54 protein-coding genes are annotated in these 51,231 nt (G+C 58.6%); 17 read left to right on the forward strand and 37 right to left on the reverse strand.

Annotated elements, in window-relative coordinates:
* From WB650_RS20255 to WB650_RS20275, 5 genes are all read right to left on the reverse strand, one after another.
* On the reverse strand, nucleotides 1-326 hold a 326-nt coding region (locus tag WB650_RS20255; protein ID WP_423961809.1), incomplete at its 3' end, for an ATP-binding cassette domain-containing protein.
* Nucleotides 327-400: 74 nt separating this feature from the next.
* A complete protein-coding gene (locus tag WB650_RS20260; RefSeq protein WP_423961811.1) occupies nucleotides 401-1,531 on the reverse strand; it encodes an NAD(P)/FAD-dependent oxidoreductase in 1,131 nt (376 codons plus the stop codon).
* 29 nt (nucleotides 1,532-1,560) lie between these two features.
* Nucleotides 1,561-2,307: a DUF2306 domain-containing protein gene (locus WB650_RS20265; RefSeq protein ID WP_423961813.1), complete on the reverse strand. Its 747-nt coding sequence runs from the start codon at nucleotides 2,305-2,307 to the stop codon at nucleotides 1,561-1,563.
* Between the two features lie 31 nt (nucleotides 2,308-2,338).
* Nucleotides 2,339-3,061, reverse strand: coding sequence for a methyltransferase domain-containing protein (locus WB650_RS20270; protein ID WP_423961814.1), 723 nt, complete (start codon nucleotides 3,059-3,061; stop codon nucleotides 2,339-2,341).
* A 125-nt stretch (nucleotides 3,062-3,186) separates the two neighbouring features.
* Nucleotides 3,187-4,020, reverse strand: coding sequence for an acyl-ACP desaturase (locus tag WB650_RS20275; protein ID WP_422305989.1), 834 nt, complete (start codon nucleotides 4,018-4,020; stop codon nucleotides 3,187-3,189).
* A gap of 397 nt (nucleotides 4,021-4,417) precedes the next feature.
* Here WB650_RS20275 and WB650_RS20280 point away from each other — a divergent pair, with 397 nt between their 5' ends.
* Both WB650_RS20280 and WB650_RS20285 read left to right on the forward strand, forming a co-directional pair.
* Nucleotides 4,418-5,752 carry a sensor histidine kinase gene (locus WB650_RS20280; RefSeq protein ID WP_422305987.1) on the forward strand — a complete coding sequence of 445 codons (1,335 nt, stop codon included), beginning with the start codon at nucleotides 4,418-4,420 and terminating at the stop codon, nucleotides 5,750-5,752.
* Nucleotides 5,753-5,762: 10 nt separating this feature from the next.
* The gene (locus WB650_RS20285) at nucleotides 5,763-7,169 is read left to right on the forward strand and encodes a sigma-54-dependent transcriptional regulator (RefSeq protein WP_422305985.1); all 1,407 of its coding nucleotides are present in this window, start codon (nucleotides 5,763-5,765) and stop codon (nucleotides 7,167-7,169) included.
* A gap of 75 nt (nucleotides 7,170-7,244) precedes the next feature.
* Here the strand turns inward: WB650_RS20285 and WB650_RS20290 are convergent, their stop codons facing one another.
* Entirely contained in the window at nucleotides 7,245-8,072 is an 828-nt protein-coding gene (locus WB650_RS20290) for a CmcJ/NvfI family oxidoreductase (RefSeq protein ID WP_422305983.1), read from the reverse strand.
* A gap of 223 nt (nucleotides 8,073-8,295) precedes the next feature.
* On the opposite strand from WB650_RS20290, the gene WB650_RS20295 reads away from it, so the two are divergent.
* From WB650_RS20295 to WB650_RS20305, 3 genes are read left to right on the forward strand one after another with little or no spacing between them, the layout of a single operon-like run.
* A complete protein-coding gene (locus tag WB650_RS20295; RefSeq protein ID WP_422305981.1) occupies nucleotides 8,296-8,844 on the forward strand; it encodes a CreA family protein in 549 nt (182 codons plus the stop codon).
* 3 nt (nucleotides 8,845-8,847) lie between these two features.
* Nucleotides 8,848-10,095, forward strand: coding sequence for an FAD-binding oxidoreductase (locus tag WB650_RS20300; RefSeq protein ID WP_422305979.1), 1,248 nt, complete (start codon nucleotides 8,848-8,850; stop codon nucleotides 10,093-10,095).
* The gene (locus tag WB650_RS20305; RefSeq protein ID WP_422305977.1) at nucleotides 10,085-10,240 is read left to right on the forward strand and encodes a BBE domain-containing protein; all 156 of its coding nucleotides are present in this window, start codon (nucleotides 10,085-10,087) and stop codon (nucleotides 10,238-10,240) included. Before WB650_RS20300 ends, WB650_RS20305 begins: the two co-directional genes overlap by 11 nt.
* Before the next feature lie 52 nt (nucleotides 10,241-10,292).
* Here the strand turns inward: WB650_RS20305 and WB650_RS20310 are convergent, their stop codons facing one another.
* The 14 genes from WB650_RS20310 to WB650_RS20375 form a co-directional block, all read right to left on the reverse strand.
* The gene (locus WB650_RS20310; RefSeq protein WP_422305975.1) at nucleotides 10,293-11,276 is read right to left on the reverse strand and encodes an LLM class flavin-dependent oxidoreductase; all 984 of its coding nucleotides are present in this window, start codon (nucleotides 11,274-11,276) and stop codon (nucleotides 10,293-10,295) included.
* A 162-nt stretch (nucleotides 11,277-11,438) separates the two neighbouring features.
* A complete protein-coding gene (locus tag WB650_RS20315; protein WP_422305973.1) occupies nucleotides 11,439-11,618 on the reverse strand; it encodes an NAD-binding protein in 180 nt (59 codons plus the stop codon).
* A 162-nt stretch (nucleotides 11,619-11,780) separates the two neighbouring features.
* Nucleotides 11,781-12,680, reverse strand: a complete 900-nt coding sequence (cyoE, locus tag WB650_RS20320) for a heme o synthase (RefSeq protein WP_423961819.1) — start codon at nucleotides 12,678-12,680, stop codon at nucleotides 11,781-11,783.
* Nucleotides 12,681-12,777: 97 nt separating this feature from the next.
* On the reverse strand, nucleotides 12,778-13,077 hold the full coding sequence (locus tag WB650_RS20325; RefSeq protein WP_422305969.1) for a hypothetical protein: 300 nt from the start codon (nucleotides 13,075-13,077) through the stop codon (nucleotides 12,778-12,780).
* Between the two features lie 19 nt (nucleotides 13,078-13,096).
* Nucleotides 13,097-14,791: a hypothetical protein gene (locus WB650_RS20330; protein WP_423961821.1), complete on the reverse strand. Its 1,695-nt coding sequence runs from the start codon at nucleotides 14,789-14,791 to the stop codon at nucleotides 13,097-13,099.
* An 11-nt stretch (nucleotides 14,792-14,802) separates the two neighbouring features.
* The gene (locus WB650_RS20335) at nucleotides 14,803-15,192 is read right to left on the reverse strand and encodes a cupredoxin domain-containing protein (RefSeq protein ID WP_422302108.1); all 390 of its coding nucleotides are present in this window, start codon (nucleotides 15,190-15,192) and stop codon (nucleotides 14,803-14,805) included.
* A 321-nt stretch (nucleotides 15,193-15,513) separates the two neighbouring features.
* Complete coding sequence (locus tag WB650_RS20340; protein WP_422302109.1) at nucleotides 15,514-16,152, reverse strand: cytochrome c oxidase subunit 3; 639 nt, start codon at nucleotides 16,150-16,152, stop codon at nucleotides 15,514-15,516.
* 16 nt (nucleotides 16,153-16,168) lie between these two features.
* A complete protein-coding gene (locus tag WB650_RS20345; protein WP_422302111.1) occupies nucleotides 16,169-16,450 on the reverse strand; it encodes a cytochrome C oxidase subunit IV family protein in 282 nt (93 codons plus the stop codon).
* A 9-nt stretch (nucleotides 16,451-16,459) separates the two neighbouring features.
* Nucleotides 16,460-17,074 carry a cytochrome c oxidase subunit 3 gene (locus tag WB650_RS20350; protein ID WP_422302113.1) on the reverse strand — a complete coding sequence of 205 codons (615 nt, stop codon included), beginning with the start codon at nucleotides 17,072-17,074 and terminating at the stop codon, nucleotides 16,460-16,462.
* Nucleotides 17,075-17,083: 9 nt separating this feature from the next.
* A complete protein-coding gene (locus tag WB650_RS20355) occupies nucleotides 17,084-18,802 on the reverse strand; it encodes a cytochrome c oxidase subunit I (protein WP_422302115.1) in 1,719 nt (572 codons plus the stop codon).
* Between the two features lie 3 nt (nucleotides 18,803-18,805).
* Nucleotides 18,806-19,540, reverse strand: coding sequence for a cytochrome c oxidase subunit II (locus tag WB650_RS20360; RefSeq protein ID WP_422302116.1), 735 nt, complete (start codon nucleotides 19,538-19,540; stop codon nucleotides 18,806-18,808).
* A 588-nt stretch (nucleotides 19,541-20,128) separates the two neighbouring features.
* A complete protein-coding gene (locus WB650_RS20365) occupies nucleotides 20,129-20,977 on the reverse strand; it encodes an SCO family protein (protein WP_423961824.1) in 849 nt (282 codons plus the stop codon).
* An 898-nt stretch (nucleotides 20,978-21,875) separates the two neighbouring features.
* A complete protein-coding gene (locus tag WB650_RS20370) occupies nucleotides 21,876-23,090 on the reverse strand; it encodes a DUF1646 family protein (RefSeq protein WP_422302120.1) in 1,215 nt (404 codons plus the stop codon).
* Nucleotides 23,091-23,401: 311 nt separating this feature from the next.
* Nucleotides 23,402-24,301 carry an Fpg/Nei family DNA glycosylase gene (locus WB650_RS20375; RefSeq protein WP_422302122.1) on the reverse strand — a complete coding sequence of 300 codons (900 nt, stop codon included), beginning with the start codon at nucleotides 24,299-24,301 and terminating at the stop codon, nucleotides 23,402-23,404.
* An 83-nt stretch (nucleotides 24,302-24,384) separates the two neighbouring features.
* Between WB650_RS20375 and WB650_RS20380 the strand changes: the two genes are divergently transcribed.
* Nucleotides 24,385-24,795: an EVE domain-containing protein gene (locus WB650_RS20380; RefSeq protein ID WP_422302124.1), complete on the forward strand. Its 411-nt coding sequence runs from the start codon at nucleotides 24,385-24,387 to the stop codon at nucleotides 24,793-24,795.
* 87 nt (nucleotides 24,796-24,882) lie between these two features.
* Here WB650_RS20380 and WB650_RS20385 read toward each other — a convergent pair whose 3' ends face one another.
* The 3 genes from WB650_RS20385 to WB650_RS20395 all read right to left on the reverse strand — a co-directional run bounded on the left by WB650_RS20385 (nucleotide 24,883) and on the right by WB650_RS20395 (nucleotide 27,305).
* Nucleotides 24,883-25,236: a hypothetical protein gene (locus tag WB650_RS20385; RefSeq protein ID WP_422302126.1), complete on the reverse strand. Its 354-nt coding sequence runs from the start codon at nucleotides 25,234-25,236 to the stop codon at nucleotides 24,883-24,885.
* Between the two features lie 120 nt (nucleotides 25,237-25,356).
* The gene (locus tag WB650_RS20390) at nucleotides 25,357-26,577 is read right to left on the reverse strand and encodes a hypothetical protein (RefSeq protein WP_423961827.1); all 1,221 of its coding nucleotides are present in this window, start codon (nucleotides 26,575-26,577) and stop codon (nucleotides 25,357-25,359) included.
* Nucleotides 26,578-26,753: 176 nt separating this feature from the next.
* Entirely contained in the window at nucleotides 26,754-27,305 is a 552-nt protein-coding gene (locus WB650_RS20395) for a DUF992 domain-containing protein (RefSeq protein ID WP_422302130.1), read from the reverse strand.
* Nucleotides 27,306-27,531: 226 nt separating this feature from the next.
* Here WB650_RS20395 and WB650_RS20400 point away from each other — a divergent pair, with 226 nt between their 5' ends.
* Entirely contained in the window at nucleotides 27,532-28,035 is a 504-nt protein-coding gene (locus WB650_RS20400; protein ID WP_422302132.1) for a hypothetical protein, read from the forward strand.
* A 65-nt stretch (nucleotides 28,036-28,100) separates the two neighbouring features.
* A complete protein-coding gene (locus WB650_RS20405) occupies nucleotides 28,101-28,463 on the forward strand; it encodes a VOC family protein (protein ID WP_422302134.1) in 363 nt (120 codons plus the stop codon).
* An 11-nt stretch (nucleotides 28,464-28,474) separates the two neighbouring features.
* On the opposite strand, the gene ppa is transcribed toward WB650_RS20405, so the two are convergent.
* Nucleotides 28,475-29,002, reverse strand: a complete 528-nt coding sequence (gene ppa, locus WB650_RS20410) for an inorganic diphosphatase (protein WP_422302136.1) — start codon at nucleotides 29,000-29,002, stop codon at nucleotides 28,475-28,477.
* Nucleotides 29,003-30,420: 1,418 nt separating this feature from the next.
* Between ppa and WB650_RS20415 the strand changes: the two genes are divergently transcribed.
* Nucleotides 30,421-31,752 (forward strand): DUF1329 domain-containing protein, encoded by a 1,332-nt coding sequence (locus tag WB650_RS20415; protein ID WP_422302138.1) that lies wholly within the window; start codon nucleotides 30,421-30,423, stop codon nucleotides 31,750-31,752.
* A 53-nt stretch (nucleotides 31,753-31,805) separates the two neighbouring features.
* Here the strand turns inward: WB650_RS20415 and WB650_RS20420 are convergent, their stop codons facing one another.
* Nucleotides 31,806-32,279 (reverse strand): FecR domain-containing protein, encoded by a 474-nt coding sequence (locus WB650_RS20420; protein ID WP_423961830.1) that lies wholly within the window; start codon nucleotides 32,277-32,279, stop codon nucleotides 31,806-31,808.
* Nucleotides 32,280-32,444: 165 nt separating this feature from the next.
* On the opposite strand from WB650_RS20420, the gene WB650_RS20425 reads away from it, so the two are divergent.
* Genes WB650_RS20425 through WB650_RS20440 form a run of 4 tightly spaced genes read left to right on the forward strand, consistent with a single transcriptional unit; the run spans nucleotide 32,445 to nucleotide 34,658 of the window.
* Nucleotides 32,445-32,666, forward strand: coding sequence for a hypothetical protein (locus WB650_RS20425; protein ID WP_422306092.1), 222 nt, complete (start codon nucleotides 32,445-32,447; stop codon nucleotides 32,664-32,666).
* Nucleotides 32,667-32,718: 52 nt separating this feature from the next.
* On the forward strand, nucleotides 32,719-33,285 hold the full coding sequence (locus tag WB650_RS20430; protein WP_422306090.1) for a GNAT family N-acetyltransferase: 567 nt from the start codon (nucleotides 32,719-32,721) through the stop codon (nucleotides 33,283-33,285).
* A 57-nt stretch (nucleotides 33,286-33,342) separates the two neighbouring features.
* The gene (locus WB650_RS20435; protein WP_422306088.1) at nucleotides 33,343-34,458 is read left to right on the forward strand and encodes an amidohydrolase family protein; all 1,116 of its coding nucleotides are present in this window, start codon (nucleotides 33,343-33,345) and stop codon (nucleotides 34,456-34,458) included.
* A 59-nt stretch (nucleotides 34,459-34,517) separates the two neighbouring features.
* Nucleotides 34,518-34,658: a hypothetical protein gene (locus tag WB650_RS20440; protein ID WP_422306086.1), complete on the forward strand. Its 141-nt coding sequence runs from the start codon at nucleotides 34,518-34,520 to the stop codon at nucleotides 34,656-34,658.
* Nucleotides 34,659-35,160: 502 nt separating this feature from the next.
* Here WB650_RS20440 and WB650_RS20445 read toward each other — a convergent pair.
* Complete coding sequence (locus WB650_RS20445) at nucleotides 35,161-35,898, reverse strand: class I SAM-dependent methyltransferase (RefSeq protein ID WP_423961833.1); 738 nt, start codon at nucleotides 35,896-35,898, stop codon at nucleotides 35,161-35,163.
* A gap of 153 nt (nucleotides 35,899-36,051) precedes the next feature.
* Between WB650_RS20445 and WB650_RS20450 the strand changes: the two genes are divergently transcribed.
* Entirely contained in the window at nucleotides 36,052-36,642 is a 591-nt protein-coding gene (locus tag WB650_RS20450) for a DUF6764 family protein (RefSeq protein ID WP_423961835.1), read from the forward strand.
* Between the two features lie 49 nt (nucleotides 36,643-36,691).
* Here the strand turns inward: WB650_RS20450 and WB650_RS20455 are convergent, their stop codons facing one another.
* The 8 genes from WB650_RS20455 to WB650_RS20490 form a co-directional block, all read right to left on the reverse strand.
* Nucleotides 36,692-39,856: an efflux RND transporter permease subunit gene (locus WB650_RS20455; protein ID WP_423961837.1), complete on the reverse strand. Its 3,165-nt coding sequence runs from the start codon at nucleotides 39,854-39,856 to the stop codon at nucleotides 36,692-36,694.
* On the reverse strand, nucleotides 39,853-40,998 hold the full coding sequence (locus tag WB650_RS20460; RefSeq protein ID WP_423961838.1) for an efflux RND transporter periplasmic adaptor subunit: 1,146 nt from the start codon (nucleotides 40,996-40,998) through the stop codon (nucleotides 39,853-39,855). The genes WB650_RS20455 and WB650_RS20460 overlap by 4 nt, the downstream gene beginning before the upstream one ends.
* A gap of 134 nt (nucleotides 40,999-41,132) precedes the next feature.
* On the reverse strand, nucleotides 41,133-41,330 hold the full coding sequence (locus WB650_RS20465) for a hypothetical protein (RefSeq protein WP_423961840.1): 198 nt from the start codon (nucleotides 41,328-41,330) through the stop codon (nucleotides 41,133-41,135).
* A 144-nt stretch (nucleotides 41,331-41,474) separates the two neighbouring features.
* Nucleotides 41,475-41,714, reverse strand: coding sequence for a hypothetical protein (locus WB650_RS20470; protein ID WP_422305098.1), 240 nt, complete (start codon nucleotides 41,712-41,714; stop codon nucleotides 41,475-41,477).
* A 15-nt stretch (nucleotides 41,715-41,729) separates the two neighbouring features.
* On the reverse strand, nucleotides 41,730-42,167 hold the full coding sequence (locus tag WB650_RS20475; protein ID WP_422305096.1) for a hypothetical protein: 438 nt from the start codon (nucleotides 42,165-42,167) through the stop codon (nucleotides 41,730-41,732).
* Between the two features lie 74 nt (nucleotides 42,168-42,241).
* A complete protein-coding gene (locus tag WB650_RS20480) occupies nucleotides 42,242-42,874 on the reverse strand; it encodes a hypothetical protein (protein WP_422305094.1) in 633 nt (210 codons plus the stop codon).
* Between the two features lie 463 nt (nucleotides 42,875-43,337).
* Nucleotides 43,338-43,595 carry an amidohydrolase family protein gene (locus WB650_RS20485; protein ID WP_422305092.1) on the reverse strand — a complete coding sequence of 86 codons (258 nt, stop codon included), beginning with the start codon at nucleotides 43,593-43,595 and terminating at the stop codon, nucleotides 43,338-43,340.
* Between the two features lie 577 nt (nucleotides 43,596-44,172).
* The gene (locus WB650_RS20490; RefSeq protein ID WP_423961842.1) at nucleotides 44,173-45,270 is read right to left on the reverse strand and encodes an amidohydrolase family protein; all 1,098 of its coding nucleotides are present in this window, start codon (nucleotides 45,268-45,270) and stop codon (nucleotides 44,173-44,175) included.
* A gap of 542 nt (nucleotides 45,271-45,812) precedes the next feature.
* Here WB650_RS20490 and WB650_RS20495 point away from each other — a divergent pair.
* Together WB650_RS20495 and WB650_RS20500 are read left to right on the forward strand one after the other, a co-directional pair.
* Entirely contained in the window at nucleotides 45,813-46,067 is a 255-nt protein-coding gene (locus tag WB650_RS20495; RefSeq protein WP_422307339.1) for a hypothetical protein, read from the forward strand.
* A 72-nt stretch (nucleotides 46,068-46,139) separates the two neighbouring features.
* Nucleotides 46,140-46,820: a class I SAM-dependent methyltransferase gene (locus tag WB650_RS20500; protein WP_423961845.1), complete on the forward strand. Its 681-nt coding sequence runs from the start codon at nucleotides 46,140-46,142 to the stop codon at nucleotides 46,818-46,820.
* On the opposite strand, the gene WB650_RS20505 is transcribed toward WB650_RS20500, so the two are convergent.
* Both WB650_RS20505 and WB650_RS20510 read right to left on the reverse strand, forming a co-directional pair.
* Nucleotides 46,813-47,871, reverse strand: coding sequence for a questin oxidase family protein (locus WB650_RS20505; protein WP_422305664.1), 1,059 nt, complete (start codon nucleotides 47,869-47,871; stop codon nucleotides 46,813-46,815). The two genes, WB650_RS20500 and WB650_RS20505, sit on opposite strands and share 8 nt — an antisense overlap.
* A gap of 12 nt (nucleotides 47,872-47,883) precedes the next feature.
* The gene (locus WB650_RS20510) at nucleotides 47,884-49,644 is read right to left on the reverse strand and encodes a Rieske (2Fe-2S) protein (protein ID WP_422305663.1); all 1,761 of its coding nucleotides are present in this window, start codon (nucleotides 49,642-49,644) and stop codon (nucleotides 47,884-47,886) included.
* Nucleotides 49,645-49,749: 105 nt separating this feature from the next.
* Here WB650_RS20510 and WB650_RS20515 point away from each other — a divergent pair, with 105 nt between their 5' ends.
* Nucleotides 49,750-50,391 carry a helix-turn-helix transcriptional regulator gene (locus tag WB650_RS20515; protein ID WP_422305662.1) on the forward strand — a complete coding sequence of 214 codons (642 nt, stop codon included), beginning with the start codon at nucleotides 49,750-49,752 and terminating at the stop codon, nucleotides 50,389-50,391.
* Between the two features lie 12 nt (nucleotides 50,392-50,403).
* Here WB650_RS20515 and WB650_RS20520 read toward each other — a convergent pair.
* A partial coding sequence (locus WB650_RS20520; RefSeq protein ID WP_423961848.1) for a hypothetical protein occupies nucleotides 50,404-51,231 on the reverse strand: 828 nt, incomplete at its 5' end.

The raw sequence follows: 51,231 nt of genomic DNA on the forward strand, positions 1-51,231 counted from the left end.
TGCATGCGTGCGAAATGCCATACGTTCTGCGCCGCGCTAAGCGTGGGATACAGCGCGAGCGATTGCGGCACCAGCCCAAGCATCCGCCCCAGTCCAGTCGGGTCGCTCTTTCGCGGCTTACCATTGATAAGAACATGACCGCTATCGGGTTTAAGTAGAGTAGCCAAAATCGACAGCGTCGTGGTCTTGCCCGCGCCATTGGGTCCGAGCAAGGCGGCAATTTCACCTGGCCTTACTGCGAGGCTGACATTGTCAAGCGCAAGCCGCGCGCCGTAACTCTTCGAAATCTCGATCGCCTCGAGAAGTGGTGCCTGTGCCGGACTCATTGAAACATTACACCGCCGATACCATCATCCGCTCGGGGTTGACGACTACGAGAGTGTTTTGTCGTCGCTCGATTTCAGTTGGCGAACGCCTGTGGAGCAACCGCAACTGGCTGGCTGACCCGCGTGAGCATAGCCGTTACCCGCATCGCGCCGGGCCAGACCCTGAGGCAGAACGGCAGCACAGCGCGCGCGAGTGCGTTGTTCAAGCCGTGGTCGGCGGCCTCGGCAAAACGCATCTGGAGCAGCATTGCGGAGCGCAGTTTTGGCTGAAAGACCTGCGCCGGCTCCGCTGCAAGATACGCAGCGGCGGCACGGCGGGCAGTATGCAGCGCGATGGATATGCCGTCACCGGTGAACGAGGGGATGACGGCTGCCTGATCGCCAATGCAGTAGAGCCCATCCTCCGTTGTGCGACGGATGAAACCGTAAGGGATATGAGTGACGACGATCGGTTTGTCGAGCAGCGGCTCCGCACCGTCAAGCCGCATTGCGAGGTGGGGACAATCCTGCTGCATCTTCGCAAGGAGGCCCTCCCAGCGAAGACCCGCACGTGCAAAATACCACCGTTTCACCACCAAGCAGAAATTCGCAATGCCGTCTTCCACCGGTTGGATACCACCGTAGCCTCCGGAATAGAGCATCAACTCGGAGGCGTCCCCCAGGTCAGCGGTCTGGGCGGCAGACAACCGATAATACATCTTAAAGGCGACCCATTGGTGAGGGTCCTTCGGGCGACCGTGGCCGCGCAGATCGTGCTTGCCCGTGGCGAGAAAGACGCTTGGAGCTTGGTATGTGGTGCCGTCGTCGAGCGTAGCCTGCCAGAGGTTGGCGGTCGCGCGGCTGAGCGACTGCACACTGCGACCGCGCTCGACGCGGATTCCGGCGGTGACAGCCTCGGCAATGAGCGCTGTATCGAGCGCCTTGCGCGTGAGCGAGGCCGCGCGAAAAGGCAGCGGAGCCTCCGCGGCCCGTCTGGCTGCGGCAAGGCGAACGTAATCGATCGGCACCGCGCCAAGAGAGGTCACGTCGATGCCAAGAGCATGCAGGTCTTCAAGGGCCTCACCGCTTAGGAATTCTCCGCAGACCTTATGGCGCGGCGTGGGCTCGCGTTCGATCAACGTTACGCTTCGTCCCTTTCGGGCGAGCGCGATGGATGCGGCACAGCCTGCCACTCCACCACCGAGGACGAGAACTTCATCTTGCAAGGCTTTGCTCCTGATTCACGGATGTTTCATCAACGTGTCGCTGAATTCCGTATTTCTATCTGTGGTGGATCGATGGACAGCTGGGTGGTTACGGGCCTGTAGTCAGCTCGGCTCTGGAGGGAGCCAGCTTCGGGAGATGAACAATGCTCTGCCGCCAGTCTGCGGCGCGTGGTGAGTTCCTTCCAGTTGAGCCCGAGGTCGACCAGAACGATGGAGGCCAGGGTGAAGGCAATGACGCCAACCGCCGATAGTACGTCGCCAAGATGGCTCCAGTAGGCGGGCACGAGGTTGAGTACCCGGGTCGAGACAAAGGTGAACGTGACCGCGTAGGAGCGGGCCATCCACTGGCGGTGCACGGCGATCTGTCTGTTACGCGCGGCGATCACGGCAGCGCTAGTGCATACGATCCACGCAGCGCCTTGCATGGCGGTCCCAGGCAGCCCGGGACGTCCGGTGGCAAGGGCGATCCCGGTAAAGGCGCCGAAGATGACGGCGATGAAGTACATGCGGCCTAGGACGCGATGGAGCTTCAGGTGACGCTGCCGAAAGCGCGACGAGAACTGCAGAGGGCCGGCCAGCAGAGCGAAGGTTCCGCAGAGCGTGTGCGGGATGAGGAGTCCGCGGTCGGCTATGACCTGCAGGCGGTAGGCATGGTACATGGGGTAATCGGTGATGAGAAGGACCTCTGACGTGATGAAGACAAAGAGCGTCGTGACGCTAAGAAAGATCCAGAGAACGGCTTTGGCACTGGGTGTAGGCAGGGTGAAAGATGCCATTATTCGCCTCTCAGCTTCAGAATCACCGACCTCACTTCCACCGCCCCACGCACAACCGTCCCGGCTGCCAACGTTCTACCGTCACCACCTCCCCCGGAACATCAGCCGCAGCCAACAGGCGTACCCAATCCTCCTTCCGGAAGGCCCGCCGGAACGACACCGGCCCATCATGCCTCACTATCGGGTGCCACCGCACCAACCCAAACATCCGATAACTCCACTGCGCCCGTTCCAAATCGTTGATAAACCAACCAAGCTGCACGGTTGCTTCCATCCGCCGCAGCAGCGCGACGATCTCTTCGTCCTCCAGATGATGTGCCAGCAGCGAACTAACGACGATATCCATCGGCTTCTCCGGCCGATACGCCCTGGCATCGCCGGTTACCCATGTAATTCCGAGCTCCTTCGGCGTGGACTCCGCTGCCGCGCGCGCCGCATACGGATTCAAGTCGATTCCCGTTAACTGCACAGCGATGCCCCGTCTCCGTGCCCAGCCTGCAATCTGCCGCAGTAGATCTCCACCGCCACAGCCCACGTCGACGATGTGCATCGGCTCGCGCAAGCCGCGCGGTAGCTGCTCCAGCCACGTCAGCGTCGGCCGATAGCCGAGCAGCCAGCGATTCACTTTTTCCAGACTGCGCAGGCAGTCACGGAAATCCTCATAACTACAGTCGCCATCCATAAGCTCCGGGAACTCACGCGGAGAAACCCGCCGACTGAGATCGCCCAATCCCTGCGCCACAAAGCTAACCATGTTGTTCGATTTCCATCTAATTCTCGGACCGATTCTCCTTGGTGCCCGAGCGACTATTTCGTTGGACCCGCTCCCCGATAGAGGTTGGCTTTACGAAGATTGATCGAACCGCGTTTCCGAGCGACTCACACGCTAATTTCAGCGCGCGCGTTCGAGACCGTCACAGGAGCGTGTTTTTTCATTGCGCCCTTCATTTCTTCACGACTGATTTCCAGCGTGCTCAACAAGGGCCAGACCACGCGCGCGAGAAAAACCCGGGGACTTATCCCGGCCCCCGAACTCGCCAACCGTCGCCGATAATCAGGAATCAGACCGTCGCCAGGCATCTTGAAGTTCGAAAGCACGTAGGCCAGGTCGGCCAGCGTTTCCTCGCGATTGTGAATCAGTTCCAACTGGAGCATGTCGCGATAGAACCCGGCGTGCGCCGCCTCGTCGCGGCCAACGAAAAGAAAAATCGCTTCCAACACCTGATCCCCAGCATCGCGAGCCTTGTTTCTCTGCTGGTTATACGCAGTAAAGGTAGCACTCTCTTGAAGCGCGCCGTAGCAAGTCATTTGGCGAATCGTTTGAAAGGGCAGTTTCCATTCTTTTGAAAAGGTCCCCGTCTCCAACGCCTCGAATTGCGCTGGCGAGCGAAGACCTGAGCGGGTCAGGTATTCGCGAAAGACCAACCCATGCCTTGATTCTTCAAAAGCCCAACAAGTCTGAAACCAGGCCATCCCAAACACGGAGCGCGTCAAATCGAGTGCCTTGGAACTGTAGTCAGGCACGTAGAGCTCTTCTGTGCAGAAGATCTCCACGCGGTCGCCGACTTGATCAGTCGCCTTACCAGAGTCGAGTCTCTCCCACGGCACGTCGTTGAAAATATTCCAGCGCCGCTTGTTCTCAGCCGTTTCGAGAAAATCGAGATAGATCTGATAAGCCCGATCACGCATTGTCGAGGGCATTGTCTCGCTCATCTTTCGGTCGATCGCGGTCGGCTCAATGAGCTCGCCGCATTCCGAACCGGAGTCTCCGACGGACCTTCAAGGCACGATTCATGTCGTTCGCGCGTGGAGGCGATGTTATCTGTATGAAGCAAGGCGACAGCGACAGGGTGCTCGTAGTTAGCAAACCGCCTGCCATTGCTTTACGTGAGTACGTTTGGGCAATCGCGCGGCTTCTCATCTCCGCCCCTCGACAACGACCTCGATTAGTTCAAAAATTTGAACATAGGATAGATCGACGTACAAACTTTTGAACGAAGAAACTTTCGGGAGCTCTCGGAATTAAGCGGGTTGTTAACGAATTTTAATCTTGAATAGCGGCATCGCGTTTGCTCACAGGCCATGCGGCGATTCGCGACCCCTGAACAGAATGACGGACCATAAACCTAGCGGGAATCTGTGGGCGCTTAGCTCGCTGGCGAGTACGATCGGCGCCGGCGACTTCGCAGTCGAAGATCACGATTCCTTTCGACGGCAGGAACTTGTCTTTGCCGCGCTCAATCTCCTGCTGATTGGCGCGCTGTTTGCCCTGCAGGCGATCTCGCGGTTCGTCCGCGGCCGTCCATCGGAATCCGTCATCATCGTTCTGACCGCGGGTTTTGTAATCCAGGCGGCTTATTTCATCTGGCTTCGCGCGAGGAACGCAGCAATTTCCGAAGGCGCACGCCGGTTCCTCACTTACTGGTCTCTCGGCTTCAACTCGATACTGGCGTTGCTGCTTACCACGCTGACCCTCAGGGGAGACACCGCGTATTACGCGCTGATGCTTCTCCCCATACTCGAAGCGTCTTTCAGGCTCGGCCTTGGCGTGACGATCGGCGTCATCGCGCTGGCGGACTTCATTTGCTTCGTGGGTGCGTACGGCCTGAAATTTGGCGAGTACATCGAAGCGGGCGCGATGACGGTGATTTACAGCGTGATGGGGTTGCTGGTGTGGCTGCTCGTCAACAATCTGCGCAAGCGCGAGGCAAAGTTTGCCTACAATCTCGAGGAACTCGAACGCACCCGTCAGCAATTGCTCTCTGAAGAGAAGCTCGCCGCTGTTGGCAGGCTGTCGCGGGCGATCGCGCACGAGATCCGAAATCCTGTTGCGATGATTTCCAGTTCGTTGGCGACCGCCAACCGGCCCGGTCAGGGCGAAGCCGAGCGCGAAGAAATGTTCTCGATCGCGGCGAAGGAAGCCGAACGTCTCGAGCGACTGACTACCGATTTCCTGGTCTATGCGCGCCCGCGTCCTGTACAGATCGCGCGGGTGAACCTTGCCGATACGCTGAACTACGTCGCAACGGTCGCCCGCGCGCACGCTGCGAATGAGGGGGTGGCCATCGATATCGCCGTCGATAGCAATCTGGAGGGCGAGTTCGACGCCAACCAGATGCATCAGGCGCTCCTGAACCTGGTGCTGAACGCGATCGACGCCTGTCATCGGGGCGACCTGGTGAAGCTCAACGCTCAGAAGAACGGCAATGGCACGATCCGAATCGACGTGATCGATCCAGCCGGACCGATTCCCGCTGAAACCGTCGAGCGGATTTTTGAACCCCTGTTTACCACCAAGCAGGGTGGCAACGGACTTGGATTGGCGATCGCGCGCAACATCGCACGCGCTCACGGCAGCGATATCACATTGAGAATCAACGAGCCGCAGCGGGTGTGCTTTTCCGTTGAGATACCTGCCCGCTCCGGGAGCCAATCTCTCAGTTAGGGGACCGACTATGGGGAAAATACTGATTGCGGATGACGAACCGCACTTGCGACGGATCCTGATCTCCAATCTGAAGCAGGAACATCACGAAGTAGTTGAGGCAGCCGGGGTCAACGACGCGCGGAGCGCCCTTGCCGAGCATACATTCGACGCTGTCATAACCGATCAGAAAATGGGCGACGGTGAAGGATTGGACGTCCTCGCCGCAGCGCGCGAGGCCGATCCGACGCTGTCCGTTCTTTTTCTTACCGCGTTTGCGACCATCGAACTTGCGGTGGAAAGCATGCGCCGAGGCGCATTCGATTTCATTACCAAGCCCTTCGTTCCTGAAGTTCTGCTCGCATCCACGACGCGCGCGATGGAGCACACGCGGCTGGTACGTGAGAACAGCAGGCTTCGTGACACGCTGGTGCGCCTTGAAGGTTCATCAGAGATCACAGGGCGCAGTGGGGCGATTCGCCAGCTCCGCGAAAAAATTGCGCGGGTCGCACCGACCAACGCTACCGTCCTCATTACTGGAGAAACCGGGACTGGCAAAGAGTTGGTAGCGCGCGCAATTCATCGCAGCAGCCTGCGGGCCGAAAAGCCGTTGGTCGCCGTCAATTGTGCGGCGTTCACCGAAACGCTTCTGGAAAGCGAGCTGTTTGGGCACGAGCGCGGAGCGTTCACCGGCGCGGATCGCGCGCGCGAGGGAGTTTTTGAAGCGGCACACGAAGGCACTCTCTTTCTAGACGAGGCGGCTGAAATGTCGCTGCCGGCACAGGCCAAACTACTGCGGGTGCTAACCGACGGCCTGGTCACGCGAGTCGGATCGACCAAGCCCCGGCACACCGATGTGCGGCTGCTGGTCGCAACCAACCGGGATTTGAAGCGTCGCGTGCAGGAAGGCCGTTTTCGCGAGGATCTGTATTATCGCCTCGCCGTGGTTCCGCTCACGGTGCCTCCTCTGCGCGAACATCGCGAAGACATCCCACAGCTCTGCGCGCTCTTCCTCGAACAAGCTGCGCGCGATCTGAAGACACCGCCGCGTCGAATCACCGTAGAGGCGATTCATACGCTGCTCAGCTACGACTTTCCTGGAAATATCCGCGAACTTCGCAACCTCATCGAGCGCGCGTGCATTCTCTCCGCCGGCGAGGAAATCACTCCGGAAAATTTCCCCGTGTCAGCGCCGCGCAGCGCAAACGGCGTCGCCCCCCGGATTTCCGCCGAGCTCACTCCCGCGCAGCTCGCCGAGATGATCCCCGAGACCCACAACCTTCGCGACTTCCTGGCCGCGCTCGAGAAAGCAGTGATTCAGCGCGCGCTGAAAATAACCGAGGGCGCGCAGGCGGAGGTCGCGCGTCGTCTTGGAATGTCGCGGAGCGATCTTTCCTACAAGCTCGGCAAGCATCGCATTAAAGATGCTGCCGATTGAAGGTTGGGCTCGACGGCATCCACCAGGATCTCACCGCATGAGGCAGTGACGGTGCGGTCTAAGTGTCCACAGAGTCTAGCCATAAAAGACAAGCGCTCGGGCCTCGATGCTTTCCCGACCTGGGGCAGAGGAGGACGCCGCCGGGTCCTCGAACGCGGCATGGGCGGTGAACCGCGCCCGACCGTCCTTCATCGAATCGAAACCTTTGATGAGTAGCACCTCGTTGGTTTCCATTCCCGGAAAGTAAAACCAGCGGTGCCTGGGGTTGAACGCAACCATGTAGACCTCATGCTTGAGGTCGGTCGGAACGAGGTCTTTTGGTGCGATGCTTCGCGAGTCGCATACCGCCAGCGGCGTCCCTTGAACTGGACCCCGGATAGGCCGCCAGACATTGATTTCTGCAAACCGATTCTTGAGACGCTCCTCGGCCTCACCAGGTTCAAGTAGTTCCCTCACATGCTGGGGCCCGGACTTGATTGTGTAGTCGTTGTGCACCGCTGCTACGGGCTCGCGCACTCCCTTCTCCCTCGCCTGCCGAGCGCTGCGAACGTCATGTGCGAATACCAGGATCTTCGTAGCGCCAGTGGCTTGCTTGAGCAACCGCTCGACCTCCGGGTAGTAGACCGCGCGAACCTCTGCTTCGTCGTAGAAATTCGATACAGCGGTCTGATGGCGAACAAGAACGAATCCTTGTTTATCCTGGGACAGCTCTGCGATTATCGGCCGTCCATCGCGAATCGAGATCGTGTATCGGCGGGATCGCCCTGGCCATTGAGACGGATCTGGCAGGGGCTCGTCTATTTCGGTCGTTCCCCGCGTCTCCGCCGGATCAACTAGATAAAGCAGGGAACCTTCGATGTGACTGAAATCCTCCAGCAGATCGTTTTCAATGGCGCTGCCCAAGTGTGTTCCGCCTCCTATTGGTCTCTTCCCTTACCGATCATGATGATAACATGCGCGTTTTTACGCACCGTATGAGCCTTGATGGCTCGTTGCGATGGTCTGGATGAAAGATAGATTGTAAAATTTTTCGTATAGAGGTCCAAGACTAACGCAGAGAACTTTTTACCTGTGCTGGAGTATGATCGCGTGGGTCTCGGGGCGTTTTTCCAAGCTGGGTAAAATCATGTCCCAAGGCTCGAAAGTGAAGTGGGTAGTCGGTGTTGCGGCGGCGATGGTAGTGTTGGGGCTGCTACTGCACTGGCACAACCTGAGCGAGAAGCGGAACATTCTTGGCTCCGTCAACACGGAGTTCAACCTGATCGGGCCGGACCACAAAATAATTATCGAATCTTACGACGATCCTGAAATTGACGGCATCACGGTTTTCATCAGCAAATCGCAGACGGGGGGAATCAAAGGCGCGCTTGGGCTTGCAGAGGATACGTCCGACGCCTCCGTCGCTGTGCGCCAAACCGGACCTATCAGGGTGAAGGAAAAATTCGACAACGGTGAGGACGCTTTTAGCGAAAGACGTTCGGTCTTGTTCAAGCGGCTGCATGTCAGCCGGTTCTGGGACGCACCGCACAAGAGTTTTGTATATGTGGTGTGGACCGACCGGATCATCCACGGCTCACCGCAGAATTCAATTTCGGCGGTAGTCGCGGAGCCGTGGGGAACTCAGGCGCCTGATCTGTCACTGATGCAAGCTGATCCTGCCGCTCTGCCACAATAGCCGTTGCTCGCATTCGACCAACCCAGTCAGTTTTCGATACACACGATGAATATTTCTGGCATCGCTGCCTTTGCCAAGTCTCTAACCGGCGACGTGGTGCTGCCGCACGATCGGCGTTACGGAAAATTGCGTCGCGTCAGTAATCGGGCAGTGAACATGCATCCCGCAATTATTGTGAGGTGCGCGAATGCGGAAGATGTCCGGCTGTCGGTTGAATTTGCCCGTGACAAAGGCCTGCTCACTGCAGTGCGATCGGGTGGTCACAGTTTCGCCGGTCATGGCGTCTGCGATGACGGACTGGTTACGGACCTATCGCTGATGAAGCGCGCCTGGATCGATCCAGTCCATGAGAAAATTCGCATCGAGCCGGGAATCATCGCCGGGGAGTTGGATTGCCTTACACAATCCTTTCGGATGGCGGTGCCGCTCGGATCATGCCCTACGGTTGGTGTAGCCGGATATTCACTCGGTGGAGGTGAGAGTTCACTGACGCCCAAGTTCGGCTATGGGTGCGATAGCATCACGGATCTGGAAGTTGTAACTGCGGATGACAAGGTCTTAAGAGCCAACGCCAGCGAGAATACCGATTTGTTCTGGGCGATGCGCGGCGCCGGAGCGAATTTCGGCGTCGCTACATCGATCGAGTTCCAGCTCCATCCCATCGAAACTGTCCTGTCGGGTAGTTTAAGGTATCCGATAAAGCAGGCTATAAGAGTTCTACATTTTCTTGACAGCTTCGCTCCTACGATTCCTGCCGAATTATTTCTAATCGCGGCCGTGTTGCCTCATCCGGGCGAAAGGATGCTGGATATCAAAGTCGTGTGGACGGGGGATAAGGAAAAAGGAGAACGATCGCTCCGCCCACTCCGCAAGTACCTCCGGCCGTTCGAAGATACGATACAACCGAAAGCCTATCTCGATGAGCAGCGAGGCGGCTTCGACGTACCTGAAGGAGAGTACTCAAGTCATCGGCGAGCGGGACATTTCAAACGCCTTACAGACGACGTGGTCGAGACTATCATCGAACACGCTTCGAATGCGCCGCATGAAGCGAGCGGCATTACAATGATGTATTGGCACGGACCGTGGTGCGCCAGGCCTCATGACAATGCTTTCGGTTTTCGACGCACGGGCTTTGAGTACTGGATACACTCCTATTGGCGCAAGACCGCTGAGCGTAAAGAATCATGGGACTGGGTCGAGGAGTTCTATCGCGCAATGGATCCTCTCGACCGGCGCAGTGTACGTTAACGATTTGGAAAACGAAGGCGAAGCTCGAGCCCGTGCGGCCTATGGAGACAAGTATGATCGGCTATCGCTGATCAAGGACAAATTCGATCCCGACAACTTTTTCCGCGTCAACCAGAACATACCTCCGCCAGCCCGACGGCACTAAACCGATTGCATTATGATCTGAATGAGCTGGAAGCCTCACTCCAAGAGACGCGTCACAATCTTGGTGGACCCATCCGAATTCTCTTCCGTACTTCTTCCACCGAGCTCTGCCATGGTACCCGACTCTCGAACCACCACGTCGCTCCTGCTTCCTCGTAAGAGGCAACGATTACGCGATCCTGTGCGGGGTTTTCGCCAGCGGTTTTGCCAGATTGAATTACATCGAACGGAGTATCGGAGGTGCGAACGCTTTTTATGAACGTGACAAGATCGCGAACCTGCGATGCTGTTAAAGGAGTTTCGATGTCGCCTGAAATCGGAAAGGTGCCGTCGAAACGGGCGGCGCGCCGAAACGGCGGCTTCCGCGGCCATCTACCGGCGACCCAGATCGGAATCCGCGGCTTCTGCACCGGCGCAGGCAGAAATTGCGCGTCGCGAATCGCATAGTGCTTTCCCTCGAATGAGAACTTCTCGGCGCTCCAGAGTCCGAGCAGGACCGCGAGCCCTTCATCCAGCATCTCCGCTCGCGTTCTGGGGTCCATAGGACCGTCGAAGGTTCGTATCTCGCCGAAGATATCATCGCCGAGACCGACGCCAAGCACGACTCGGCCACCGGATAGATGATCGAGGGTGACGGTTTCGCGCGCGAGCTTCCACGGATGACGCCGATAGAGCGGGGTAACGATCGGGCCCAGGAGGATTCGACTCGTCGCCATCGCCATCGCTGCCATCGCGATCCAGGGATCGGAGACCGCGTCCGGCCAGCTAACCTGAATATGGTCCCACAGGAAAAAGCCATCCCAGCCTGCGTCTTCTGCCTCGTGCGCGAGTTGAGCAAGCAGACGGGGTTGGGAATAGGCGCCGAACTGAGGAATGTCGAATGCGTACTTCATCGCCCTCGAATACTGAAACTGCTCAAATCCCACAAGCAACGTTTCAATATCTTTCTTACCAATGTCGCCGAGGCGCCCGAGCAGCCGCGCGGAGGGACCATAGGAGCTGGCGTGACGTGCGGGTTCGAGTTCCGCCTCCGGCACCAAAAAACGCCAATTGCTGGAAGGACTCTTCCTGAATTCAGGAAGTTTTGATAGCGACAACGGTCGCGATGCCGTCCCCGTTGCCTGGGACGATCAGGAACAGCGTTTCACAGACTAGTCTGCGAGCAGAAGCGTAGCTTCAAAGTGCGGGAACTGGAACTCTTAGTCGAGCTTTCTGAGAGCCGGGTAGTACTTTTCGATCATTCTCCCTACCATCAGGCCGCCTTCGTATTCCGGTATGATCACCTCATCAGCGCCAGAAGTCCGTATCGCTTGTGCATAGCGCTGCTGGCCGGCCCGGGTGACGATCTTTACGTTCGGATTGAGCGACCTTGCTGTCACAGCCATAGCTGCCGGAGAAAGACCATGCAGAGACGGGCGAATCGTCTTCGAATAGGGCCTCCCGCTCATCAAGAACGAGCGAACGAGTAAATAGCGCGCTCAGCGACGAACCAAAAATCAGCTTGTCTCCGGCGGTTCTCTGCAGTTACCAAGCGCGAAGGATCAGACCTTGTCCAAGACCATCACCAGCAGCACAACCGGCAGGTACACCAGCGAAACCTTCATGACGCGCAGCGCGGCGGTACTGGCGGAACCACCCAGCACGAAGCGCAGGCAGTGAAACAGCAGCACCGCTCCAAGCACAATGGCGACCGCCAGGTAAACGAGTCCGGCGAACTTCATCAGCGCCGGCAGCATGCCAACCAAGAGCAGCGCCGAGGCAGCCGCGATCGTCACTGAATTGGCGGGGTCGCCCCAGCGGCCCGGCTCCGGCAGCATGCGGATGCCGGCGCGCGCATAGTCGCGTTGATAAAGGCGCGCAATCGAGAGCGAATGCGGCAACTGCCACAGGAACATGATGGCGAAAAGTATCAGCGGCTCGCCGCCCAGGCCGTTGCGCGCAGCCGCCCAACCGATCACCGGTGGCAGGGCGCCGGGAACCGCACCGATGACGTGGCAGAGCCAGGTGAATCGTTTCATCGGGGTGTATGCACCCAGGTAAAGCGCGGCGATAGTGCCGGTAACTACTGCGCTCAGTGGATTGACTTTCGCCCAAAGAAATAAAAACCCGGTGACGGCGGTAACCACGCCGAAAATCAGCGCGTCGGTCGGTCGTAACCGGCCTGAAGGCAGCGGTCGATGGCGCGTGCGCTCCATTCGGGAGTCGGTGTCGCGCTCGACGTATTCATTCAACGCTAGTGTTCCGCCGGCCGCCAAAGCTGTGCCGATGGTGAGATTGAGCGCCAGCAGAAACACGAACTGCTCACCGCTTCCCATGTAGAAGCCAGCAAGCGTGGTGATCAGCACCATCGTGAGCACGCGCGGCTTTGCCAGTTCGAAATAGGCGATCGCGTATCCACTCACCGATGGCGCGGCATGCTGGGCTACGTCTTCTACCGTCATGGCTTTCGCGTTCAGCCGCTGAGAGGGCGTTCCAATTCCCGCCCCCTCGGTGAGCGATGCCAATCGTTCCGACGCTGGAAGGTTCTGGAACACGCCGTCACCGTGCCGTCTTCAGATACTCCAATATTGCAGCCTCATCGCTGGGTGGCATGTTCTCCATCGTGCGCATGTGCATGATGATTTGATCCCACTGGTAAGGAGCGAACTCGGCGGGATTTCGAGCGTTGTGGCAGTGGTTGCAATAAATTGGCCACAACGCTTGTCCCTCGCGGAACAGCTCAAGATGCCGCTTTTGCTGTTCTGGCGTCGGCCCCATCATCTCGGCTGCCCGAACAGTGGCGGTGCCAATCAACAACAGGGCTGAAATCATTCCGAATTTGGCAACAAGTGATTTCATTGTCGTCACCCCTTGTCGATCAGAACCCAATTGACAGTTGGGTCATCACCGCGACGTCGTTCGCCGTTGCGTCGATGCTGCTCGCGGTCGGGGTGGTGGCCGATCCTACGAAGTTGTACAGCGTGCCGCCTCTTTGCGGAAGCTCCCAGTCAATCTCGGCCTGCCAGACGATCGATGGTGCTATCCAATAGTCGAGCGCCAGGGCCACCTCACGCGCGTGCGGGCTGTACACAGAGGGTGATCCGTTGAAGGTGAAAATCGGTACGGTGCTGATGTCGTTGGCAAGGATGGCTCGCTGATTCACGCCTGAGTAGCGCACCAGGAATTCAGTCTTGTTGAACCTCGGCTCTATAAAGTCCCCAAGGTAAGGATGCGGAATGCCATAGAGGAAGAAACCGAACATCGCATACCAGCCCTGCCTGTTCTCATGCCCGCAGCAACCGGGATACATAGCCGATCCCGCAAGACTGGGCATTTGACGGTAGGTTTGCGCCCACTCTCCTCGGGTGCGGAACGGTCCTACGCGATATGCGTAACCCACATCCCAGGAATTGAACCAGAGCCCGTCGAGCCACTTGCCATTGTAGGTTGACGCCATCAGTTCAAGCCGACCAAGATTCTCACTAATCGGCAGTGGGAACAACCTGAAGCGTGCGCCGAAACCCTTACCATTCGTGGCAATGTTAGTGCCGGTGAGCGGATTGAGTGCCTCACCGATCACCGGATTGGGAATCGCATTCACGCCGGGCGATGATTCGAAACTCGGGCCTGAGTCCACCCACACCGTGGCGTCAACGTCCTGGCCTATAGCGCCCCACTGGATCCCGCTGCGAGCCTGCAGTCCCAGCGCTGAAGGGGGAGCGATCGATTCCGCGCCGTAAAGCAGCGGTGCAGTTATAAAAGGATTGACCCAGCTGGGGCTCTGGTTCTCGAACCAATCTCCGAAGGGCGTGTCGAATAGCCCGGCGACCAGTTCCAGAGGAAACTCCTGTCCAGCCGGAAAGATCTGCAGGTTGGCAAGGCTTGGACCCACGTCCGAAATTCCACCAGGTTGCAAGGTGGCCCCGAAGCTGCTGTAGAACTGGATCCAGTCATTAAGCCTGATCATCGGGTTAACTTCGAAGTCGAGGACGGGTTGATTCATCGCGGCCTCGCGGTCGAAGTAGAAGCCGGCAGATACGCCACCAACCATCGTGAAGGTATGCTGGCCAAGAAAGGCGTTTATGCGATCGCCAAAATTGAAGGGCCCCAGCTGGGAAGATATGGTCTTCTGAATCTGGCCGACCTGCTTCTGGGTTTGAGCGATCTGCAGAGTGTTCTCGCTTTCCTGGGCCTGCAGCTTCGCGTTGTTGAGCGCGCTGACCTCGTTTTCCAGCGCCTCAATACGCTTGCGTTCCGCTGCCTCCTCCTCCTCATGCCTGCGCTCGTTCTCCCTCATTTGGCTGCGCTCTGCCTCAAGCTCGCGGAACACCTTGTCCAAGGAGGCCGGCTTTGCCGTGCCGGGGTCCGCGGCCGAGCTTGAGCTTGAAGCGACTCCTGAGTCTTGCGCCGATGCATTTCTGAGCGGAATTGTCGCCAGCGCGATCGAAACCAATGCCCCCATGATCACCAGATGATTAACGCGCCCCATATTTGTCCTCCCAAGCTTCGGCCTGAAAAATATGCCAGCAGCGACAATCGCGTTGCCGCCATCGATTTCTATGGAGGCAGTCATTTCCGAGTGTCTTATTGCGCTACATTAATTTCACCTTTCATTCCTTCCTTTACGTGCGTCGTGCAAAAGTACTTGTAAGTGCCAGGCACCTTGAACGTGTAGCTCCAGGTATCTCCCGAGTTCAGGTAACCGGAGTCCCACGTCTCCGCCCCCTTTGGCACGACTGCCCAGCTTGGGTCGGGCGCCGTAGTCGGATCGGTGGTGGCAGTATGGACGGTGTCACCCTTGTCCACCCACGTTACTGTATCGCCGACTTTAATCTTCACCGGGTCGGGAACGTATTTCGCCGGTGTGTCGAACATCTTTACCTCGACGGTTTCCGCGAAGGCTGGCATCGCGAGACCCAGCGACAACACACCGGCGACAAGCAATCCCCTGCCAGTTAACTGCCTCTTTTTCATAGCCTTTCCATTTTCCTCCAGCGCATCCAGGTTCCATTTGTGTTACCGCTGTTTGTGATTTCCAAAGGTGCACCAGGACTCTTACACGAGCGCGCAGTTTCCAAATGCGTGCTCGTATCTACGTGTTCGGATTTTTCGGAATAGACACGGAACGCGTACAGGGTTATTGCCCCGATAACTGCCCAGGCGAGTCCTATCATGAAAAACGCGCTCACAAGATAAGCGCGCAGAACACCCGGTCCCGATGACCCGAAGCATAGCGGGCATGCATCGGCTGCAGGCGCGCAGATTAGAACCGCCGAAATCGCGAAGGCGGCCGACTTAACTGAGGTAAACCAGCGCATAAATTATAGGCCAAAGAATCACCACGAATGACCAATAGACCGAACACGCAACGACGCCGCGGAAGTCCATGTCGTATCGCCCTCGCTGGACCCGCGATGCCACGAACAAGAGCACTGCGACTGCCACAATAAGATGAAGCGCATGGGCGCCCACGATCAGATAGAACATCCCGCCGTATAGACTCGATGTCATCGTAAGCCCGAACAGGATGAGGTGTGCCCACTCGCTACCCTGGATGGCAAGGAACAGGGCGCCGAGCACCGTAGTTACCACCATCCAGCGCATGGCACCCGTCTTGTTATGCCGGCGCAGGGAGCGCACCACTCTCCACATTGTGAAGCCGCTCACGATGAGAAGGACAGTGTTGAATCCTGTCAGAGCGAGTGGAAGGCGCGGCTGGTTCGGAGGTGGCCAAAATGACGCCGACGCGCGTGAGATCAGAAATGCGCTGAGCAGGCCGGCGAAGAGCATCACCTCGGAGCCTACGAATATCACCACGCCGAGCGTCGGATCAGCGCTCTTTGGCGATCCGGGCGAACCCGAACCGCCGCCACCTCCGAACGCTGTGCCGCGCTTGAGATTAGGAACCTGGCGAAGAGGAGTTGCCGCAGCCAAGTGCTAGCTCCTTATCTTACCGATGCATCGCGACGTCGGGCGTAAGCACGAACGCAAGTATGATTACCAGCGCCACCGGAAACAGCGCCAGGACATAGATCATCACGTCTTCTGATCGCAGGCGCATGTAGTAGCGTCCTATGACATAGGCCTGTGCTGTAGCCGCGAGGAAGATGACCCACAGCGCCAAGCTTCGCTGCACCCCCAACGCCACTGTCAGAACGCCAACCAGCAAAAGGGCAACCAGTAGTGACCAGGTCTTCAGCGAGTCTGAAGCACTGAATTCGGTTTGTTCCATCGGCAACACCTATCCGGCGGTTGGCGCCAAATACACCAAGGCAAAGAGGAACACCCAAACTGTCTCGACGAAATACCAATACAGGCACACGTATTTGAGCTTGCTCTCCAACCAACCGGGCGGAGTGCGGGGTTTCACCATAAGCATCAGTCCGAAGATGACCACGACTCCGGCCAACAGATGAAGAACATGCAGACCGGTCATCAAATAGTAGAAGCTCCAGAAAAGGGCAGCGCCAGGCGTGAAGCCCTCGCGAAAATCGCCCGCGTATTCGAAGGCCTTGATCACGAGAAAGAGCACGCCGATCAGCGCAGTGACGCCCAGGTAACGCTTCGCGCGAGCCGAATCGTGGACGCGGGCCGCGCCTTGCGCAAGCGCAGCAGTCATGCTGCTCGTAAACAGAACGAACGTGTTGATTGCCCCGAGGCGCCAGTTAACGTGCGCGCCGTCGGCTCCCCATCCGCCATGGGAGATCCCTACCAGAATGAAGATACCCATGAGCCCGCCGAAGACCATCGTTTCGCCCGCCAGGAACACCCACATTCCAAGCTTGCCAAGCTCAAAACTGGCCGGCACCTCGTGCGGCGCGTGGGCTATCTCGATTCCGACTGCGGAGTCTGCCATAAGTTTCGCTCAACCCTGCGCGGCGCTTGCTTCCACCGCTGCGGCTTGCGGAGCCCAATCCTGTTCCATTCCGGGCACGCTATACTCGTATGGACCGCGCACGACGGTCGGTACGCTGTCGAAGTTTTCGTGCGGCGGGGGCGAATCGGTGGCCCATTCAAGCGTGGTGGCATGCCATGGATTCGCAGGGGCCTTCGCGCCGCGGAACATGCTCAAGAAGAAATTCACCAGGAATGGGATCTGTCCGGCGATTATGATCAGCAGGCCGATGGTTGCAATTACATGCAGCCGTTGAAGTGGTTTGTAGTAGGTGTAAACGGACGACATATAGAGTCGCCGCTGGCCGCCGCCGATGCCGATCAGGAAGAGCGGGATAAATACCGTGTTGAAGCCGACCCACGTGAAGACGAAGTGAATCTTGCCCAAGGTTTCGTTCATCATTCTTCCGAACATCTTGGGGAACCAAAAGTAGATCCCGCCAAAGCCCGCGATGATAGCCGTCGGCACGAGTGTGTTGTGGAAATGTGCGATTACAAAATAGGTGTCGTGCAGGTAGATGTCGGCTGCGTCCACTCCCAGAGGAATGCCGGTTACGCCGCCGAGTATGAAATTCGCCAGCGCGCCCAGCGCGAACAACATCGCTGTTGAAAACGTGATCTGACCACGCCAGAGCGTCGCGATCATGCAAAACAGTATCACCGCGAACGGGACGGAAATCGCGATCGTAGTCACGCTGAAAGGCTCCGCCAGCGTCGGGTTCATCCCGCTGACGAACATATGGTGAGCCCATATCGTGAAACTCAGCGTGCCGGCCGCAAGCAGGGACCACACGATCGCCTTATAGCCAAAGAGCGGCTTGCGGCTGAAGACCGGCAGGATCTCCATCACGATACCGAGTCCTGGCACCGCCACCACGTACACCTCCGGATGGCCGAAGAACCAGAACAGGTGTTGCCAAAGCAACGGATCGGCGCCCCTATCCGGTAGGAAGAAACCCGTGCCCACCATCCGATCGAACAGCAGCATCACTACGCCGGCGAGAAGCGGTCCGACGCTCAGCATGAACAACACGCTTGCCACCAGTTCCACCCACACCAACATCGGCATTCGCCAAATAGTCATTCCCGGTGCGCGCATCGCGATCGCTGTAGTGAGGAAGTTGATACCGCCCATCAGGACCGAAGCGAAATCGATTGCTACGGCTATCAGCCAAAGGTTTCCGCCCCAGTAAGTTCCCGGAATGAACTTTGCCCCGTCGGACAATGGAACGTAGTTCGTCCAACCCGCGCGCGACGCGCCGCCGGGCACAAAAAACGAAGCAAGCAGCAGGACCGTTCCCACGAAAATCGTCCAGAACGACGCCATGTTAAGCCGCGGGAAGGCCATGTCGCGCGCTCCGACCATCAGCGGGATAAGGAAATTGCCGAACGCGCCAAGCAGCACCGGCATCGCCACGAAGAACACCATCGTCGTTCCATGCATCGTAACGACTTCGTAATACTGCGACGCCGTCACCTTTCCCCAAATCGGCACCGCAGTGCCGGGCCATGCAAGCTGCCAGCGGAAGATGAACGACAGCCCCACGCCTACAAACCCCATGAACAGGCCTAGAAACAGGTACTGCTTGCCGATTACCTTGTGGTCGACAGAAAATATGTATAGCCGCCAATAGCCCATCTTCTCGTGGGCATCGGTGGACGGCACTGCCTCGGGCTTGGTCTCGGCCATGGCCTATCCCTCCGTTCGTCTCACAGATGATCGCGCGCCTGATGCGCTCTTACCCGCGGCGGCGCCAGACTTGGGCCAGTGCTGGCTGACCCATTTCTGATAGTCCTCGGGCGTCAGAACCAGCAGGATACCCTTCATCGCGAAGTGCGAGATCCCGCATAGCTGGGAGCATCCGATTTCGTATTTGCCGGGACGCGTTGCCTCGAACCACACGGGAATCTCCCGGCCGGGAACGGCATCCTGCCGAAGCCGTAATTGCGGCACGTAGAAGCTGTGGATCACGTCCTTCGAGGTCATGAGCAAGCGAATAACCTGGCCCGCGGGAACCCTTAAGAAACTATCTTGAACCAGGTCGTTCCCCGTGCCGAACTTGCCGTCAGGACCCGGATAAGTGAACTCCCACCCGAACTGGAGCGTTGCCAACTTTACGGTCAACGCCGAAGGAGGACCTTCTACTTTGACGAAATCCCAGATCGGCTTGGCCTTAACGTCGATCGCAACATCAAGGAAACCGACGATTATGACAGGGATCAGCACCCACGCGAGCTGGCGCAGCGAGTCGCCGCGCACAAAGGATGCGCGCCCGCCCTTGCGGCGACGGTACAAGATGACGAACACCAGGAGTGTACCTTCGGTTAGGACGAATGCCGTGCCGACAACGTAGACAATGAGCTTGAGCATCGAGTCGATGCTCGGACCGAAGGTGGATATGTCCTCAGGAAGCCAACCCAGGATCATAGGAGTCCCCTCACTCGATCCCTTGCGCGAACTCGACCCTAGCGCACTTGCCAAGAAGCAAAAGCGCAGTGACTGTTCACATCGTTTGCCTTGCCTTCATCATCGATGAAGGCGCATCACGTTTCTCCCCCTTTCGCCGCAAGCCGCGCCAAAGGACTACCTTCAGTCGCGGCGAAATCTTCCAGGAGTCTCCTATGGATATTGATCGATACTCGGCGAATGGGTCGAAAACGTGGACGGGCAGCCCCCTGGGCGTCGAAAATCACCCTTGCGGCGAACCTCGGTTCGAGCCGTTCTTTGCGGGACTGGCAGGCAGTTTCGAACATGCTCAACTCGTTCGCCACATTTCATGCGGCGTCAGTGTTACGCAACTCGATAGAGCGCTTATAGGCGCTCCTAAATAAAAAAGTCAAGCGGCTTATACTACCGGATCACGAGAGTCAACATGCTTTTTCACAGGCAGGCTGTTCGACGAAAGGGGCAAAAGCCTTACCCGCAGTCACACGGCGTGAAGGGCGAGCGGAGATATGGGTACTAGGTGTTGCGCAACCTCGTCAGAGAAACGAGGGATTCAGGTGGAGGTAACTGCTAGGTTGCGCCGTCGCCAACCGCCATTGGCTTGTGCGCTGCAGCCCGCTCGACGTCGCTCGCGACGCGCTCCGGTTGGGCGTCTTCGCCCAGGTACTGGAGCAATGGACGACCGTTCGCGTCAACCAGGCAGAACAGGAGAAAGTGATCGACCGTCCCATCGGCTTCGTGATGGCGGAACAATTTGAATCGCGCCATCACATAGTCGATTTGTTTGGGGGTTCCCGTCAAAAACAGCCAGCCGTTAATGTCGGCGCCCTGCGCACTCGCATATGAGCGAAGCTGCTCCGGGTGATCGTGTTCGGGATCGACTGTGATCGAGACGATGCGGGCATCCGTTCCGAGCTTGGACCCGAGTCGATCGGCGATCTTTTTCATCCGGGCCGTGAGGAGGAGACACGGTCCTGGACAGGTCGTGTAGATGAAATCGAAGAGCACCGGTTTGCCCTTCAGCGAGGCCAAGGAAACCTTCCGGCCGTACTGATCGACCAATGTGATGTCAGGTAAGCAGTCGGAGGCATCGCGCACTGCGGATCCTCCGTGCTCCCGCCTGACTTCAGCCTGTTGACGGCAGCCAATCAGCGTGACCGCGCAGCCAAAGACAATCAATATCGTCAGAGCGAGGCCTTCACTGATCAGCCAGACGTTTCGCAGAGAATGCATTGCACTGGTTTTCATAGACTTCAATGCAGCCTGGGAGTGGTAAGAATCGCAATGAGCGAGGCGCGATACGTTCTTGCTGCGCTTGGTTCTCGTGCCTCGAGGAGGTGGCGCCACGCTTATTCCCGTTGCTTGACGGCGGTTCAGTAACCTCCAGAGCTCTCCCGAGGCGACCGTAGACACAGGCATCCGATTCTTGAACGCTTCGGTCTTAAACAGAAAATCGCGATTCCATTCGACGACACGTAGCATCTTCTCCTGTCGTTCTGGATTCTTCTCACTCTGTGCGACAACTCAGCTAACCTAAGCTTGCCGATGAAGAGGTCTAGGGTGAAATTTATGTCTTGCATCGTTCACACTCAAAATCCGAGAACTATGAGCGACGCAACGGCGGCCAGTTCGAGGAAGCGGGAAGGCGCGTTCGCGCACTGCGACTGTCATGGCGACTTGCATTCTGGTTCAAACATACTCGGATTCGCAACGAAAATGCAGCCGCATTCTCCCCCGTAGCCTATCCATTCCATATCAAACAAGAGTAACAGCGACCGCACCGTCACGGGCAGACCTTGCGCAGCAATGAACTGATACAGATTGGTGAAGCGACGCACATAGTCGGCGCATTCTGAATCGGCATGTTCGGCGGTCGGGATCTGAAAGTCTCGAATCGGCCGAAGCGGAATTAGACTTCGCAAGCGCGTACTGGCAACGCTATCGGCGATCTAGCTGTTGAGGATCGTATCCATTTTGTCGGCCATATCCTGCATCATGGATGGCATGACGTGGCTGTAGGTATTGGCAGTCAGCGCGATCATGCTGTGACCGAGCGTGCGGGTTCAACTCCCGCCCTCGGCACCACAATTCTCCCCGACAGTGCTGCGATTCCCAGCGCAATACACTTTGGCTTTCAAGTCCATCGCGCGACGATCGCGGCTGACTTTGACTGTTCTGGAACTGTGCCGGTGTTTGTTCGCACTGCGCCAAGGCAAACTCTTCATCGGCTCGGGTTGTTCCGATCTCCGTCGGACCTATGGATTTTTTTGAAGCAGAGTTTGACCGGCTGCAGATCTAAAGAAGAATCTGAACGGATTCATCTTTGGGCGAAAAGATCCAATCGCCCTAGAAAGCGGCCATGAGACCCAAAGCTCCGAAGCACAGAATCAGAAGCAGCATTCCGGTGCTGAGGCCATGCGCGGCCCATTCGCGGCTGGTGATCCCAAGCCGGCTTGCCGCGACGATGTTCGGTATATTGCCGGGAACCAGCATTCCCCCGCCGATTAACAAGCCGAGGAACGCCGCGCGCTGCTGATTCATACTCAGGGAGGGAGTTATCTCCATCGCCGCCAGAGTCGAATTGTTGACCACTGCGGAAATGGTATTCATCCAAAATAGCAGTCCCTCTGGAACGCGATGAACATACGCATTCACCACCGGCCTGAGCCCGTCCGAGAGTGCCCACAAGTCCGGCAATAAAAACGTACACCTTGCCGGGACGAATCAGCAGAACGGTCCTCCACGAATCCTTCGCTTCAGTTGTAACCAGCGGCTTGCCGGGAGCGAACTGCAAAAACAGGATAGGAGCCGCGGCGAGAATTATTCCGCTCACAACGAAGGGGCCGAGCAGATGGGTAAGGTACCAGAAGTCGGCATGCAGAGATTTCAGAACGACTGCAATCCCAGGCATGCCCAAGGGCGTAAGGCCCGCACCGAAGCCAATCGCGAAACATGCAAATACCGTCGTGGCAATTTCGGCGTGCCGGTTACAACGAAGCAACGAAATTGCTTCGACGAACACCAGGGCGGCCACGACCGGAGTGATGAAGGCTGCAAGCAAACCCAGGATGATCGCCAGGCAGAAGCAGATAATCCGCGGGTGCAGAATTTGGATTAACCGGCGAAGCAGCTGATCGAGATAGTCCCGCAGCAGAAGAAACGCGGCGCCGAAAACCAGCACGGCCACTGTGAAAGACAGAGGCTCGCTCAAGGCCGACCATACGAGCGCGCGGTTGAATTGTCCCGTGACGCACGCGGTCAGCACTCCGACCAGCAGAAAGAAAAACTCGACATTCCGTTCGATCGGCTTTACCAGGATTGGCCCTAGTAGGACCGCTAGGATTGTCAAGGATGCAAGGATCACTGTCATCATCTGCCCGCAACTAATGCAGTAATGCAGCGTTCGTGCAATCGCAGAAGCGCTGGACTCTCTTTGGCCGACATAGGAAGCGTCGCGCCTTCGGCGGGCCGCGTCTTTCAAGCTCTCCGTCCAAATGAAACGAAGAAAAGCCGAGACCGCAGCAAGGATCACGCAGATAAGTTTCTTCGCTGAACTTCAGTGGTTAGCCTGGTCTTGAGCTCTTCTGCCCGCGTCCGCGTCGGGATGAACGAGGTCCAGGATCACCTGCAGCGCTCTCTTCGAGACTTTGAAAGTGGTGTTGTCGTGTTTGACTTCGGCCTCGGTTCGCTTACTGACCGGGTCGAAAGGTGTGAAGTGAGTAATTTGATAGGCCTTTAACGACGCCGGCGGATAGTATTCTACGGACCTTAAAATCCTCTGGAGCGAAAGCTCCGTGCGGGTTCGACCCAGCCCCCGGCATTGGAACAAGCCCGCGCCAAGCCTCATCGTTTCTTGAGCGCTTCGAGTTCGTCCAGCGTACGCGGCCAGTCTTCGTGTAGTAGTCGCGAAAGAGCGCGGTCGGCGAGCAGGCGGCCGCCGGTCTGGCACCTCGCGCAATAATTCGTCTCATTGCTCGCATAGCGGATGCGCTGGACCTTCGCGCCGCATCGCGGACACGGCTTCCCGTACCGACCGTGAACCGCCATCTCGGGACGAAACGCAGTTACCTTCTCCGGAAATTCGCCGTCGGATTCGGCGCGCAGCCGATCGATCCATTCGACCAATATCGCGCGCGTGGCCTCGTAGAGTCGGCTGACTTCGTCGTCAGTCAGCTTCTGCGTCATCGCGATCGGAGAGAGCTGGGCGCGATGCAGAATTTCGTCGGAGTACGCGTTGCCGATACCGCTGAAAATGTGCGGATCGGTGAGCGAGCGCTTCAGCGTGTGATTGGACGACCGCAGCGCCGCGGCAAATTGGTCGACGCTCGCGTCGAGCGGTTCGATGCCGCCTGCCGTTAACGACTCGAGACCAGCTTCGCCCTCGACCACGCGCAACGCCGCGCGCCGCTGCGTCCCCGCTTCCGTAAGCCACAGCCAGCCGTTATCGAACTCGAAGGCGACCAGGATATTTCTGCTGCCGAGTTTTGGCTGGGAGGGTTTCCAATGCAGCCGGCCCGCGATCATAAGGTGCAGCACGATCCAAAAATCGCCTTCGACGCCGATTGCGATCTGCTTGCCCACCCGTCGAACTTCCACAACCTTTCTTCCCGCCGTTGCAGCTATGGGCGGAGCGGTGGAACGCAGCAGAAACGGCGATTTGACTATCGTCCTGACGAGCTCGTGGCCGGCGACGCGCGCTCGGATAGCTTCCACGTATACGCTGACGTCAGGCAGTTCTGGCATGAGTAATCTCGCGCGCCGGACCGTCACGATCGGCGCCGCCTGTGTTACATTTACCTCGAATCACGTCTAAAGAGGACGCGCCCATGAATTACTTTCTCGCCAAGACTGAACCAACGACCTACTCGCTCGATGACCTCGAGCGCGATCGGCGCACCAGCTGGGACGGCGTAACCAATCCGCAAGCGGTTCGCGCGATTCGTGAAATGCGACCAGGCGACATTGTGTTCATCTATCATAGCGGTGGGGTTTCGAGCGTGGTCGGAATGGCCATGGTGAAATCGCAGCCGCGCGACGATCCAAAGAATCCTAAGTCAGCGGTGGTCGATTTGGAATTCGCCGGACGCCTCGGGTCGCCGGTGAGCTTGGCTGAGATCAAACAGTCCGGAAAGTTCGACGACTTGGCGCTGGTACGTCAAGGCCGTCTGTCGACGATGGCGGTGCCGGAAAAATTCGTTGCCTGGATTCGCGCGCGAAATCCCAAGGCGACCATCTAGCATTTCAACTTAACAATATAAGGTCGAGCGCATCGCGAGGCTTTTGCGATGCGCTCAGCCCTTCAACCGAATTTCCGTTCGACGTTATCAGTAGCAGTGCGAGCGAGCCCACGCCGCTTGCTGTCCTACGTCGCTCGCGGCCGCGGGATGTCCGGTCCAGTAATCTCTACGAGCCTGGTTCTGGAGTCGTTGCGCATTTGCGCAAGCACCATAGCCTCGACCGTAGCCCCAACCGTTGCCGTGGTACCGATTTCCATAGTATCCGTTTCCATAGTAGCCGCGGTTTCGGTAGCCATAGTCGTCGTAATCGTGGTGCCAACAGTCGACTCGTTCAATAGAGTTCGCGCTGATGGCCGGTTCGGCGAAGGCGGGCATAGTCATTGGCAATGCCAGCATCGCGCCGGCCAGAACGCCAGTGATAAAAGTCTTTTTGAATTTCATACAAGTCTCTCCTGCTGGAATAGAAAGCATCAACAATGCCAATTCTGATCCGGTCATAGACTTGGAAATCGCGTATCTTTTCGCTACGAATTTGTCTGAATCTCGTACGAAATACACTCCTCATGCGACCGTTTTTTCCGCGCTCGCATGCGTCAGACCCAGTGCTTCGCCGATTTTGGTGGCGAGCCAATCTGCCTCGATTGGATCCACTATTCCATCCCCAAAATTCAATTCACCGCGCTGTCCATAACGTACCTGGATTCGGCGATATACCGTCGTTCCCGCGGTCATGCCCGCGATCGAACGGACGTCGCGCGCCTCGCTGGACGGGACTCTCCGCGTCCTTACGGGAATACCACACACGCGCCACGTCACCTTCAGCAGGCCATCGCCGATCTGCACCGTCGTGCTCCCGAACATTATCAGGATGAGCCAAAGACCGATGATCGCTTCGAAAGCGGGCCACATGATTCTGAAGATCAGTGGCGCGTGTTCCCTGAAGATCTCATATGTGGTTCCGGACCAGATGGCGAAGAATCCCAGCAGCGCGAAAGTTACCGACGGATTGCGGAACGGCCGAAAGTAGATCTCGCTTTGCCCGTCGGCGGTGAGGCCGAAGCGGATGGCTGATCCTTGCGGACGAAACTCGCTCACGCGTTGCTCGCGGCGGGCGCGCAGGTCAAGCACTTCCGCAGCTTGCGCGGAGGTTTCGCCGATTTGAAAGATCGGCACCGCGAAGCTCGATTTGTAGTTGACGATGCCGCCAGCTGACTGAGCCTTCAATCGCCAATAGATCCGATCGCGCAAGTCGCTATCGTCAGTCGGTCTGCATTCTGGCGGGATAAGGAACACGACCGGGATCGAGCCATCACCCCCGGCTGTGACCTCCGATTCGTCGCTCCACAATGGCCGGTTGCTGCCGCTGTTACCAGAATTAGTGTGGTTGATGCACACCAGCTTAAGCGTTACGCGGCGCATCGGCTCGATACCGCTGCCAACGTGTATATAGCCCTCGAGCGTCCCGCCTATTTTCCCGGGTACTGATTTCATCTCGAAGCGCGAATCACCATACGCATTCCACCTGAGAAGCAGATGTATCGCCCATGCGATAAGTCCAAGTCCGACTATCGGAAAAAGTGCCAACCACGCGAACTTTGGTTCGTAACTCAGATTATGGGCGAGCAAGGTGGGTACAGCGGTTGGCAGTGCGATGGCATTCCAGAAGAGCGCGATCGCGCAGATCGCAATCGCGCCGGGCTTGGCGCTGGAATGAATTTCGCCGGCGGCCCACTGCGCATGCCATAGCCATGGTTCGTCCGGATGCGCCTGTTTGAGATTCATGTTTGCCGTTCGTTCCGATAGTTATCGAAGCCGAGCGGCAATTGTGCCATCTGCGCGTCTTTGGGTCAGTAGGCTTGCAGGGGCTCTATGCCTTGAGAGTTTACTGAAAGGAAAAACGGAGGCGGCTATGAGAGCCGCCTCCGCTGTGCACCAATCCCGAAAGTTGAAAGCTAGGCCTACGGAGTGCTCTTGGCCGGCTTCTCCTTGTTGAACTTCAACGTCATCTCGACGACGCCCGCTGCCACGTTCAATCCGTTCTGCCCTTCGATTGATACCGGCTGCAACGCGATCGAGCTCTTGAAGCCGCCGACCAACACGTTGGCGCCCGCGCCGACTCCCACCGCAGCGCTCGCAGTCGCGCCGCCGTAGTGCCCAGCCAATGCTCCCTGACCGAGGTTGGTGGTCGGGGCCAGAACCGCCCACAAAATCACGCCCGACTGGAGGTATCCAATATCGGCACCGAACTTGGTGATCGAACCCGTGTAATACTCAGTGTAGCCCGGCTGAAGCGCATAGGCACACTCCAGCTTGCGCGACGATCCGAAAATAAATCCCCATCCTGATGCGACGTGACAAGTCAGGTATCCAGCCCGAACTGCGGCCCCTCCGCCCGATGCTGCCGGCGCTGGTGCAGGTGCTCCGCCCTGGGCCCGCGCGGATGGTGCACCTGCGGCCAGTGCCACCGCGAACCCCAGTGCGATTATCATTCCCTTTGATTTCGAATTCATCTTCGTCCTCCGTCTATGGTGAGGCTTTCCATTCCGGCCGGCCGGCACCCTGGAAAATTCCTCTCGTTGGTTGCCTCAGTTGAGCAGCAAACTCGCATTTTGCTTGGGAAAATGCAATACGAGCCCTATCCAACTCGACCCGCCGATAACTATCACTTGACTATGATCTGTCAATGCAGCACCATCCTGCGGTCATTGCTAAAGCCCTAACCCAGGAGAACGATTGATGAGTCTTAAGAGTATTCTTGCCAGTTTCACTGCCGCTTCGCTGGTGGCCTGCACATTAGGACTGAGCGGGCTCGCCTCCGCGCAGACCTCGCAGAAGCAACTGGACGTCTCGGCTGCCCGCGCGCAGCGCAAGGCAACCGTCGGCGCCAACATGAATCTCACGCCCGATGAAGCATCGAAGTTCTGGCCGGTTTACGACGCCTATGAAAAAAGTATGGATAGGATCGAAGACCGCCACGTAAAAGAGCTCAAGGATTTTGCGGCTAAGTACAATAACCTCACCGACGCCGACGCGCAGAAGAAGCTCGACGAAGTAATCGCGATCCAACAGGCGCGGCTCGACGTGCAGAAGGAATACATCCCGCAGTTTCGCGCCGTCATCCCGCAGGTGAAGGTGACCCGCTTCTACCAGATCGACAATAAGATCCAGGCGTTGATTCAGTGCGATATCGCGCAGCTGGTGCCGCTCGCGCAATCGCCCGGCGAGGCCGCACCGCAATAGCCAGGCGGCCGGTGACAAGACCCGTGCTCGAGAATCGGTCGATGCCGCGGTGTAGCGTAATTCCCATGCTCGGGTATCCAGACGTCGCCGCGGCTATCGACTGGCTCCGCGATACCTTCGGCTTCAGCTTGCGCCTGCGAATTGCAAATCATCGGGCACAGTTGAACGTCGGCGACGGCGCGATAGCTATAACCGAGCAACGCGATCTGGTCGGCAAGGAATGCCATTCCGTGATGGTGCGTGTGGAAGACGTCGATAATCACCACTGGCGCGCACTTCAGCACGGAGCTCGGGTGCTCGCATCGCCCGCCGACTATCCCTTCGGCGAACGGCAATACACCGTCGAGGATTTCGCCGGGCATCGATGGACGTTTTCACAGTCGATCGCCGACGTAGATCCAAAGGATTGGGGCGGCACCTCGACCTAGCTGCGCTTGATCTATTTTTGTACGCGCGCGATTGCTTCGAGGATTAGCTTCTCGGCCGCCTCGCGATTCACCCATCCGCCGATCTTCACCCACTTGCCCTTCTCGAGATCCTTGTAATGGCGGAAGAAGTGATCGATCTGATCGAGCATGATCTTCGGGAGATCGGTGTAGTCCGCAATTCCGTCGAAGTAGGGATTCAGCTCGTCAACCGGCACCGCGAGAATTTTCTCGTCGATGCCGTTTTCGTCTTCCATCAGCAGCGCGCCCACCGGACGGCACCTGATGACCGAGCCCGGCGCTACCGGCACCTGCGACAGCGCCATCACATCGCATGGGTCGCCGTCTTCGGACAGCGTATTCGGGATAAATCCGTAATTGGCCGGATAGTACATCGCGGTATGCAGAAATCGATTCACGAAAAGCGCACCCGAAACCTTGTCGAGCTCGTACTTCACTGGAACTCCGCCTTGCGGAATTTCCACCAGCACGTTGATCTCATCGGGCGGGTTGCGGCCGGGCGGGATTTTCGATACGTCCATGCGATTGCGCGCCTCCGGAAGATTGAACAACCGAGTAGAGCACGGGATCGCGTTCGAGGCCACCGCGCGTATACAGAGCGCGTTAGCGGTTCTCATCGGCACCAGCGGATGGGCGACATAAGATCGGCAAAGCACTAGAGTGTGGAGTCAGCGCGGGGGGCGCGGGGGCAGAGTGTCCGGAAATCACAACACGAAGCGATGCGCACCGGATCCCCTTTGATGTCGCCGATTCAAAGATGATGCCGCCAATTGCGCGATGAATCGCTGGCCTAAAATCGAGCTCTGGAACCTCGCAAAGATGAGGGGTGATTTCGACGAGCCTTGTGAAGTTCTTCCCTGCAGCCAGGTTGCGAGAGCAGTCGCAGTGATTTCGTATCCCAATGGGCGCGTGTCGATTAGAAGATATTGCGCCGCACATGACCATAAAGCCTTTGCAAAGCTGAAACGAAACCATCCGGGAGCCGAGCCGATCGATCACCGCGGCCTGACCGCGATAGGCGGTGCGAAGGCCCATTGATGCAGCCTGGGCACGCAGTGTCACGCAGATCAGGCTGTCGCAGCTAAGCTTCGATGCAGCTTCCAAAAGCCTGAGTATGCGCGCGTCAACAGCGTGACTGCTCAGATCGGCCTTTCTTTTCCTTATGTTTTTTGTGAATGGGTTCCGTCCTCGCCGCGTCGAACTATTAAGACCTCGCCAGTTACGCCGTCGGATTTTTCCTGACGCAATTTAGCGGTGACAAGGAGTTTGTGATATCTTGACTTTTAGTGAGCATGTCGGCACCTCTCTAAAGACACATCGGACTGCGGGGCATCGACCATGCTAAGACGGGGCAAGCCTAAGACAGCTCGACAAAGTGCCAATCTCCCGAAAACTTTCGATTTGCGACTCGATCAGAACGAGATTTTTGAAATCGACCGTGCCAAACTGGTTCTTCAACTGCGCACCATCCGACGCGCGATCAACGAGAGCGCGGAGGAAATGGAGATGGTTGCGATCGAGAGGGTATTTGTTCAGTCAGTCTCTCAAGCCCTTACTCGCACCTCGCGGAAATTGTACGCGATCGCAAAGGATTTGACTGACCTTCATCGAATCATTGAACGAGCGCGTCTCCCCCGGCCGGAAAGATCGAACCGAAAGTCCCGGCCCCGCCCTCGACCGAAGAGGCAGAACTGATTGCCGCCGGCTTGCCAGCGTGGGCGAGATAGATCTGGCCGCGCGGACCTGGAAGGGGGCTCTTTCCGAGATTTAGTTCGGCTGACGAATCACTCCTGACCTTACCGGCGCTGCGGCAGTTTCATGCCGCAGCGCCTGCAAATTCTCTCTGTTGACCTCCTGTTGCGCGTGGTAGTCTCAGGAGCGGGATCGTCTCAGCAGACGCCGCCGTTGCTGCGCAATGCCCCTCGCCGGGAGGTGGTCCATGAACCGCGCACTCTCGTTCACAATCGCAATCACCATGTTGCTCGCTGGCGCCGCTCCCGCCACGGCTGCCGATCTGAAGCCGGTAACTCCCGCCGGCATCGAGTCCGGCACTGTCATCACCAAGGCTAACGCCGCCAAGGTCTCCAGCCTTGTCAGCCCCGGCAACTACGTGCTGGTGAGCCAGGGAATGGAGATGAAGATCGTCCCGGCCCGGGACTACAACTGGCCGCCTCCCTTCCGCGTCTCCACCGAGCAAGATTCCTCGCAGGTCAGGCTGGGCCCTCACGGCGAGTTGACGAACTACCTGGCCGGCCTGCCGTTCCCGCTCCTCGACGCGAACGATCCCGGCATCGCGCAGAAGATCATGTGGAACTTCCAATTCGGTCCGGCCTACAGCGACGATCTCGACTCGCAGGACACCGAGATCCAGAACTTCACGCCGGGCGGTGGCAATCCGTTCGCGGCCTATCCAATCGGGCATCTTGCCGTCTATCGGAATCTCGGCCGCGAGGAAGTAGCCCCCACCCCCACCGACTACGATGGCGATACCGGAATCATGGAGCGCATGGCGCTCGGCCCAATCATCGTTCCGATCGAGCCCCCCTTCTGGCAAACCCCGTGGGCCTACATGGTGCGCTACCGATACTCGAGCCCCAGGCGATCCGACATCGTATGGTCAGATTTATCAGTCCCGAGGTATTGGTACGGCGAGTTCCCGAGCATAGGAAATTCGGATTATCTGCTGGGCAACGCGTTCTTCGGCAACCTGGACCTCGATTCGTTGTTCGGCTTCGCGGGCCGGTTCCAGGATTTTGATTTCAAGTTCCTGGGCGAGAAGGAGATGCTCGCGGTTGTGCATGCGAGGTCGCTGCCCGCAAGGCGGTGCGCGGCCGACGGCGGTCGCACGATCTGTCCCGAGGACTGGGAGCTGCGCCACGTGTATGTCGTCGAGGCCGACGCGCGCAGGCCGAGCCGATTTGCCGATATCCCCGCCATCGCCAAGCGCATTCTGTATATCGATTCCCAGGGATGGTTCATTACCGCGTCGGACCAGTACGACCACGACGACAAGCTCTGGAAGACGCTCGCGATTTTCAACACGGTGCGCGACCGCGAATATCCCGACTCAAAAGCGGCCGTCTATTCGTTCGACCGGCTGTTTCAAACTGCGCTCGTCGATGAAGACGTGCAGAGCGGTTACTCGACGATTTTCTTCACTCCCAGTCCGGAGCGCCCGCAGCACGACACCTGGTTCATCAACCAGGGAATAATCTCGCAGCGCTGGATCGTCCCGCAGCGCTTCACGACGCACCGCGAGTATTTCTATTGAGATCCGCCGTCGAAATCTGGGGATGCGTACAACTGCGACCGCGCTAGCCGGGGTTATTGATTCGGCGAAGCTCCGGTCGCCTTCGAGTTGTCTGTATTCACCTCGGCCGGTGGCTGGCCTGGTTTGTCGGGAACGACCGTATGAATGTCGCCGCTGATCAGCGTCACTCGGCTCGCTATCGTCTGCCCGTTAACTGTACCGCGGTCCCGTATCGCGATGCTGGTGCTGCCGCTGAGGCCGATCGAGCTGCCATCGACAAACCCAAGCGTCACCGCAGCGCCGGCCTGCGTCATCACTTTGTCTTGCACCAGCACCGGCGTCCCTTGTTGCACGGGGAGCGTCGCGTCCCCGCGCTCAATCTGCGCGCTGCCGCTGATCTGCGTCACCGAGCCTACAGAATCAACCGCGCGCGCCGGCGAGCTCGCGAGTAGTCCGAGCCCGAGCATCACGCTCGCCGCTACGAATGCAATCGATCGATTGTTGATTCGTATTCGTGAGCGGTCGTTATCGGATTTAATTTTGTTCATCGCAATCCCCCGAGGAAGATTAGGCCGCGGCCGATAAGATAGCATCCTCAAATACTTGCGTGCTATGAAGCACGATTTTTTGTGACTCTGATGGGGACGCGCGTTGAAACCATTGTCCGGGGCCGATAGCGTCATAGCGGGGTCTGAAAAACCGAAACGAAGGATGTGACGCGAATCCGCAAATTAACTCTGGCAGCCGCGATGGTCGCTAGCGCGATCATGCTGGGCGCGGGATGCATGCAGACGCAGGAGATCGACCAGACGCTGCCGCCGTATGCGTCCATCTCCGACGAAGGCCGCGAACCGCCCAAGCTTCCACCGCCGGACGACGATTCTCCCGGCATCATGAGCAGGATCGGCTCCGCAATTTTGCAACTGTTTTGGTGAAGCGTAACCGAACCTGACTCGAAGTCTAACTAGTCTGGCCCGCATATCCGCCATGAGCCCGCGAACTTTCATAAATCTCGATACGCCGCGCCTGATTCTCCGACGCTTTCGCGAAACCGACCTCACGAGCTTTATGGAGTATCGAAACAATCGCGAAGTTGCGCGCTACCAGTCATGGGAATCGATCTCGCGCGTCGAAGCCACGAAATTCATCGCGCAGCAAAGCCGTCATCGCCCCGGGATTCCCGGTAAATGGTTTCAGTTCGCGGCCGAAGTCAAAGCCGGCGGAGCGCTCGCCGGCGATTGCGCGTTACTCGTTATCCGAACGACGCCCCGCATCGGAGAAATCGGCTACACCTTTGCTCCCGCATACCAACACAGCGGCCTTGCGACCGAAGCCGCACGCGCCGTGATCGATTTCGCTTTCGGCTCGCTCGAGCTCAACCGCATCATCGCGACCACCGATTGCCGCAACGCTCCTTCCTTCGCGCTGATGGAGCGGCTCGGGATGCGCCGGGAAGGGCACTTCGTTCACAACGCGTGGTTCAAGGGCGAGTGGTGCGACGAGTATCAGTACTCAGTATTGCGCGAGGATTGGACCCGCGTCCGCCTTGCTTGACAATAATGCCGGTCCCGTCATTGATCTGACTAATCCGCCGCGAAGGAGGACCTGCTCATGACCCGGATAATCGACGCCGACGGGCACATCGTCGAGCCCCGCTCTCTCTGGGAAGATTATGCCGAGCCGCAATTTCGCGATCGCATGATCCAGGTTCGGCGCAATCGCGACGGCGCCGACGAGCTGTGGATCAATGACGAGAATCGCAGCCGTCCGTCGCTCCCGGTCGCAGCCTCGATGACGCCCGGCGGACTTTCTGACCTCAATCGCGCGCGCAAACTCACCTGGGACGACATCCTGCCCGGCGGCTACGACCCTCACGCTCGGATCAAGGTGATGGATGAAGAAGGAATCGATGTCGCGGTTCTATACCCGTCGTTGTGGCTGCTCTACGGCGATCTGAGCGATCCGCAACTAGCGGCCGCGGCGTGTCGCGCTTACAGCAACTGGCTCGCCGACTTCTGCAAGCCCTTTCCGAAGCGGCTGTTCGGAGTCGCGCCGATGCCTCTTCAGGATGTCGATCAAGCGGTGCGCGAGATGCGCCGCGTCGTGCGCGAGCTCGGCTTCAAGGCGGTGTTCGTCAGGCCCAATCCCTTCAACGGGCGCCGCCTCAACGACCCGGCCTACGATCCGTTCTGGCGCGAGGCGCAGGAACTGGACGTTCCGGTCGCGGTTCACGGCAGTTTCGGTACGCGCATGCCCACGATGGGCGGCGATCGTTATCACGACCCGTTCTTCTTCCACATGGTCTGTCATCCATTCGAGCAGCAAGCGGCCTGCATGGATATCGTGTGCGGCGGAGTGCTCGCGCGATTTCCAAAACTGACGGTCGGCTTCCTCGAATCGGGAATCGGATGGCTCGGTTACTGGCTCGACCGGATGGATAGCCACTACGAAAAGATGGGCACCTACGTGCCGTGGTTGAAGCGCAAGCCCAGCGAGTACTTCGCAGAGCGATGCTACGTCTCGATGGATCCTGACGAGAGCACGCTCAAAGCGATGATCGATCTCGGCGTCGAGCGCAACGTGCTATGGGGATCGGACTACCCGCACTTCGATTGCACCTATCCGGGCGTGGTCCGCGAGGTCACCCGCGCATTGGAGAAGCTTCCCGCGAAGGCCCGCGACAACATCCTCACCGAGAACGCGCTGAGGTTTTATCGGCTCACCTGACTGATCCGGATTCCTGTCCCCCTTCCAACAATGGGAAGTATACACGCCAAGAAGATTCGATGGCGCGGTTCGACAAGATCATGCACGCGCTTCTCGCAGTTCCCAAAGAGGATGCGCTCAAGACAATGAAGAAAACTCTCGCGGACAAAAAGAAAAAGCGGGGACGCCAGAAGACAAAAGCGGCCATGAACGCGAAATGAGACCCCGCCATGCTGCCGCGCTCGGCTCGTTAGAAAGAGAAGGCGAATCTACCGCGAGGCTGTCGAGCTTATGAAAAGGCGAGGGTTTGGATCGCTTTTGACACTATCGTTCTTCTTCGCGATCCTCAACGTAACATTCGCACGAGTTGTACCAGAATATGGCCCGCAATCGACACTAACAGGTGATGGCCATTTCGATATTAGTATTTGCATAGCGGCAATATGGGCATCGTTAGTATTGATCACGGTGATGATGTACGGAAAACGTGGACTATGGCTTCTGATCGGAATGCCGTTTGCCCTTTTGTTGCCGGTGTTTTTTACCCTAATTGTATTGGGTTGGATTAGCTTTCCAATTTGACCTTTCATGTCGATTGCCCAACGCCTAGTCCGCGCTGGTCCGCGATCCCACTTTCATCCCGCTTGGTTCCGGTTCATCCCACAGATTAGCACTGTCAGCTTCAACATACTTCCCCTTCCCACAATGGGAAGGGGTTAGGGGTTAGGTAGCGCGAGCGTGGACGATCGCGCCGCCGAGCTCGCCTTGGACGATCGCGCTGTGGAGGCCCGAGTACATCGAGAGTACGAAGCTGTACGAATCGGCGCCGCCGATCTTTTCGATCTCGGCTTGCTTGAGCCGGATTCGATCGACGAAGGCTGCGTACCATCGCGCGTACTCGTCATTCAGATCCTCGACGCTGCCGGGCTCCCATCCTGCCTCACGCAGCATCGCCGTTATCTCAGACAATCGAATCGCATGCGGCATCATCGGATTTGGCCTGTCACCGGCCTTCGGGCCGACCGTGTAGTCGAAGATGAGGAGTTGAGCGCCGGGTTTCGCGACTTTCCGCAGCTCCGCTAGCGCCTCGCGCTGGCGATCGAACGCGTAGAACGCGTTGAGCAAATAGATGACGTCGAAGGTGCGCGCGACAGTGCGCGGAACGTCGAGCACGTCGCAAACATGAAACCCAACCTCCGGATAAGTCCCACGCGCATACTCGATAGACTCGCTATCACGATCGATTCCCTCAACCTGACCCCATCCATTGCGCCGCAAGTAGTCGGCGCTGCCGCCGCGCCCGCATCCGACGTCAAGCAGCCAACTGTCCTCGTTCTTGGAAATCGGGCGGAACGAGCGCTCGATGGCTTCTTCCTCGCCCGCATGCGCGTAGTCGCCCTCGCGAATCAGCGCGAGGATGCGCTTCCCCTCGAACGAGTTCATGTTCATCGGCCGACTCATAGTCAGACCAATATACCTGTGCTCGAGCGGCTGCGTTAAGCGGAATACGGTGGCGCTGGCGTAGGGAGCGCAAGACGCCGAAATCTACACTTACTTGCGCGAGGGCATGATTGGATACATAATCCGCCGCGTACCCGACTTTGGGGAGGAATCATGGTTATTAGAAAAGCCACTGCGGCATTTGCAACCGCGTTGCTTATCGCCTTCACAGCAGGGCAGGTTCACGCTGGAGGTGCGACGTGCAAATCGACCAACGGCGAGAAGACCCATACAGCCTCTGACGGTAGCAGTTGCCTGGCGAGTTCCGATGGAACGGGCAAGGCCAAGGCGAAAGCGACTGGAGGCGCCTCTGCTCAAACCTTCGTGGAAACCGGCGGCAAGTCCGACTCGGTCGCTTCCGATGATGCAATGTCTGAGGCGGAATCGGAAAGCAAAGGCAAGTCAACCGCCCACGCGTCGGGCGCAGGCAGTGAGGCATTCGTCGATGCTGATCAAAAAGGCATGGCAACGGCTAACGCTACAGGGGGTAGCTTCGCCAATGTGACTGCGCTCGGAAAGTGCAATGCGACAGGGATGGCCAGCGGAGATTCTACGGTCAACGCCAATTGTGAAGCAGATGGCAGTTTCGTGCACGCGACCGCGACCGGCGGTGGCGAGGCGGACGGTGACGGTACTAATCCACCAACCTGCACTCCAAACGGCGGTACCGCAAAAGTCGTTAGCAGCGGAGGCAACTGCGGATGATTGAGAGCCGCCTGCCGCGAAACAGCGCGGCGGCTTCAGGCCGGTGTGTCTAGGAGGCGAGGCGGCCGTCTGCCGGTTCCGAGTCTTGCGCGGTCGGGATTTGTTTGGTCGCTGGTTTGAGTGCCGGCGCAATCTGTCGGCCTTCGCGCCACGCGTTGTAACGCTCGAGGAATGCTTCCATGTAGGTGTAGAACACGGGAGTTATGTAGAGCGTCAGGAATTGCGAGAAGAACAGCCCTCCTACGACAGCCACACCTAGCGGGCGGCGCGACGAGCCGCCGGCTCCCAGTCCTATTGCGATAGGTAAGGTTCCCATCAGCGCCGCCATCGTGGTCATCATGATTGGCCGGAAGCGGATGATGCAGCCCTCGAAGATCGCGTCCGCCGGCGACTTGCCTTCGGTACGCTGAGCGTCGAGCGCGAAGTCGATCATCATGATTGCGTTTTTCTTGACCAGTCCCACCAGCATGATCACGCCGACGAACGCGAACAGGTCGAGCTCCATCCCGAACAGCCACAGCGTCATCAGCGCGCCGAAACCGGCTGAGGGCAGGCCGGAGAGAATCGTGATCGGATGGATGAAACTTTCGTAGAGCACGCCGAGCACCAGGTAGATGACGAGAATCGTCATCATCAGCAACACGCCAAGTCCCGATAGCGACGACTCGAATGCCTGTGCGGTGCCCTGGAAGTCGGTCGTGATGCTGTCCGGCAGAGTCGACGCCGCCAGCTTGTGCACCTCGGACAGCGCCTTACCGAGCGAAACGCCGGGCGCGACGTCGAAAGAAATCGTCGCCGACGGCAATTGTCCCGAATGATTAACCTGCAGCGGCCCGAGCGATCGCGTGAATTTAACCAGCGTGTCGAGCGGCACCAGCGACCCGCTCGATGATCGCACGTACAGCAATGACAGCGTGCTCGGCTCGGCCTGGTATTGCGGCTCAACCTCCATGATTACCCAGTACTCGTCGTTGGGCGCGTAGATTGTCGAGATCTGGCGAGCGCCGTAGGCGTCATAGAGCGCGTCCTCGATCGCGCCCGCGGAGATTCCCAGTGAGTGCGCTTTGTCACGATCGATGTCGATGCTCACCTGCGGATTCTCGACTTGCAGGTCGCTGTTGACGCCGCGCAGATCTGGAAGTTGCCGCAGTTTCGACTCGAGCATCGGCGCGTACTTATAGAGCGTCCCAGTATTCTGGCTCTGCAGAGTCATCTGGTACATACTGCGCGTGAATTGCGCGCCGATCCGAATTGGCGGCGGATTCTGCAGGAATACGCGCAGCCCCGGGACGCTGTTCAGCACCGGCCGCCACTTCGTAATCAACTGATCGGCGCTGAGCTTGCGCTGCGACGCGGGCTTGAGATGCAGGAATATGATTCCCGAATTGCTGGATCCGCCCGGGCCGCCCGACCCGACGCTGACGAAATAGCTATCGATGCTTGGATCATTTTTGATGAGGCTGGCGGCTGCCAGCTGATGCTCGACCATCGAGTCGTATGAGATTCCCTGCGCCGCGAGCGTGAAAATGATCAACTGGTCGGCATCTTCGGATGGCAGAAATCCTTTCGGGATCGCATAGAACATGTAGACCGTCGCGATCAGCAAACCGCCGGAAAAATACATGGTCGCGCGCCGATGACGCATCACCCACGACAGGCTGCGCTGATAGCCGTCGAGCATCCGATCGAAGTAGCGCTCAGTGACGGCGTAGAATTTGCCGTGCCGCTCGCTGCCGGGCGGGCGTAAGAAGCGCGAGCACAGCATCGGCGTCAAGGTCAGCGACACGAAGCCCGACACCAGGATCGCGGCGCCGATCGTGACTGCGAACTCATGCAGCAGGCGCCCCAGGATGCCGCCCATGAACAGCACCGGGATAAACACCGCCGCGAGCGAGAACGTCATCGAAAGGATCGTGAAGCCGATTTCCTTCGCGCCGTCGAGCGACGCCGTCATCACGTCCTTGCCCATCTCCATGTGGCGCACGATGTTCTCGAGCATCACGATCGCGTCGTCGACCACGAACCCGACGCCGAGCGTAATCGCCATCAACGAGAGATTGTCGAGCGAGTAGTCGAGCATCCACATCACAGCGAACGTCCCGATGATCGACATCGGCAGCGCGAGACTCGGGATGATCGTCGCGGACAGATTGCGCAGGAACAGAAAGATCACCATCACGACCAGGAAGATCGTGAGCAGCAGCGTGAACTGGACGTCGTTCACCGACGCGCGAATAGTTTCGGCGTGGTCGCCGAGCTTGATGATATGCAGCCCCGCCGGGACTTCCGACTGAAAGGCCGGAATCAGCCGCAGGACGTTGTCGACCACCTCGACCGTGTTCGTCCCCGGCTGACGCTGTACCGCCAGCACCACCGACGGCTCGCCGTTGGCCCAGCCCGCGGTCTTGTCGTCCCGCACGCTGTCGAGCACGCGCCCGACGTCGTCGAGCCGCACCGGCGAACCGTTTTGATAGGCGACAATCAAAGACCGATACGCCGCCGCGTTGGTCAACTGCCCCTTGGTGTCGACCGTGAACGCCTGATGCTGGCCGTACAGCGTGCCGGTCGGCATATCGACGTTGGCATTCTGTATCGCGGTCGAGACTTCGTCGATGCCGATGCCGCGCGTCGCGAGCGCCTTGGGATCGAGCTGAATTCGCACCGCGTACTTTTGCGATCCGTACACCTGCACTTGCGCGACGCCGCTGACCATCGAGATGCGTTCGGCGAGGTAAGTCTCGGCGTACTCGTCGACCTGCGAAATCGGCATAGTACTCGAGCTGAGTCCCATGTAGAGAATCGGCTGATCCGCCGGATTGACTTTGCGATACGATGGCGGACTCGGCATCCCGGGCGGCAATTCGGCTTGCGTCTCCGCGATCGCCGCCTGCACATCCTGCGCGCCGGCGTCGATGTTCCGCGTCAGATTGAATTGCAGCGTGATGTTGGTCGAGCCCAGGATGTTGTTCGAGGTCATCGAGTCCAGGCCCGCGATCGTCGAAAACTGCTTCTCGAGCGGGGTCGCAACCGACGACGCCATCGTCTCGGGACTGGCGCCCGGCAGGCTTGCGCTCACGACGATCGTCGGAAAATCGACGTTGGGCAGATCGTTTACCGGCAGATATCGATAGGCCATCAGGCCGAACAGGACGATCGCGAGCGAACTCAGCGTCGTCATGACAGGGCGGCGAATAAATGCTTCAGCGATATTCATGACGCGGCGCCGTTCTCGCTCAATCCGCTTTTGATTGTGACCGTCGCGCCGGGAATCAGCCTGAGCTGCCCGTCGGTCACGACCGTCTCGCCCGGCTTGAGCCCGCTGGTTACGACGGTCTGGTTGTCGATCGATTCTCCGATGACGACCGGCCTGATCGCGGCTTTCATATCGGGCTGCACCACGAAAACGAACGAACCTTGCTGCCCGGTCTGCACCGCTTGCGACGGCACCAGGATTGCCCCGGGATGTTCGCGCAGTACGAGTGTAGTATTGACGAATTCGCCCGGCCACAGGCGCGCGTCGGTGTTGTTGAACTCTCCCTTGAGATTTATCGTGCCGGTCTTCGCGTCGACGCTGTTATCAACGAAGCTGAGCTCTCCCGACTCGATCGGGCCTTGCTGCTCGGGCAGCGACACCTGCACCGCGAGTTTGTGCTCCGCCATGAACTCGCGCACGTCCGGCAGTTTCTGCTCGGGAATCGCGAAGGCGACGTACACGGGATGCACCTGGTTGATGACGACCATCGCAGTGTCGGCGTCGGGCTTCACCAGATTGCCGGCGTGAACCAGCAAGTCGCCCGTGCGGCCGTCGATCGGCGCGCGAATCTCGGTGTACTCGAGATTCAATCGAGCTGTTTGCACCGCGGCTTCGTCAGCCGCCATCGAAGCCGACAGCGCGCCGGCAGTTGCCTCGACCTGATCGTATTGCTGGCGCGATCCGACCCCCTGCCTGAGCAGCGTCGAATAGCGCTGCTCGTCGGCGGCGGCCTCGCGGTACTGCGCGCGGTCCTTGGCGAGATTCGCCTGCGCCTGTTGCAGCGCGGCCTGGAACGGTCGCGGATCGATCGTGAACAACAGGTCGCCCTGCTTGACGTCCTGTCCCTGGCGGAAATGCACCTGCATGACCTGGCCGTTAATTTGCGCTTTTATATCGACGGTCGAGAACGCCTCGACCCGGCCTATCGCGCGGATCGTATCGGCGACCGTCTTCTGCACGACCTTGGCCGCGAGAATCGGCACCGCCTCGTGCTCGCCGAAAGTATCGGCCGGACCGTGCGAGCATCCTGCCATCGCAATCAGTGCGATCGTCGTAACAAGAGCGGTCGCGCACCAATCCTTCAACGTGAGATTGCCTTTCAATTCTCGACCAGAATAACCATGCCGCCGGGACAGAGTTACGGCCCCGCAGGTAACGTCGCGGATACTATCAGGCTGGCGCGAGTCGAGGAAAATATGGATTGTCGACCGAAACCGCGCTCCCAGTCAGTTCTAAGCTATTTCACGGAAGCCCCATCCGACGCCAAGGCCGGGTGATGCGCTGGCAGTCTACAGAAGCTATCGCTTTCGATTTGCAGCGCACGATTGAATCGCGCGCGCATATTCTCGAGCGCGATAGTCGCAGTCAGGTCCACGATTTGCTCCGTATTGAAATGGCGCTTGAGTTCCTCGAAAACCTCATCGGGAACGTCCACCGACTCCAGCGTCATCTCCTCTGTGTAGCGCAGCGCGGCGCGCTCTGCCGGACTGAACAGCGGATTCTCAGCGTACTCCGCCAGTGCGGCGAGCTTCTCTTCGCTAAGTCCGCTTCGGCTGCCACCGGCAGCGTTGATGTCTATTCAAAAGACGCAGCCGATCATCTGCGCCGCGCGCAGGCAAACCATCCGCTTGAGCGCTTGCGGGGTAACCTTCGAGCTCTCAATCGATTGCTGGAATATCGCCATCGTGAACGTGATGCCCGGCCGGTACGCCCACGCCTTAAATGGAGTGAGAACCTTGCCCATTTGGCGCTTCATCATCCAGGTCAACGGCTTCAGCATCCAGCTAATCCGATTTTCTTCGAGAGGCTCGATACGCATTGAAATAGACTCCCGCTATGCGGCCCGCGCAGTGGCGGCGCGAGTTTCATCCGACTGACTATATAGGATAGCAGTAATCGCGATTAGTAAGATCGCCGGAATGTAGATACCCAGTACCTCGGTCACAAGATGCTCAGTCGAGAGCAATCCCGCCGCATGAGAGTATAGATGCAAAGCGGAATGCATCACGCCGGCAACCGCGGCGACTACCACCGCGATCGCGTTGCGGCGTGGATTCAGCGCAGCAGCTACCAGTCCCACACCGACCGCGAGAAAAAACGTCCCGCCATCCATCACCAGGTGCATATTGTACGGTCCCGTCTCAGGCACTCCCGGCACCAGCTTGAAGAACCACGCCGAAGGAAAGAAGAACATCTCAATTCCATTGACGATATGGATTGCGGCAAGAATCCAAAGAACAGGAACGATCCATCGAGGCGTGTTGGAAGTCATGCTGTGCCTCCCGCAAGTTAGATCTATATCGGCGGCAAACACGAAGCCACGAATCGCGGCGACGGGTAAGCAGGTCAGTTTGAAAATGAAAACTTTTCCGACGAAAGTGCCTTCGAGCCGTAGCTGAAGAGTGCCCTGTCCAACGTGCGCGGATCGCCCTCCGTCTTGCAGAGAGCGGCGAGCTCCGAGAAGAGTGGGCGGAATGAATCCAGATACCAGCGAACAGTGTTCTTCGGAGCCTGGTCGTTGCGCAGTCGAGCGATTGCTCTCCTTACCCGCGAGTCAATCATAGGGAAATGCCCTCCGCTGATGAAGTGGAGTAGTGTGGTCGCGCGGGGCACCCCGAAGGGTTTCTCCACCACCCGTCCACCTTTTTCAAATTTGTCCGTGTACATTCTGCCGGACCAATAATTCAAAAAAGCTTCCACGTCGCTTTCTTCCGGGCATTTTGGCAATTTCTGAACCGCCTCCATCCAAATTGGATAGGCCACATGAGCAACGTTGGGCTTCCACAGACGCGGTGTTTTTGCGCCATCCTTCCACTTGCCGATTCGTACAAAATCTTCGGCTGACAGCGACTCGTGTTTCCCAATCAAATCCCTGTACTCTTTCTCGTCATGTTCCTGATACCGGCCATCCCACACGCGCAACCATTCTTGCGGCGTGCTGTCCCTCAACTCCAGAATTCGAAATCTGAATCGGCTCATGCGCTTAGGATATTATCAGAGGGAAGACCCACCCTCGCTCAAAACTGACCACTATCCGGCGACGCGGCACCGATTCGAGCTTTGCCATCCCGACCGAAGCGAGGAGCGCAGAGAAGAGCCTCCCCTGAGCCCCTCGAAGGGACCTCGGACAGCTTCGCGCACGCGAAGCCGATACCGGTTCCGAGTCGCCGCATCCAATTCTGTTCAGGGATGAACTGTTCATCCTTACCCCCGTTGGATTTGCCGCGCTAAGACTGCTGTATGGTCAACCGCCAGGATGTACGCATGCCCGCTGCGCTCGGCCGAAGTCGGGCGACTCCCGCTTCCAGCAAAATTAATTTTGACGGAACGAAGCTACCGGTGGTAGCCGTCCCATCCCAAACCACAACATAGGGTATGAATTGGCTCTTTCCGGTCTATTCGGTCAGTCAGAACCACGCCCGCAGCGACGCCGCAGAGTGCGCTAGATGCTCAGATGATACAACTCCGCGACGTTGTCGTGCAGCACCAGGTTCTTCTCATCCGCCGTCATTCCGACCGTGTGCTTGCTGATCACGTCTTGCGACCACGGCCACGTCGAGTCGCTATGCGGGAAGTCACTGGCCCACATCAGGCGCTTGATGTTGCAAAGATCGCGCACCTGGAACGCCACGTAGTCGTCCTGGAACGTCGTGTACACGTTCTCGCGGAATCCATCCGACGACCAGAGTAACGCCCGCAATGGCCGCTGGCGTCACTGAGACTCTGTGGTCGATTGATGATATGGTGCGAATCGTGGATGAATGGAAAGCGAGCCAGAAGGACGAAGAGCAATGAAACCCAGCCACGCAGCCACGCTCGCGCTTCTATATTGCGCTTTGTTGTTAGACACGAGCCCAGATCGGCACGGTTTCTATGAATGGGCAGGAACGTTCCGCACGAAGCAGGAGTGCGAACAAGTACTGTCCCAAGAACAGACTCACTACTACAACATGAATCCGGGCATGAAAGTGGCCTGGTGGGTGCGCGGTCTTTCGGGCTCATGTAAGACCTCGGACGAGATTTTAAGAACGCCGCCACCCTCGGCCGCCGCCACGAATACGAACGTGCGTCCGACCAGGTCCAGTCTGGTCCGGACTAGTCCGGCATCCCACTATGTCGTCCCGTTCCCGTCCCACCAGATCCCGTCGATTTCAAACTGACCCACTACCTACCGGTGGTAGCCGTCCCATCCCAAACCACAGCATAGGGTATGAATTGGCTCTTTCCGGTCTATTCGGTCAGTCAGAATCACGCCCGCAGCGACGCCGCAGAGTGCCCTAGATGCTCAGATGATACAGTTCCGCGACGTTGTCGTGCAGCACCAGGTTCTTCTCATCCGCCGTCATTCCGACCGTGTGCTTGCTGATGACGTCTTGCGACCACGGCCACGTCGAGTCGCTATGCGGAAAGTCGCTGGCCCACATCAGGCGCTTGATGTTGCAAAGATCGCGCACCTGGAACGCCACGTAGTCGTCCTGGAACGTCGTGTATACGTTCTCGCGGAAATACTCACTGGGCATCTTGCTCAGCGTGCCGGCCGGCAGCCAGTAGCGATGCCGGTCATATGCATGATCCATGCGGTACATATAGTGCGGCACCCATCCAGCGTCCGCCTCGACGCATACGACTTTCAACTTCGGATGGCGCTCGAAAACTCCGCCGAGCACGAAAGTGCCAATGATGTCCTGGCATCCGCGGATGATCGACAGGAAGCTGTTGAGCTTAGGCCCGCGCGTCTGGAAGTTGTCGCTGCTGCTGGTCAGGATGTGAAAGCTCAGCGGCATCTCGAGATCGATCGCGGCTTCATAAAAGGGCGCATAGATAGGACTGTCGTAGTCCTCGAGCGCAGGATTGCCGGGCATCATGACGCCCTTCAGCCCGAGCTCCTTCATCTTGCGCAGATCGGTGATACCTTCTTCGACCGATCGCATCGCAGTCTGCCCGGTTCCGATCAACCTATCGGGATACGCGGCGCAGTACTCGCCTATCCAGAGGTTGTAAGCGTCGAAGCATGCCTTCTTGTAATCGAAGTCGCGATGGTTGCAGAGGATCATACCGACCGTCGGGTAGATCACTTCGGCCGCGACCCCGTCGCGATCCTGGTCGGCCATCCGCGCATTTGGATCCCATCCGCCCTTATGCAGCTCTTCGAACTTTGCGCCTGTCGTTTTTAGTTCACTCGCGGCTTTGCCGGCGGCTGCGGCCAGCGCGACGTTGATCGGACGCGGGAAGTCCTTGACGATAAAGACATCGCCCAGCTTCTCGTCATGCACCATGTGCGGCGCGGTATCCTTATACTTGTGATCGATTCGATCAATGTAGGTGTTCGGCGGCTCGGTTATGTGAGAGTCGGCTGAGATGATTGGTTTTTGCATCGTACGTCTCTCGATTGGCTTCGCTGCGGCGCGAAATCCTGACCGGGTTTTTCAGCGAAAATTGAAAAAATGATAACTGCTGAGATTTGTATTACTAGACCATCGCGGAATTTACAACGCGGCGGCAACATACCGATCGGTCTGGAATGTCGAGGGCCCGAGCGTATTCCCGGCGGACATCACGGGCACTGTCGCGCCAGCGTCGAGCGCCGCGCGTTCGATTTTCCGGCGAATCACGATCGGCTGGCTGCGGACGCGGGAGGAATTGAGGCGGTAATCGTCAATGGAAGAGTCATAGGGCGCCAGAACAAGGACCAGGTGGTACCAGAGGACTCATTACCGACCAAGCTACTGAGCCACGGACATGCAAGGCCGTAGCCGCGAGACCTAGGACAAGGTTTGGGGTGGCAGTCGAGCTTTTTTGAGGCGTCGCACAAACCTAGCTTTATAGAATTGCAATTACTAGTAACTCCAGCAATTATAGTTATCAGGGTAAGTTACTATTCAGACTACAGCGGCCGGGGACCTGGAGGAGTACTCAATTGGAAATCGATAAGATTGTTGAAGACTTGAAGAAAGAAAGAGACCGGCTGGTCAAAGCGATCGCTGCCTTGGTAGGCGCTGGATCTCCTGCTACCGGCAAGCGCCGAGGCCGCAAACCTGGTCCTAAGGCGAGCACCACCACCGGAAGGCGGCGCGGCGGCATCAGCACGGAAGGTCGCAAGCGGCTGTCCGAGCTCATGAAGAAGCGATGGGCCGAACGCAGAAAGAAAGGAATGACGAAACTCGGCAAATAGCGGGACGGCGTTTCGAGCGCCGTCTAAAAGTGTGCGGTTGATTCACGACCGTCGCGTCCGCACAATCTTCAGATGGCGAATTCAGTACAACACGCGTTCGATCTTGCGGCGGAAGACTATGACCGCACGCGACGCCGTCTGGTGCCCGGATTCGACGACTTCTACCGCGCGGCGATCGATCTTATCCGCTTCCCGCGCGAAAGCACGCTCAAGGTTCTCGACCTCGGCGCCGGCACCGGTCTGATGGCGGCATTCATCGCGTACAGTTTCCCCAATGCGCGAATCACCATGGTCGACATCTCGAACGAGATGCTCGCGCGCGCACGTGCACGCTTCGAATTGGCGGGCGAGCGCTTCCGCTTCGAGGTTTCCGACTACGGCGTCGATCGGATCCAGGAGAAATACGACGCGGTCGTCTCGGCGCTGTCGATACATCACCTGAGTGACGAGCAAAAACGCTCGCTGTTCGATCGAATCTACAGCGCGCTCAACGACGGCGGCGTATTCGTCAACGCCGAGCAGTTTCGATGCGCGACTCCGGAGCGGCATAAGTTCCATCACGACCGATGGGTCACGCGAGTGCGCGAACTTGGGGTTGACGATCGCGATCTGACGGCCGCGCTCGAGCGGATGAAGTTCGATCGCGCGGCGACGCTGGAAGATCAGCTCGAATGGCTTCGAGCGGCAGGGTTCCGTGACATCGACTGCGCGTACAAGAACCTTATCTTCGCCGTTTACTGCGGAATCAAGTAGCGCTCAGCATTCGAGTCGCGTATGCCGCGGCCGCGAGAAAGACAGAGTCGGGTTTGATCGCATGCTCGCGTAAACAAACCTCAGTGAATTTGATCGCGTGCTCGTCGCCGCATGCTATCGCACGATCTATGAGTTCATCCTTACTCCCGACCTTGACCTCATCGTAGCGCGATAGGTCTGTACGCGTGCCGAAAGTCGCGTACATCGCAGCCGCAGTTTGCCACGCGTACGCGAGCGAAGCGTGCACAGTCTTATCTCGCAGGTGGGGAATCAAAGGACGCAGAGCGGACGGGCCGGTGATCGCGTGAACGAATGCGATGGTCGTGTAGGTGTCGTGCGCGTTAACCAGAAAGACGCGCGCAAAGGTCGCAGTCAGATCGGAAAGGAATGCAGTCGTATCGCCGGACGGATCGACCGCGTCCAGCGTATCCTTGAACGGCCGGAAGGAGTCGAGCTGCGCGAACGCGTCGGTGAAAGCCCCGAAGTTGCCACGGCGTATCTCGGGCGGAATCGTCTGCACGCGAGCTATCGCCTGTGACGGCATCGCGCGCGCAGGGCTATGCCGCTCAGCGGGAAGCGGCAGGTATTCGGCGGCCCAGTATGCTAGCCCGTCGGCCAGTTCGCGCCGACGCGCGGGATTGTTGTCCTCGAGAGCTAGCGCGCGAGTCGCGTGGCCGGTGCGAATCAAGCCGTGCGTCGCGGCCGCCATCAGCCCCGGCGCCAACCGCGCGGCCCAGGTGTCCAGCACTTCGGGCCATGAGTGCTCTTCGAGTTCATTGCGAAAGAACTCGAACCAATCCTCAGTGCGACGTTGGTCGCCAATCGCGAGGCGCCAATTGTCGTCGGTGAGACGCGCGACTCGTGCACGCCGCGGCATTAGCGAGTGTCGATAGCTCTCGAACCACGGCATGACAGCGTCGCCGCGCTGCATCGCACACATCGCTTCAATCGCCATCGGCGCATGATTGGAAAGCCCGTTGCTCAGGTCTGGACCCATCGGCGCCATGGCTTCAAGTGTTTCATCGAGAGCGGAGTAATCAGTGGGGTTCATTTTCATCGACCTTCAATTTTCGTCGAAGACGTGCTCGCCGCGATTCAACCGCAGCGCTATCTGATAGGTCTGCGCCTGCGCGCGAACAGTCGGAGCGTGTGCAGCCAAATAGCGCGTCGTCGCGATCAGCACGTGCGCAGCCGCGGAAGTTCCCTTCAGGATCGAGTACTGATGCAACGCGGCCTCGATATCCTGGATCGCGTGGAAGTCGCGATCCTCGCGCAACAAGGAGTTGCCAAGAGTGGCGAGCAACGCGCCGGGTTCACCGCCGGCGGCCAGGTATTCAGCAACGAGCGTGCCCGTTTGATTCACCTGCTGCTGCCGATCGAGCAGGGTGGGCAATTCCGCGAGCCTGTCCGCAGCGCTTCTTCCATTGCCGTTCGTCTCGGGAAGCTTCGCGGCCGGCACGTTGAGAAATCGATTGAGGTAGACCGTCATCGCACCGTCGAAGATTCCGCGAACCAACTCCACCGAATCGACCCGGCGCACCGATTGATGAACCGCGTTGGCAAACGTGAAGCTGTGATGGGCGGTGTCCCAATCGCCAAACTCGTTGCTGGTGGGGAAGCGCGCGATCCGAAGCGACGCAGCATATGCAACGGCACCGGCGAGATCCGCGGGCGCGCATCCGTCGCGCAGAGCCGCAAGCATTGCGTCGACGACAGCTTGAGGATCATCGCCGAGAATCACCGCCACGAGAGCGTTTCGATCGGACCAGTTGGGATGCGAACGCCGGCCGAGATCGAGCGCCTTGGGAATCGTCTCGAATGCGGTCTCGAGAATCGCGACGAGGTCCACCGGATTGCGCCACGAATTGGATTCTTCCATTCGAGTGCCAGTCGCGTAGCCGCGCGCGAGGCTGGCGAGCACGGGCTCAGCGAGATCCCATCCTGCGTGATCGAGCGCCTCGAACGCCTTGTTGGTGAAGTCGAGCGTATGGCCGCCGTCGAGATAGCGATGGTCGGTCGCCGCCGCGAACATCATATCCGCGACTTCGCGCGGCGTGGCTCCCGTGCGCACGGCCGACACTATGCATCGTTCGGCGCCATCGGTGTCGCGTACTTCGACAAATCTGCGGAACCATCGCTTGATCTCCGCGAGGCTCGCGCCAATCCCCGGCAGCGGGCGCATCTCGAATCGTGGCGGATGCCCGTCCGAGTCGTTGGCGACTGAGCACAGCCCGTGAAACATCGCGCGCGCGCGATCCTCGACGCGCAGATGCGGCAGCAGGTTCATCATGCAAGTGAGAGTCGTCAGGCCGGCGCCCCATCCGTCGCGCCGGTAGTGCGTGCCGAATTCGAGTCCGATCCGAAACGCTTCGCGCGCGTCGCCGGTTTCGTCGAGCATCGCGATCACCGACTTGCCGATCACCAACGACAGGTTGCGCTCGATGCCGTCGCGCAGGCGCTCGACGCGGTGCCGGTGCGAGTCGCCGCGCGGTGCGAGATCGATCCAGATGTCACCGCCTTCGACCTTAACCGGGAATGCGCGCACGTCGTCCGCCCACGGATCGAATGCGCCCCCGCTATGCAGGTCGAAGCGCGCGTGATGCCAGTGGCAGGTGAGGATGCAATCCTTAACGGTGCCGCGATCGAGTGGAAAGCCCATGTGGGGGCATCGATTGTCGACCGCGAAGATTCCCTTGGGCGTATGGAACAGTGCGATCACGTGACCGTCGAGGTTGACGGTCGTGCGGTCGCCTTCCGGCAGATCGGCGAGCGATGCGGCGCGAACGTAAGTGCGATTGGCGGATTCGATCGACTGCGAATTCATCGATGCGCCCTCCTCGATTCTCGAATAATTGGTAAAGTACTCGCTTTATAAACTAAGTCAAGCTCGAACTTGACTAATAATTCGAGGCCGGTACCATCGATTGTCATGCAGCACGATGCCCGCGCCGAGGAAGGCGTTCTGTTCCAGCTCAAGACTCGGGGACCGCAAACGGCGGCCCAAGTCGCGCGTCGTCTGGACGTGACTGCCATGGCGGTGCGGCAGCATCTCTATCGCCTCAAGCTGGAAGGTCTGGTTGAGTTTACCGACGAACGGCGCAAGGTAGGGCGGCCGGCGCGCGTCTGGCGATTGACCAGCGCCGCGGCTGAGCGCTTTCCCGACACGCACGGCGACCTGACGGTCGAGATCATCGCCGCCATGCGCGCGGCATTCGGCGAAGCCGGAATGGACAAGCTGCTGCGCGAGAGAACTCGCCGCCAGATCGACGAATATCGCACACGGCTTCGCCCGGCTGGGACTTCGATCGCAAAGCGCGTGCAGGCGTTGGCCGAGATTCGCCGCGAGCAGGGATACATGGCCGAATGCACGCGGATGCCCGATGGCTCGATGCTGTTGGCGGAAAATCATTGTCCGATCTGCGCGGCGGCATCGACGTGTCAGGGTTTATGCCGCGAAGAGCTGTCGCTGTTCCGCGCGGTGCTCGGCGACAAGGCGCAGGTCGAGCGCACCGATCATATTCTGGCGGGGGCGCGCCGCTGCGCATATAGGATCACGCCGGCGGCGGATTAGCGGGTGGGGGTGTTACGGCGCTTCGAGGCTGAACGCAACCTTCAGATCGTCACTCGCGAACGGATAGACGTGGATCATCCAGCCGAAAATCTGCTTGTGAAAATTTCCGTCCGCCGCCTCGCAGTCCGCCTGATTTGAAATCGTGCCGGTGAAGCCGAAGCGCGGATCAGCGAGATAGCCGACGCGCATCCGCACGGAATCACCAGCGCCGCTGCCGCGACCAAACTCCTCCGGTGCACGAGCCGCCGAAGAAATATCCGGACGCATCCTGGCGGCTACGTTGCCATTCATCACGTCCTCTTCGGTCACGCCCTTCGGCAGGCAGATGTTGGTATGCGCGTGCCAATGGGAAAGGCTCAGCGGGATCCGCGCGTCGAGCTGCTCGGGAGTGTCCCCGGCCGGCGCGTCGTACATCGCACCGACCAACTTGTATCCACCGAACGTTTTCTTTTCGTAGAGGAGCGAGCCGGGGCGCGCGAGATCAAAATCGCCCATGTACTCGGAAGCCGTCGCCTCTCGATTCGAGAAGTGGTAGACGTCCTGCGGCACCGACTCCATGTAAGGCAAGTATCCGTCTGCGATCGCAACCTTGTAGTCCTCGTACTTGGCGAGCTTCGCGCGCATCGTCGCGACGATCTGTTCGCCGCGCTGGGTGTCGTGGGGCGTCATCGGTCGCGACACGGTCATCGTCATGTGGTCGCTCATTTTCATGTGCGCGCCCATCTGGCCCATCGCGCCGGTGCCGCCGCTGTCGCTGCCCGAGTCCATGTCGTCCATGTCGTGCGCGACGGCGTGGGAAACGGCCGCGGTGACAATCAACGCGATCGCGACGAGCAGGAC

It is taken from the genome of Binatus sp. (SeqCode), from assembly GCF_049584895.1.
In the GTDB taxonomy this organism is placed as follows: Bacteria; Desulfobacterota; Binatia; order Binatales; family Binataceae; genus Binatus.

Bases quoted from the DNA above. Each gene is read 5' to 3' on its own strand.
- WB650_RS20265 (WP_423961813.1), bottom strand. From the start codon at position 2,307: ATGGCATCTTTCACCCTGCCTACACCCAGTGCCAAAGCCGTTCTCTGG.
- WB650_RS20270 (WP_423961814.1), bottom strand. From the start codon at position 3,061: ATGGTTAGCTTTGTGGCGCAGGGATTGGGCGATCTCAGTCGGCGGGTT.
- WB650_RS20275 (WP_422305989.1), bottom strand. From the start codon at position 4,020: ATGAGCGAGACAATGCCCTCGACAATGCGTGATCGGGCTTATCAGATC.
- WB650_RS20280 (WP_422305987.1), top strand. From the start codon at position 4,418: ATGACGGACCATAAACCTAGCGGGAATCTGTGGGCGCTTAGCTCGCTG.
- WB650_RS20285 (WP_422305985.1), top strand. From the start codon at position 5,763: ATGGGGAAAATACTGATTGCGGATGACGAACCGCACTTGCGACGGATC.
- WB650_RS20295 (WP_422305981.1), top strand. From the start codon at position 8,296: ATGTCCCAAGGCTCGAAAGTGAAGTGGGTAGTCGGTGTTGCGGCGGCG.
- cyoE (WP_423961819.1), bottom strand. From the start codon at position 12,680: ATGACGGTAGAAGACGTAGCCCAGCATGCCGCGCCATCGGTGAGTGGA.
- WB650_RS20325 (WP_422305969.1), bottom strand. From the start codon at position 13,077: ATGAAATCACTTGTTGCCAAATTCGGAATGATTTCAGCCCTGTTGTTG.
- WB650_RS20330 (WP_423961821.1), bottom strand. From the start codon at position 14,791: ATGACTGCCTCCATAGAAATCGATGGCGGCAACGCGATTGTCGCTGCT.
- WB650_RS20335 (WP_422302108.1), bottom strand. From the start codon at position 15,192: ATGAAAAAGAGGCAGTTAACTGGCAGGGGATTGCTTGTCGCCGGTGTG.
- WB650_RS20345 (WP_422302111.1), bottom strand. From the start codon at position 16,450: ATGGAACAAACCGAATTCAGTGCTTCAGACTCGCTGAAGACCTGGTCA.
- WB650_RS20350 (WP_422302113.1), bottom strand. From the start codon at position 17,074: ATGGCAGACTCCGCAGTCGGAATCGAGATAGCCCACGCGCCGCACGAG.
- WB650_RS20355 (WP_422302115.1), bottom strand. From the start codon at position 18,802: ATGGCCGAGACCAAGCCCGAGGCAGTGCCGTCCACCGATGCCCACGAG.
- WB650_RS20360 (WP_422302116.1), bottom strand. From the start codon at position 19,540: ATGATCCTGGGTTGGCTTCCTGAGGACATATCCACCTTCGGTCCGAGC.
- WB650_RS20365 (WP_423961824.1), bottom strand. From the start codon at position 20,977: ATGCCTGTGTCTACGGTCGCCTCGGGAGAGCTCTGGAGGTTACTGAAC.
- WB650_RS20375 (WP_422302122.1), bottom strand. From the start codon at position 24,301: ATGCCAGAACTGCCTGACGTCAGCGTATACGTGGAAGCTATCCGAGCG.
- WB650_RS20380 (WP_422302124.1), top strand. From the start codon at position 24,385: ATGAATTACTTTCTCGCCAAGACTGAACCAACGACCTACTCGCTCGAT.
- WB650_RS20385 (WP_422302126.1), bottom strand. From the start codon at position 25,236: ATGAAATTCAAAAAGACTTTTATCACTGGCGTTCTGGCCGGCGCGATG.
- WB650_RS20390 (WP_423961827.1), bottom strand. From the start codon at position 26,577: ATGAATCTCAAACAGGCGCATCCGGACGAACCATGGCTATGGCATGCG.
- WB650_RS20395 (WP_422302130.1), bottom strand. From the start codon at position 27,305: ATGAATTCGAAATCAAAGGGAATGATAATCGCACTGGGGTTCGCGGTG.
- WB650_RS20400 (WP_422302132.1), top strand. From the start codon at position 27,532: ATGAGTCTTAAGAGTATTCTTGCCAGTTTCACTGCCGCTTCGCTGGTG.
- WB650_RS20405 (WP_422302134.1), top strand. From the start codon at position 28,101: ATGCTCGGGTATCCAGACGTCGCCGCGGCTATCGACTGGCTCCGCGAT.
- ppa (WP_422302136.1), bottom strand. From the start codon at position 29,002: ATGGACGTATCGAAAATCCCGCCCGGCCGCAACCCGCCCGATGAGATC.
- WB650_RS20415 (WP_422302138.1), top strand. From the start codon at position 30,421: ATGAACCGCGCACTCTCGTTCACAATCGCAATCACCATGTTGCTCGCT.
- WB650_RS20420 (WP_423961830.1), bottom strand. From the start codon at position 32,279: ATGAACAAAATTAAATCCGATAACGACCGCTCACGAATACGAATCAAC.
- WB650_RS20430 (WP_422306090.1), top strand. From the start codon at position 32,719: ATGAGCCCGCGAACTTTCATAAATCTCGATACGCCGCGCCTGATTCTC.
- WB650_RS20435 (WP_422306088.1), top strand. From the start codon at position 33,343: ATGACCCGGATAATCGACGCCGACGGGCACATCGTCGAGCCCCGCTCT.
- WB650_RS20440 (WP_422306086.1), top strand. From the start codon at position 34,518: ATGGCGCGGTTCGACAAGATCATGCACGCGCTTCTCGCAGTTCCCAAA.
- WB650_RS20445 (WP_423961833.1), bottom strand. From the start codon at position 35,898: ATGAGTCGGCCGATGAACATGAACTCGTTCGAGGGGAAGCGCATCCTC.
- WB650_RS20450 (WP_423961835.1), top strand. From the start codon at position 36,052: ATGGTTATTAGAAAAGCCACTGCGGCATTTGCAACCGCGTTGCTTATC.
- WB650_RS20455 (WP_423961837.1), bottom strand. From the start codon at position 39,856: ATGAATATCGCTGAAGCATTTATTCGCCGCCCTGTCATGACGACGCTG.
- WB650_RS20470 (WP_422305098.1), bottom strand. From the start codon at position 41,714: ATGCGTATCGAGCCTCTCGAAGAAAATCGGATTAGCTGGATGCTGAAG.
- WB650_RS20475 (WP_422305096.1), bottom strand. From the start codon at position 42,167: ATGACTTCCAACACGCCTCGATGGATCGTTCCTGTTCTTTGGATTCTT.
- WB650_RS20480 (WP_422305094.1), bottom strand. From the start codon at position 42,874: ATGAGCCGATTCAGATTTCGAATTCTGGAGTTGAGGGACAGCACGCCG.
- WB650_RS20490 (WP_423961842.1), bottom strand. From the start codon at position 45,270: ATGCAAAAACCAATCATCTCAGCCGACTCTCACATAACCGAGCCGCCG.
- WB650_RS20500 (WP_423961845.1), top strand. From the start codon at position 46,140: ATGGCGAATTCAGTACAACACGCGTTCGATCTTGCGGCGGAAGACTAT.
- WB650_RS20505 (WP_422305664.1), bottom strand. From the start codon at position 47,871: ATGAACCCCACTGATTACTCCGCTCTCGATGAAACACTTGAAGCCATG.
- WB650_RS20510 (WP_422305663.1), bottom strand. From the start codon at position 49,644: ATGAATTCGCAGTCGATCGAATCCGCCAATCGCACTTACGTTCGCGCC.
- WB650_RS20515 (WP_422305662.1), top strand. From the start codon at position 49,750: ATGCAGCACGATGCCCGCGCCGAGGAAGGCGTTCTGTTCCAGCTCAAG.